The sequence below is a fragment of the Salinispora fenicalii genome, assembly GCF_000514815.1.
GTDB classification, from domain to species: Bacteria; Actinomycetota; Actinomycetes; order Mycobacteriales; family Micromonosporaceae; genus Micromonospora; species Micromonospora fenicalii.
Map to the genome: position 1 here is coordinate 1 of NZ_AZWQ01000017.1, position 57,671 is coordinate 57,671.

A 57,671-nucleotide genomic window follows, 5' to 3' on the forward strand; every position below is an offset into this window, starting at 1 on the left:
CCGCCGACAACGACACGAACTCACCCTCGGCACGGGACCGAGCAATCACCGCAGCGTCCCGACGATCCCGGAACGCCTCAATCTCCTCCCACTCGTCAATACCCACCAGGACGGCCACGGGCCGCTCGTACTTCGTGATGATCACCGGCTCACCAGTGCGCTCAACCCCGTCCAGCACCCGACCCGCGCCATCACGGAACTCCCGCAACGTAATCCTCGTCATGCACCACACCGTACCATGCGGTACCGTTTGACATGAGAAGAAGCGGCGCAGCCCGAGACCCCGGCCAAGCGAACCCGCCGCCGACGGAGCCACTGGGCTAAAAATTGCTTCACCTAATCAAGAAGCGGCCCGGCCGAAGCCGGGCTGCGCGCACGCGCTACAGGCCTACGGCCCCGCGCGCACGCCCACCTACGCGGACCGCCAGACCCGTGCACATATGCCTGTGCAGTGACATCGATGATCCTATTCGTCAGTGATCATCTGACATCAATCGTGACAGCAACCGGAGTGCACGTCAGGGCACAAACCAGCACGCCGCCAGCGCTGATCGTCGCTACCGCCCCTCGCGGCCTTCACCGTCAGGGTGTCCCTCGCAACGGCCCGAAACGTGATGGACTGCGGTGATCTCCGTCATCCTCTTCCCATGCGACATTCGTTGCCAAGATGTAGTCAGGCCCGCCATTGACCAGATATCTCGCGAGCGGTTCACCTGCCGTGACCATTACATCGAGAACTCCGTCCGCAAACACTTCTGGAGCTTTCTCGATACTGAGACTTCTATAGTCATCCCGAAGATGGAACGCTCGAACTCCAAAGAATGCGACATCGATCCGGTTTGGCACCTCACTACCGCTACCGACACAGCGCAAAAACAGCGTGGAGTGACTTATGGAGTAATCCCATAACCTGAAGGATCTATCCCAAGACTTCATGACCTGCGACAACTCAGCCTCCTGGCATTGGGAAGGACGGCTGCGGGAAGTTTACAACCTTCCCGCCATCATAGAACGTAATACTGTCCCAAGAACGGTTACCGACCCGCACCGCAAGACCAGTCTTGCACATCTCCCACTCGGTCGCATACCAATTGTCACCCATTCCACTCCGGTAAGCATTCGTGAACTTTTCGGCCGGAGTCGCACCATGGAAACCGTCGAGTCTGATATGCAGGCGAGTATTTGGATCGTTTACAGCTGCCCGCACATCCGCCTGCCATGAAGGTGAATCAAGATAATGCGTGTATCCGTTTCCGTCGGCGAACTCTCGGAGGCCGTGAGCACGCGTTCCGAGGGCGACATCGCCACCGCAGTTGTGTACGAGTACCGGGGTGTCACCGGCGAGCACATAGTACGTGTGGGATTTTCAGCCCGTCACGTAGTGTGACTTACGTGTTCATGGCGTTTCACCTGGCCTTTCATGTGTAGCGCCAACTTGACACATCGAAATGTATCGGTGTTGACGGCGACGGTGACGGCAACCCGGAGAGACCGCCACCGACAGCCCAGGACCTCGCTGCGTTGCCAGGCCAAACGCATCCCGCCCTCACCAGCACGCCTGGTATAGTGTCCGCTATACTCTGGGGATGGCCACCGACGAGTGGGAGATCTACCTCGTCAACGAGGTGCAGGAGTGGATCGACAGGCTCGATCCCCTCACCCACGCCCGCGTCGTACAGGCCATCGACCTACTCGCCGAAGCCGGCCCAGGACTCGGCCGGCCACTGGTCGACACGATCCACGGCTCCACCCTCGCCAACCTCAAAGAGCTACGCCCCGGCACCGTCCGCATCCTGTTCGCCTTCGACCCATGGCGCGCCAGCATCCTGCTCGTCGCCGGAGACAAAGCCGGACGATGGCAACAGTGGTACACCGAAGCGATCCCCCTTGCCGAGCAACGCTACGAGATCTACCTCAAGGAACGCGCCAAGGAGGACCGACAGCCATGAACAGCTACACACGCTGGAGCGACATCCGCACCACACACGTTGAACGCGCCGGCGGCGAACAAGCCGTCGCAGACGGCAAACAGAAACTCCTCGCCACCGTCGTCGGACACCGACTCGCCGAAGTACGCCGCACCCGCGGCCTGACCCAACAGCAGGTCGCCGACCGTATGGGCGTCACCAAAGGCCGCATCTCCCAGATCGAACAAGGCAAGATCTCCGGCCAAGACATCGTCGCCCGATACGCCACCGCCCTCGGCGGACGCCTCCACCAAGCCATCTACTTCGACGACGGCAACATCGCCGCCATCGCATAGCCCAACCCACACACCAAGATCTGTGAGGGTTGCTGTCAAGGGGCGGCTTGGATGATCCACCAGATTTGGCGTGCTATGTAGCGTTTGAGGACGCGGGTGATCTCGCGTGGAGTGCGGCCTTCGGTGGTGCGGCGAGTGATGTAGTCCTTGGTCGGTTGGTGGTATCGCTGGCGGGACTTGGCAATGGTGTGGATGGCGGAGTTGAGGGTCCGGTCGCCGCCGCGGTTAAGGCGGTGGCGGACGGTGCGGCCAGAGCTGGCGGGCACGGGGCTGACCCCGGCGAGGGCGGCGAAGGCGGCTTCGCTGCGGACGCGCCCGTGGTGCGACCAGGAGATGAGAGCGACCGCAGCCGTGACGGGGCCGATGCCGGGCTGCTTGAGCAGTGGCGGACACATGGCGGTGACCAGGTCGCGGATGTGGCGCAGGTTCGTGGCCAGCAGCCGGTCAAGGTCACGGATGTGGTTGGCCAGGGCGGTCATCTGGTCGCGGCGCAGGCGTGCGAGCGTGTCCGCGTCCTCGCCGGCGGTGAGGTCGGCGGCGAGGCGGACCTGCTGGTCGGTGTTTCGGCCGCGGAACTGGTCGCGTAACTCGTCGTCGGCGGTGAGGATCAGCGACTTGAACAGGTTGACCGTGGCGGTGCGGGTGTCGGTGTAGTGGCGGCGGCAGGCGTGCAGGATTCGTAGGGCTTCGCGGTCGCCGTCGGCGCGCGGCGTGGTGGTGTGGTCGGCGGCCAGGACGGCTCTGGCGGAGTGGACCGCGTCCAGGGAGTCGGACTTGCCGCCGCGCCGCCGGGCCGTCGCCGTGGGTTTGGGCGCCTCGAAGACGGTCTCGTTGGCGGTGCGAAGTGCGTGTAGCAGTCCGACTCCGTGCGAGCGTGCACTGTCCAGTGCCCAGGCGCGACGGCCGGAGCCGAGCCCATTGGTGTGCTCACCAGCCCAGGCCAGCAGGGAGGCGACACCGTCGGTTGTGGCCGTGACGGTGAGTTCGGCCAGGACTGACCCGACCGGCGAAACCACCGCCGCGGTGTGGGTGTCGGTGTGAGTGTCCACGCCGATGATCGCGTCGACGCGATCTGCGAGTCGTTCTGCCAGGACGGACGACACGGGGTCTCCTCTTCTTAGGCCGACATTCGGACAGCGTCGGCCCGGGAGGCGACCACCCGGCGGCACATCTGTGATGAGTCACGCGACAAGCACGGACAGGCTTCTGATCAGGCCAGCAAGGCGGGCCGGGTCGGCGCCGGCGACCCACGAGGACAAGTCCGACGAATGGCACACCGTGGTGGCCAGATCTTGGTTGAGTCACTCGCAGATCACCGACGCCGGACCGTACCGGCACCAATCCCTCCCGGAACCGGCACACCTATAGAAACGTCCGACAGGCTCAAAACTGCTCTACAGGATCAACAACAGCCCGCCAGAGCCGGGCCGCGCACGCACTGCAGCCGTTCCGGCCCCGCGCGCACGCGCGCCCACGCAACAAGACCGCCAGGAGTCCTGGCAGCCGATCAGACCCCACCACGCCGGAGGCCGTAACGATCGCCAAGCATGGCCAAGCAGCTCGGTGCTCCCGGCGATCGCCGCCACGCCACGCAAGCGCGCCGTGGCACCGAGCCACTTAGCCGGCTACGCCGTGCGCTTATGACCTCGCACTATGGCACAGCCCGTGACATCCCGCTATATAGATGTCCAAATGCCTCTGACGGCGACGCTGACGGCAACGCCGACGCACGGTTACACCTTTCAGCGACTGCCAACGCACAGCGGAGTAGCACCAGAGGGTGTCCCCAATAGCACCACTCCCCCAACTTCGCGGTTACTCCTCAATCGCCAACAAACCACAAGTAGCTATGCGGCTTCCGAATACCAGTCGAACACAGCGAACGTAGCTCCTGGACGAAATCATTGTTCTCCGAGAGGAGATCCGGCCTGCTAATTTGGAGCTGTCAAGCTCAGCAGCCAGACTTTCCATCTGGCCACGGTTATATATCGTATTGCCATAAGGATCAATATGGCCAAGCATTGGAAAATCGGCCCTTTCACGCCAGCCCACGAGGCGTGGGTACGGTCGCTCGGCGATCGCAACAACCCGCCCTAGCTGGTCCTTCAGCACCACCGACGTGCCCATACCTCTACCCCCGCCCAGGGAAAATAGTAACCAGATCGCCGCCATATGGATCGCGAATGACAGTATAGAAGGTGGTTTATTTCCCTTTAGCTATGCCGACAACACGCCCCGCATTGATGACATACTTAATATTTCCGTTCTCCTGCCTGATACCGATTTGGCCAGCCGAGCCCCGAGCAAGAGCTCCAAAGTCCTCGTCTTTGCCAAAGTAGCCCGCGTTAGGATCCCAGTCCTTGCCATCCTTAAGGTGCCGATCCTTAGCGTGCTGAATTCCTTCTAGATCAAACTCACAGCCACCCGTATTGTGCACCAGCACCGGCGTGTTGCCGGCGAGCACATAGTACGTGTGGATGTCAGCGACGGTGAGGTTGTAGGCCGCTTCTTACCGACCGTCACGGTCCCGGACTCGTCGTTGATTGTCATCCGTGGGTGTTGAGCTGCACAAACGCCGTCATGAGGTACTCATCGTTTGTCGCTGATTGGCAGCGCTTGGCGTGGGTTTTCGGGGGGTTAGCGGGGACATCAGTGCCCGGTGCCCGGTGGGTAGGGATGGCCATGGACGTGCGTCCGCGGATGTGGCGGCCAATGCCTACAAGGGTGTGCCGCTACCGCTGTTGCTTGGTGGGAGTGGCGCGGCGACGGCGCCGCAGCTCGCGTTGGGCCTGTGCACGAGCGCATTCGCGGCTACAGTACTTGACGCCTTCGGTGCGGTTTTGTCCGAACTCGGCTCGGCCGCGCTGGCGGACGAAGGGCCGGCGGCAGGGTTCGTTGGCGCAGTGGCGCACTGTGGCCCGCTCGGCGCTGGCGGTGATCGTGTCCCGGCATACCGCCCTGCGGGCCCTGCTGCGCCTGCCGCTGCCGCAGCGCCCGGTGCCCCGCGTGCTCGGGGTGGACGACTTCGCGTTGTGTCGACGCCGACGTTATGCCACCGTCCTGATCGACGCGGACACCCGTGAGCGCGTCGATGTGCTGCCCGACCGCGAGGCCCACACGTTAGAGACGTGGCCGCGTGAGCATCCCGGTGTCGAGGTGGTGTGCCGGGACTCCTCCGACGCTTACGCCGAAGCGGTCCGCCGCGCCCTACCCGCAGCGTTGCAGGTCGCCGACCGCTGGCATCTGTGGCACAACCTCGCCGAGGCCGTCCGCAAAGAGGTCACCACCCACAGCATGTACTGGGCCACCGCCGGCCCACCGCCACAGCAAGGCATCCAGGCGGCGACGACCCGACACCGGTGGCAGCAGATCCACAACCAGCTCGACAAAGGGCATCGAGCCTACTCGAATGCGCCCGCCGACTCCACCTCGGCCCCAACACCATCAAACGCCACACCCACATCAGCCAACCCAAACGCCTGGTCCGCGCACCGCAGTACCGGCCCACCCTCATCGACCCCTACCATGACCACCTACGCCGACGCCGGGAACAAGACCCCACCGTCGACGCTACGCAACTCCTCGCCGAGATCAAGGAACTGAGCAACACCGGCAGCCTCAACCTGCTCTACCGCTACATCACCCAAGACCGCGTCGAAGCCGACCGCCCAGCCATATCGCCCCGACGCCTCACCCGCTACCTCCCGACCCCACCCGAAAAGCTCACAGACCATCAACGCACACTCGTCGACGCCCTCACCAGCACCTGCCCGCAGATGACCGCGCTGGCCGGCTTCATCGACTCGTTCGCCGCGCTCCTCACACCCGCAGCCGGCAACAACGACCGCCTCACCGCGTGGATCACCGAGGTCAAGGCCACGGACCTACCCCACCTACACACATTCACCCGCGGCCTCGACCTTGACCGCGACGCCGTCAACGCCGCCCTGACCCACCCCATCCACAACGGCGGCACCGAAAGCGTCAACACCAAAACCAAACTGATCAAACGACAAATGTACGGACGAACGGGCTTCGCTCTCCTGCGCCATCGAATCCTGCTCGGCTGACCAGCACCCCCCGTCACCACCGAATGTGAGACAGAGCCGAAATCTACGCAGTCCCCAGCCACAGGTCGGTAGCATCTGGCAGTCAGCCGCCTGAGACACGGATCAGTCCGGCGCGTACCCGGCCGCCCGCCGCCGCAACGCGTCGAGGTCGAGCACCACGACCGAGAGGCGACTGGTGCGCACCCAGCCCGAGTCGCGTAACACGCGCAGGGACTTGGTGACAGCCTCCCGTGACGCACCGATCCAGCCGGCCAGCTCGTCCTGGGACAGCCGGACGGCGACGTGGATGCCGTTGTCCACCGGGGTGCCGAACCGTTCGGCCAGTTCCACCAGGCGGGCCGCCACGCGGCCGGTACTGTCCTGGGCGCCGAACTCGATTCGTTTGCGGTCGGCGTCACGCAACCGTTCCGCGAGTAGCCGCATGAGCTGGAAGGCGACGCGTCCCTGTTGTTGTAGGTACTCCTGGAATCCGGCCGGTGGCATGACGAGTGCGGTGACGGGGTCCAGCGCCTGCACGGTTGCCGAGCGTGGCAGACGGTCTACTGCGGACAGTTCGCCGAGGAGTGCTCCGGGTCCGCGTACCGCGAGCAGGATCTCGGTGCCGGAGGAGCTGTGGCAGGAGGCTTTGACCCGGCCAGCGACGAGGGCGGCGACCCATCCTGATTGGTCGGCTTCACGGAAGAGGACGTCGCCGCGTTGCCAATGGCGGGTGGTGGCGCGTTGGCGGAAGGCGTCACGTTCGCTGTCGGTCAGGGTGCTCCAGAATTCGTTCACTGCTGCACCTGTACTGCGTAGGCCCGGACCAGGCCGGTTCGTCCCTTGACGGTGAGGTCCCCGAGTGGCTCGACCGGGACCTGTGTGTGGGTGGCTCGCCACGTGGAATCGCCGATGACGATCTGGCCGGGGTCGGCCATCGTTTGCAGTCGGGCGGCCACGTTGACCGCGTCACCCATCGCGTTGAAGCCGCGTAGCTGGTCACTGCCGATGTTCCCGACCAGCGCCGGGCCGGTGTTCACGCCGATGCGGAACCGCGGCCAGTCGGGGTGGCCAGCGGCGATCTCGTCCACGGCGCGGCGCATCTGGGTCGCCGCGCGTACCGCTCGTAGCGCGTGGTCGGGCTGTCGGGCTGGGGCGTTGAACAGGGCCAGTAGGGCGTCACCGACGAACTGCACCACGGTGCCGCCGTTGTCGAGAATGCAGGGAACCGCTACCCCGTGGTAGCGGTTGAGCATGGCCACGATCTCCGCGGGTTCGGCCGCCTCAGAGAACGTGGTGAACCCGCGCAGGTCGGCGAAGAGGGCCGTCACCTCGACAACCGAGCCACCCAACGCCGCCTGGTCCGGGTCGGCGATCAACGCGGCCGCGACATCCGGCGACAGGTAGTGCCGAAACAGGGTACCCAGCCGGCGGCTGACTTCCCGCTCCGCCGACAACGCCTGTGCTGCGCGTTCCAGCACCGCGGTCTGCCGCTCGGTCAGCCCGAACCGTTCCCCCAACCCGGCTGCGACCGGGCCGATGTCACCGGTACCGTCACGTTCCCGCTCGGCGAGCGCGGATACCAGTTCCTCCAACGCCGCACTGTACTCGGCCCGAACCGCCCGGATGGTCTGGTCCAACGCCAACCCGTCGAACAAGCCGGCGGACGAACCCTCACGACGGTACTGGACAAACGCGCTGTAGCCGACAAACCCGAACGCCAACGCCAGCAGCACATGCCACTGCCACCACGACAACGCCCACTTGTCGGCCAGCACCACCGTCACCATCGCCTCAGCGAGCAACACGAACGCCGTGATCACACTGATCAACATCGCCGACGGTTGACGCCGATACAGCAGGAAGTACCGCACCGCGGCGACCAACAGCAACGCCACCGACACCGGCGCCAGCCAGACCAGCCACGCGTCCTCCACCGTCGGGTCCGGCTGATCCGACAACGGCGGCATATCCAGCAACGACACCACGCCCCACAGGGCGAGGATCACCGCCAGCTCACCCCAGAAGATATGCCGCGCGCGGAGGATCGCTTCGCCCCGCCGGCCGTCCAACGGCAGCGACGAGGCCACCGCGAACACGGCGGCGAAAGCCAGCCCCACCGGCTGCGCCAACTCGAACCCGAGATTCGGATGCTCCACCAGCACCTGCGGCGTGGCCAACCCGTGCAACACGAAAAATCCGGCACTGGCGACAAACGCCAACGACACCAGGAACAGTCGCGCATCATGCCGCCGATGCGCCGCCGCACTGACCATGACGCCGAGCACCAGGTTCACCAACGCCACCGCGACGATCAAATAGAAATGACCCAACGGGTCATGCCAGTGCACATCAGCCTGCGGACGCGCCACCAGCAGCCACAACCCCAAAAGCGGCAGCGCCATGTGAAACACCCAGACCAGAGCCCGCACCGGCACCACAACCTGGCGCCCTCGACGACGAGCCGGCCGCGGACGACGCCACCGCTGAGCCAACGAAACAGGAGACCCGGTCAGCTGTCGCCACACAGGCCTCACCATACGTGCCCCACATCACCCCACCACCGACGGCTATGGGTACTAGTACGCAGACTGCCGGGCCGAACGAGCGTTGACTGCCTAGCGTGAAATCCACTCCGCTGTTGACACTGCTCGGCGGCGTCACGCTCGGCGCGGTTGTGCTCGCGCTCAGCGTGCGCGCCACCGGTGGGAACGACGAGCCACCAGTCCCGGCCGCCGCACCCACCGCCACCGCCACCGCGGGAGCATCCGCCGCACCATCCCCCTCCCCGACCGAAGCGCCCGTCAACGCCACCTGGGCAGGACGACTGACCGCCGGCACACTCGCGATCTCGGTACAAAACGGCGTCGCGGTCGCCTACCTCTGCGACGGTGCCGCGATCGAGGCGTGGTTTCAGGGCACCGCCGCGGGCGGACGACTCGACCTGGCTGGCCGTGCCGGCGAGACGCTCAGCGGCACGTTCGGCGAGGGACGGGCCAGCGGCCAAATCAAGATCGACGACCAGGCCCTACCGTTCACCGTGACAGCGGTCACGGCGCCGTCCGGGCTCTACCGGGCCACCGCGACGGTGCGCGGCGCGCAGGTCGACGGCGGGTGGATCGTGCTCGCTGACGGCACCCAGGTCGGCCTGGTCACTGTGGACGGTGTCGCCAGACCCGCGCCACCGCTGGACACCGCCACCGGCCAGGTCACCGTCGACGGCGATGCGCTCACCCCGACCCGCCCCAGGGAGTTGTCGTGACCATCCCCAACGAGACCACGACGAACCACACCGTCGACGAGGGCGCGGGGCGCACTGCCGGCACCAGCCAGCTGACGCTGCTCGGTGTCCCGTTCCTGATCGGTGCCACGGTCGCGGTGACCCTCGGGGTCTACGGCAGTCTGCACAAGCCGACCGGTGTCGCGGTGAACGTGGGCGGATTCTCCAGCCCACAGACAGTCAAGGTGTGGCTCGCTACCGGCGTGGCCGTGCTCGCGGTGACTCAGCTGCTGTCCGCGCTGTCGATGTGGGGCAGACTCGGCTCACCGGCTCCCAGCTGGGCCGCACCCGTACATCGGTGGTCGGGGCGACTGGCGTTCCTGCTCGCTGTCCCCGTGGCGATCCACTGCCTGTACGCGCTCGGTTTCGCCACCTACGACCTGCGCGTCGTGACGCACGGGCTGCTCGGCTGCTTCTTCTTCGGCGCCTTCACCGTCAAGATGCTCGCCCTACCGAAGCCTGGCCTGCGTGGGTGGGTCCTGCCGGTGCTGGGCGGCACCGTGTTCACCACCCTGATCGCGCTGTGGTTGACGTCGTCGTTCTGGTACTTCACCACGATCGGAGTCACGCTGTGAACGCATCGAGGACAGCCGCCGGCAGGCCCGGTGGCGAACTGGCCGGCCACGCCCGGCCGGCAACCGAGGTCGGCAGCGAGGCGCACGGCCCCGACGGCCTGGGCCCAGAAGTGACCGCCTGCCCCGACCCACTCGACGGTCAGGTCCGCGGGCGACCAGGAGGATGCACGTCGCGGCGGCGTCTGCTCGCCGGGGTCGGCGTGACCGGGGCGGTCGTCCTGAGCGGTTGTGCCACCTACGACAGCTCCGCACCGGCCGCGGGTGGCGGAGGGAACACCGGTGGTGGTGACGGCACGGCAGCGGGCAGCGACGCCGCCAGCGCCGGGCAGGTGCTGGCACGGGCAGCCGACGTCCCGGTCGGCGGCGGCACGATCCTCGCCGACACCGGGGTGGTCATCACCCAACCGCAGGAGGGCACGTTCAAGGGGTTCTCGGCGACCTGTACGCACCAGGGCTGCACCGTGGCCGAGGTGTCCGACGGGACGATCAACTGTCCCTGCCACGGCAGCAAGTTCTCGGTAGCCGACGGCTCTGTGGTGGGCGGGCCAGCTCCGCGCAGCCTCGACCCACGTGACCTCGTCGTCGAGGGCAGCGACATTCGCCTGGCCTGATGAGCTGCGCACTGTGGGCCGTGCAGATCCCTGATCCGGACGGCCGCCACCCGGGTCGCCTGCCGAGTTGGCAGGCGCCTGGGGACGCGAGGAGAGCATGACGATGACGACATCGGAGACGGCAGCGACGGGCGTGCTCGAACGGACAGCGCAGCTGGTGGACCACGCCCTGCGCGCCTGTGAGGCCTACCAACGCGCAGACCTCGCCGCCCGGCTGCGGCATGCCCGGCGCCGCCTGTACGCCACCGACGTGCACGTGGTGGTGGTCGGCGAGTTCAAGAAGGGGAAGAGCTCCCTGGTGAACGCGTTGGTCGGCACTGATCTGTGCCCGGTCGCCGACGGTCCCGCCACCGCGGTTCCCACCCAGGTGCGCTATGGCGAGCAGGTGGCCGCGGTGTTGCTGCGCGAGGGTGAACCGCCGGCACGGGAACCGATCGCGCTGGAGGACATCCGCGGACACGTGGTGGAGACCGATGCCGGGTCTGGTTCCACGCCGCCACGCGCGATCGAGGTGAGCCTGCCCCGCAGGCTGCTCGCCGGTGGCCTGGTCCTGGTCGACACGCCCGGCGTGGGTGGCCTCAACTCCGCCCACGCGACGGCCAGCCTGGCGGCGACTTCGATGGCCGACGCGGTCGTCTTCGTCACCGACGCGTCGCAGGAGCTGACCCGCACCGAGGTCGACTTCCTGTACCAGGTGCGGGAGATGTGCCCCACCGTCATCTGCGTCATGACGAAGACCGACTTCTATCCAGCCTGGCGCAAGGTCCGCGACCTCAACCAGCGGCACGTCGGCACCGACTTCCCGATCATGGCGGTGTCCTCGACGCTGCGGTCCCGTGCGGTGGCTGCCGGAGACAAGGATCTCAACCGCGAGTCCGGCTTCGGGGACCTGGTCGCGTTCGTCGCCGACCGGGTTGGCGTGTCGGCGGCGAAGCGTCTGGCGACCGAGTGCGCCGCGGACGTCGCGAACGCGATGGATCAGATCAGTGCCCAGTTCCGGGCCGAACGAGCGACGCTGGCTGACCCGGATGCCGCCCAACGGATCGTCGACGACCTCGCCGCCACCCGAGCCCAGACCGAGGCCCTGCGAGGCGCCGCGGCCCGGTGGAGCCAGACGCTCAATGACGGAGTTCTCGACCTGACCGCGGACGTTGATCATGATTTGCGCAGCCGGATACGACAGGTGGTCGAGGACTCGGACGACATGATCGCCGATATCGACCCGGCCGACTCGTGGGACTCGGTGGAGACATGGCTACAGTCGCGAGTCGCCGCCGAGGCCCTGGCGAACTACACCATGCTGCGCGACCGCGCTGAGGAACTCAGCTGGGAGGTTGCCGACCACTTCCGAAAGGCATCCGGAGCGGCGCTCGAACAGCTCGCCGTCCATGACCCGAGCCGGCTGGCGGCCCAGGCCGGCGAGCACAAGGATCTCGACCTGAGCAAGATGAAGGTCGGAAAGCAGGCCATGGTGGCGTTGAAGAACGCGTACACCGGCGGTCTGATGTTCACGATGCTCGGCAGCCTGCTGGGACTGGGGCTGGGACCGATCGGGCTCGGCATCGGGCTCATCATGGGTCACAAGGGCCTGCGCGACGAAAAGAAGCGCCAGCTGCAGAACCGGCGCAACCAGGCGAAGAACTCGGTGCGTCGCTACTGCGACGAGGTCAACTTCGTCGTCGGGAAGGACTCCCGGGACACGCTACGCCGGATCCAGCGACAGCTACGCGACCACTATGCCGCCCTGGCCGAGGAACTCAACAAGTCCACCGCCGAGGCGCTGAAGGCCGCCACCGACGCGGCAAAGACCACCAAGACCAACCGGGCGGCTCGCCTGCGGGATCTCGATGCGGAACTGGCTCGACTGGCGAAGGTGCGGCAGCTGGCCGGTGTGATCGCGGAGGGTACGGCATGACCAGGCCGATCCCAGCAAACCTGCTGGACCGGACCCGCGCGGCGCTGAACCGCGCGATAGGCGTCTACCGTGGCACAGCGGACGAGCCGCAGCTGGTGGCGATCCGCGACCGCCTCGACGAGCCGCTGCGGGTGGCCATTGCCGGCCGGGCGAAGGCCGGCAAGTCGACGCTGCTCAACGCCCTGGTCGGAGAACGACTGGCGCCGACCGACACGGGTGAGTGCACCCGCGTCGTGACCTGGTACGCCGACGGCCACACCTACCGGGTCACCGCGCACGTCGCTGACCAACCTCCCGTGCAGCTGCGGTTCAGCCGTGACGACGGCGCGATCGAGATTGACCTCGCCGGCCGGGCACCGGAGGAGATCGACCACCTCACCGTGATCTGGCCCTCGCAGGCCCTGAGGACCACCACGCTGGTCGACACCCCCGGCATCGGATCCCTGACCGACCGGGTGTCCCGGCGGTCCTGGGAACTGCTCGCCGCCGACGGCGCGGAGGAGGAAGCGATGCCCACCGACGCGGTGCTCTACCTCATGCGGCACGTGCACGCCTCCGATATGGAATTTCTCAAGGCTTTTCGGGACAGCGAGGTGTCTCGGCCCAATCCGATCAACGCTGTCGGTGTCCTGTCCCGCGCCGATGAGATCGGTGTCGGTCGGATCGATTCGATGGCGTCGGCGCAACGCATCGCCTCACACCTGACGTTGGACCCGAGAATGCGCCGGATGGTGCAGACCGTCGTGCCCGTGGCTGGCCTGTTGGCGGAGACTGCGGCAACGCTCACCGAGGCGGAGATGGAGCGGCTGCGACGCATCGCGAAGCTGGCACCCCGCGATGTCGAGGCGCTGCTGCTGTCCACCGACCGGTTCCGAGAGTCGATGCCGGAACTGGGGCTGACCAGGATCGAGCGAGACGTGCTGCTGGCGCGGTTCGGCCTGTTCGGCCTGCGACTGGCGGCGGCGATAGTACGGCAGCGAGTGGTGCGGACCGCCGGCGAGCTGGCCCGGGAGTTGTCGGAGCGAAGCGGCCTGGTCGAGCTCAGGGCGGTGCTCGGCTCACTGTTCTTCGAACGGCGCGACGTGCTCAAAAGCCGATCGGCACTGCTGGCCATTGACGCCCTCACCCGCACCCGCCCCGCACCGGGTAGCGAGGCGACCGCAGCCGAGGTGGAGGAGATTTTGGCTGGCGCGCACCCCTTCAGCGAGCTGCGGGTGCTGACCTCGGTGCGGGCTGGCTGGGTCACCGGCAAGCCCGCCGTCATTGACGACTTGGAGCGGCTCATCGGCGGTCAGGGCGTTGCGCCGCACGTCCGCGTGGGTCTGGAGCCGGACGCGTCGCCGCAGGAACTGACATCGGCGGTCCACGCCGCGCTCGAACGTTGGCAGATACGGTGCGAAAGCCCGATGACCAGCCGTGAGATGGCGATTGCGGGCCGGATCGCCGTCCGCTCCTGCGAGGGAATGCTTGCCGCACTGACCGGCGGCGGCCGGGGCGAATGAACCGGTCAGACACTGTCACCGTCGAATTCGTCGCCCAGCCACGGCTCGTCTGGTTGCTGGGCGCCGTCGACCCTGGCCAGATCGTGCACCGAGTGGCCGGTCCCACCGATGTCGGCGAGGGGTGCGGTAGCGATCATTGCCACGCCCGCCACGTCGGTGTCCAGGCCGTAGTCGTGTTCCTCCTCGGCATCCACCTGCGCGCCGAGACCAAATGCCAGGTCGAAAGAGGCATCCGGGTGACTGGCCGGCTCGGACCACGGCTCACCTCCGCCAGCATCGTCCATTCCGGAGTGCGCCGTGGTCGGATCGCTGGCCTCGGCGGTGGGATCACCGTCCAGGTCGACCGTCGGATCGTCGGACTCGGCGGTGGGATCACCGTCCAGGTCCACCATCGGATCACCGCCGTCGACAAGCGGTGCGGTAGCCAACAGGTCCAGACCAGTGGCCCCAGTCATGTTCGTATCGCCGAAGCCGCGATGAGCCATGACGGTCGGGGCGATGTGTTCCGCGAGGGCCGGATCCGCCACATCGGCGTAGTGGGAAACCGCCTCGTTGACGAGGTCGGCGGGCAGCCCAGGGTGACCGTGGACACCGATGAAGGCGTCCGGGTCGGCGACGTACTCCTGCCGGGCGTTCTCACTGCCGGCGAGGTCACCGAGCGCGTCGAGAAGTCGGCCCGAGTCCATGCCACCCACGGTAGGGATCGTGCCACCGATACCGCAGCGGGGAGATCCCCGACCGACCCCCTAATCGTCGCGGATGGCGGTGGTGACTGACCGCGACGCACGAGCCGTGAACAGCACCCGCGCAGCACCGACGGTGTCAGGCCGCGAAGCGCGAAGCGTGGGGTGGTGAACCTGTAAGGCGCACACGCTGGAGTAGAGATGTACGTGTTGGGAATTGATCTGGGAACCACCTACACCGCCGCGGCGACGTGGCGGGAGGGGCGCGCGGAGATCGCCCCGCTGGGTACCCGAGCCGCCGTGATCCCGTCGGTAGTGCTGCTGCGCGACGACGAGACCTTCCTGGTCGGGGAGACCGCCAGCAGGCGCGGGCTGACCGAGCCACGCCGAGTGGCGCGGGAGTTCAAACGCAGGTTCGGCGACACCACGCCGCTGCTGCTTGGCGGGGTACCGTACTCGCCAGAGGCGCTGATGGCCCGGCTACTTCGGTCGGTTGTCGATGACGTGGTCCAGCGCGAGGGCGAGCTGCCGGCCAGGATATGCCTGTCGCATCCGGCGAACTGGGGACCTTACAAGACCGACATGCTACGCCAGGCGGTGCAGCTGGCCAGCATCGAGCAGCCGGTCGAGTACACCACCGAGCCGATCGCCGCGGCTGTCTCGTACGCCCAGCAGGAACGAGTCGATCGGGGTGCCGCCCTGGCCGTGTACGACCTGGGTGGCGGCACGTTCGACGCGGCGGTGCTTCGGCACACCGGGGACGGGTTCGAGATCCTCGGCCAGCCCGAGGGAATCGAACGGCTCGGCGGTATCGACTTCGACGCGGCGGTGTTCGCTCACGTGGCGGACGCGATCGGCGGGAAGCTCGCGGAGCTGGACGACGACGACCCGACCGCGGTCGCGGCCGTGGCACGGTTGCGCGGCGAGTGCGTCGAGGCCAAGGAGGCACTTTCTGCTGACACCGACGTGTCCATCCCGGTGATGTTGCCGAACCTGTCCACCGAGGTCCGCCTGACCCGGGCCGAGCTGGAGGCGATGGTACGCCCGGCGCTCTTCGACTCCATTGAGGCGATGCGCCGGGCGCTGGTGTCGGCTGGAGTCACGTCAGATGACCTGCATTCGGTCCTGTTGGTCGGCGGCTCGTCCCGGATGCCGCTGGTCGCGCAGATGGTCGGCGCCGAGTTGGGCCGCCCGGTGGCGGTGGACACTCACCCGAAGCATGCGGTCGCGCTCGGCGCGGCCTGGCTCGCCGCGGGTGCGTTGGCCCGCGCGGCAGGCAGCCGGACGCCTACCCCCCGGCAGGCGTCAGCGCAGGTGCCCGCAACGCCCTCTGCCACACCGACCGCAGCTGTCCATCGGGCCGACACCTCGGCGACGGCTGCCATCCCGAGGAACAGGGGCGCGGCGGCACCGCTGGTCCGCGGAGCGGCGGCCGTCAACGATGGCCGAAGTGGCCGAACCCGGCATTCCGACACCGACCGACCCTCGAACACGAAGAAGCTGTCGGCCAGCCCGAGTCGGTCCCGGTCGCTGACCATCGGCGCCGCGGCCCTCGCCCTGGTGCTGGCACTTGCCGGCGCCGGATACGCGATGTTCGGCCACAACGATGCCCCTCCGACGGATCGGGGTGCGGCGGTGGCGGCAGTGGCGACAGGTACCCCCAGCGAGGCGGCGCCCCCCGCGGACGAGCAGTGCACCGAGACGATTCGTGCCAACAAACGGTGGGCGTGTCTGACCGCAGCGGTCTTCGACGGTTCCGCCCTCACTCTCCAGGGCGATGTCGGTGTCCCGGAGGGCACAGCCCTAGACGTCAACGGCGGGTTCCATCTGCACATCTTCGGCAGCGATGGCGTTAGCCCGGACCCCGCTATCATGGGTGCCCACGCCACCGACCAGGAGCAGTGGTACGTCGAGGACAAGCTTCCGTCCGTCGCCACGTGGGGCGATGGCCGGTGGAAAGCGATCGCTTCCTACGCACCTCCTGGTCAGACACTGCCAGACAAGGTGTGTGTGCGGATCGCGGTTGATTGGCACGGGTTGGTCAAGGACACCAACGGCGGGTACGAGACGGGAAACTGCGCACCGATCACCGAAGGTTGAGACGGGTGCAGACCCAAGGTCAGATGACCACGCCCGGCGCCGATGCCACGACCGTGGTCGTGGGTGTCGACGGTGCCGGACGGAGTCGACGGCTTCGTGATCTCGCCGCCGCACTCGACCGTCCGGTGCGCTGGGTGACGCTGCCCAGCAGCGATGCGGATCTCGACCTGGTACTGACCGACGCCCGGGCTGCGGGCGCCGTGGTGATCGTCGACGATGCTCACCACGGGCAACCGTCCAGCTGGCGTGCCCTGGCCGAGGCCACGCGCGCTGGCCAGGCGATGCTGATCGCACGGCGGCCGGTGATCCGCGCCGCGGAGCTGGCCGACCTGGACCAGGTCGTCGCGGCGGCCGGCACGGTCGACCAGCTCGGGCCGTTGGACGCCGCCGGTGTCGCCGCGGTCGTCACCGAGGCGGGCGTACTTGAGCCCGACGAGGACACGATCGAGGATATCCGCACCGCATCGGGTGGGATGGCCGCGGTAGCCGCTTCCCTCGCCACCGCGACGTCCAGGGGCTCGGTCGCCACCGCGACATTCAGGGGCTCGGTCGCCACCGCGACGTCCAGGGGTCTGGTCCCCGCCGCACTGCGGGCCCGGGTACAGCGCCGCCTCGCGGGCCTTCCCGCCGACGGCACGGCGGTGACACAGGTGCTTGCACTCCTGCTGGACGTCCCGGACTCCGTGGTTGCCCGGGCTGCCGGGGTGACCGTGGCGACGGTCGCGGATACCAGCAACGTCCTACAGGAACGTGGCATGATCGCGCCCGGTTCGGCTTCGCTGATTCCGGCCGTCGCCGCGGCGATCCTGACCGACCTACCAGTGGTGGTGCGCCGGCAGCTGCAGGACCGGGTGGCCACCGCCCTCCTGGACTCGGGCGCTGACCCGCTGCTGGCCGCAGTCCAGCTGCGGCGGGCACGTGTCCGGACACCCACGGCAGCGGTCGCCTACACGCATGCCGCTGATCACCTGCGATTTCGCGATCCCGATGCCGCGGTTTCCTGGTACGACGCCGCGGTCGAGGCGGGCGCACAGCCGGCGGCTGTGGACCTGGGCCGGGCTGAGGCGGCCACCCAACTCGGGACACCGGTGGACCTGACCGGCATCAGTGGTGATCCGGCACGGTTGGCCATCGTGGGGGCCGCGATCGCCGCGCAACAGGGACGATGGGACAGAGCAGCAGAGGCACTGGCCGACGCCGACCAGCCAGGTGCGGCCCTGGCCGCCGTGGCCTGGGCCGCGACTGGGCAACCCGAACGTGCTGGTCATGCCGCCCGTCGTGCCCGCGCCGAGCCCGGCGGAGGGACGCCGGAGGCCCTCGCCCGGCTGGCCGAGGCCACGGCGGGCCTCGCCGAGCCGGAGGCCATGTTGCCCCTGCTGATCGAGTCTGCCGAGGCCGCGCAGCGCACGCCACCCGACGTCGTGTTGCCCGACTCGCCGCACGCGCTCGGCGCCCTCGTCGCCGGGCTGACCGGTGATGTTTCCACCGCAGAACGACTGCTCCTCGCCGGGTTGGCCGCGGGCGTCGGTGGCCCGGTGACCGCCCGCCGACATCAACTGCTCCTGGCGTTCACTCGGATGCGCGCCGGCCGCTACGACACTGCGGCTGCGGAGCTGGCGCCAGGGTCGGATCCAACTGCCCGGGACCAACTGCTCGCCGCCGCGCTCGCGGCGGGGATGGCCCGCCGCAGTGGTGACGTGGCGCGAATGCGCGAGGCATGGAACGGGGTGGAGACGCAGCTGGCCCGACGCGCGGTGGACCTTTTCGCGATCGAGGTCCTGGAGGAGCTTGTGGTGACGGCGGCGCGGCTGCGCCGTATGGTGCGAGCTCAACCCGTGATGGACGTACTCGACGGTCTTGTCGCACGCGCCGGGGATCCGCCGACGTGGGTCGTCGCGGTGGGCTGGATTCGGGTTCAGGTCGCCGTCGCCCTCGAGGATGCGGCTACGGCCGCCACGCTGGCCGGTGAGCTGGCCACGGCAGCGACCCTCGCCGGGCCACGCCAGCGTGCGCAGGGCGCCGCCGCACTGGCCTGGGCCGATGTGCTTGCGGGAAAGGTGGACGTCGACGACGTCTGTTCGGTCGCTGGGGACTTGGCGACCAACCAGCTGCCCTGGGATGCCTCACGGCTGGTGGGCCAGGCGGCGATTCGCACCACGGATGCGACGGCGGCACGGCGACTGTTGGAGCACGCGCGGGGCTTGTCTGCCGCGGAGGTCGGTGGAGGCGAGCAGCGCGGGCGGGCTGGGGTGCTGTCCGAACGCGAGATCGCGGTCGGCCGCATGGTGCTCGAGGGGCGCACCCAACGGGAGATCGGATCCCAACTGTACCTGTCGCCGAAGACTGTCGAACACCACGTGGCGCGGATGCGGACCAAACTGGACGTGTCCAGCCGCGCCGAGTTTCTCGCCGCCCTGCGGGAACACCCAGGGATTGTCGACTGAGCGACAACCGTGCCTGTCGGCGGTTCAGCCGGCTGGGGCAGCAGCCCCTATTGCCAGGGCGGGCCCGCGGGGGTTTCCCCGATGCCACCGTCGGGGCTCCAGCGGCACTGTAGGGCTATGCCGGGGCCGACCAAGGCCCCGGCCAGACAGGGAGAAAAACGATGAGTATTGATGTCAGTGAACTCTTTCGGGGCTTCTTTTCCAGGGTCTTCAGCGACCGCGAAGTCGCGGAGAACTTCGTGGCTGACCCGGAGGGCGTGCTCACCGCCGAGGGCATCACCGACGCCGACCTCTCAGGTGTCAACGTCGCCCAGGTCGCCGCGGTCGTCGCTCAGGAGTCTGCGCTACCACCGGAAACCAAGGACGCGGTTGCGCAGGTCGCCGCCACTGGTGGCGGGGGCGGTGGAGAGCAGGACTCGGGCGACGGCGGGCCTGCGGCGGATGGTGGGCAGCCGCCGCTGGAACAGATCGTGCAGACCGTCACCGAGCTGGTCACCGTCGTGCACCAGGACATCGACCAGTCGACGAGCTTCTTCGACCAGTCGACAACCATCGACAACTCAGTGGACGTGGACGTGGACGGCGCCAATGCAAGTGTCGTCACCACGGGTGACGGCAATGTCGTCAACACAGGTGAGGGCGACGTCAATGCGGCCACGGGTGACGGCTCCCAGGCCATCGGCGGCGACATCGACGGTCAGGCCAACACCGGCGACGGAGCCGTTCTCGCCGACGATGACGTGGAAAACGTCAACACGGGCGAAAACAGCGGGGTCGTCGGCGATGGCGACAATACCTTCGGCGACGGCAATGTCGACTTTGGCGAAGGCAACGACCTCGCGAACCTGAACTTCGGTTCGGGCGTTCAGGACCAGTCATCCAACTCGATCGACAACTCGATCAACAACTCCGATCTGTCGCAGAACAGCTCCATCGACAACTCCAACAACGAACAGTCGATCGAAAACGACATCACCACCGATATCGACAACTCGGTCAACGACTCGAACAACGAGGATTCCTTCAACTCGATCGAGGCCGAATTCAACGAGGACAACTCGATCGACGCCGACCTCAATAACGTCGCCAACAGCTTCGATACTGAACTCGACACGACGCCTGTCCCGGGGCTCACCCCCCAGGGTGAGTTCGCCCGCAACGCCGACAACAGCGCTGACGAGCCAGCGGCTCTCTGAGGTGGGCATGCGACTGGTGAGGTCCCCGACGGTCCGCCCAGTAGGGGACTCCGTCAGTTGCGTGTCTCGCGGGCCGGCCTGCCTCTGCCCCGTTGCCTGACATCGACGGGGACGGTCGACCGAATCCGGTCCTGAACCGCGCTCACCGAAGGCGTGTCCCTTGGCGAACACGAGGGCACGGGCCTTGCGGACAACCTCGCCGACCGGCCCCTACCGTCCAGCCACGTGCTGGCGACAGCGGGGCCGGCTACGTGTCGCCTGCTGACAGGCGATCGAGAAGGTCGGCTCCCGCCGTCCGGGATCGTTCGACGCGGCGGGCGTAGGCCAGCACCTCCGGACTGGTGCCGGCCTCCGTGTGTGAGCGGGCGAGTTCCGCCGCGGCGCGGTGGTGGGTGCCGAGCAGCTCGCAGAGCACGGCGTCGACCGCCCCCTCGGGCGTACCGCGCAGCCGGGCCACTCCCCCGTCGGCGGCCGCCCGGCCGTCACCCTGCGCGGGTGCGGTCACGGCGGGGGCCGAGTCAACGGCCTGCAGCCAGGCACGTGCCATCACGTGTTCGTCGAACTCGGTCGCCTTGACCGCGCCGACCAGGATCTTGATCTCCGGATCGTCGATCCGGTCCTGCACCGATCGCGCGATCTCGACACTCTGTTCGGTGTGTGCCGCCATCGCCTGCAGAAACCGGATGTCGGCCTCGTTCATGGAGGTGGCGGCGGGCACCTCGTCACCGACCTCCGCCCGGATGTCGCGGCGTTCTGCCGTCCCGGCGCAGCCCGCCAGCAGCGCGGCGGTGGCAAGCAGGGCGACCAGTAGCAGCCGTCGCACGGCCTACTCCCTTCGGGTCACGGGGCGCCGACTCGCGGTCGGCCCGCACCGACCGGGTGTCCCCACCACGGCCGGTGCGGCCACGCCCGTTCGCTCAGATTCGGATCCACAGCGACGGCACATGCGGCGGCTCCCACCCGGGTGTCGCGGTGTGCGCCTGCCGAGCCCGGTAGCTCACCCCGTCGTACGTCACCTCGTCACCGATCTGGTAGGCGACGCCAACCGCCCAACCGTCGCCGGGTGCCGGGTCGCCGGTCGCGGGTGGTGGTGTCACGGCAGTCCAGAGCGCTGGTACGCGCGGCGGCTCCCACCCGGGTGTCGCGGTGTGCGCCTGCCGAGCCCGGTAGCTCACCCCGTCGTACGTCACCTCGTCACCGATCTGGTACGCGACGCCAACCTGCCAGCTTTCCGGCGCGGGAGTCCCGGTCGAGGTCGGAGACGGCGTGCCGGTCGGGGTCGGTGACGCGGTGCCCGTTGGTGACGCGGTCGGCGTCGGCGAGGCGGTGCCCGTCGGTGACGCGGTCGGCGTCGGCGAGGCGGTGCCCGTCGGTGACGCGGTCGGCGTCGGCGAGGCGGTGCCCGTCGGTGACGCGGTCGGCGTCGGCGAGGCGGTGCCCGTCGGCGTCGGCGAAGGGCTGCCGTCGATATTCACGTCGATGCAGGAATAGAACGCCATGGGGGTGTCGGCGATGTTCCATACCGCGAGAACCTTCTGCCGGCCCACGTGGTCGCCCAGGTCGACCGTGTGCGAGAGCGTGGACGGCGGCTGCACTCCACCACCGTCGAAGGTGGCCAACAGCTCGTCGCCGATGAAGTATTCCCAGTTACTGGTCTTGTGCGGCGCGGTCTTGATCCAGTCGAAGGTGACCGACCGGCCGACCGTGGCCGCGGGCCAGGCCCGGCTCTCGTCGTCGAGCACGGCGAACTCGGAGATGCCGCCGCTGCAGCTCGTCAGGCCCTTTGGTCCTTCGACGCTCTGCGGCTCGAACGCGATGGGCCCACAGTCGGGTACCGAACCCTGCGCGCAGAGCGCCTGACGGCTGGGCGGTCCCGAAACGTAGCCATGCGCCTGGGCGGGCGCGGCGACGGCCATCGTGGCCGTGACTGCTCCCATCGTCATCAATGGCAGGGCAAAGCGCTTTCGCATTGGTACAACTCCCTCGGACACCTTCGACTCCGAAGGGCGCCACGCTAGCCATAGGAAGCCTGAACAGCAATAACAGCCGAGTTCTTCCGGCTTCTCTGATACCGGATCAGATCACATGTCTGCTTTTTCGACACGCCTGATTCGTCGGCCGGGATGCGCGGACAACACCGGATGCACGGTTTTCCGTACGCCGAGGTAGATCGATGGCTTGCGCATTTGACAGCCCGAGCCCGTCCGGACCGACTGACCGCGGCAGGCCCGTCCACGGTGATGATCATCACGGTGGACCGACTCTCCCCTCACCGAAGGGTAGGGTTCGACCCCGGTCGTCGAGGTGCGGCTGCTGGCCCCTCACGGCCACCACCGGGCAACGTTGCCTGGAATGGTCCGGATTGTCCGACCGGAAATGCTGTGTACAAGCTTCGCCATGTCCCGAGCGGGATCCGGTGACACGTGTGCGCCCCCGCGCACACCCGAGTGGAAACGGCTGTATGTCTTCTGAACTGCCCGCGGTCACCCGGCCGCGCCTGTCCCGCCCGTCCTGGCTGACACCGAAGGTTCTGCGTACCGAGGTGCTCGCCGGTCTGGTCGTCGCCCTGGCGCTGATCCCCGAGGCGATCAGCTTCTCGATCCTCGCCGGGGTGGACCCCCGGGTCGGGCTGTTCGCCTCCTTCACCATGGCTGTCGTCATCGCGATCTGTGGCGGCCGACCGGCGATGATCTCCGCGGCGACCGGGGCGATCGCTCTGGTCGTGGCACCGCTGGCGAAGGAGCACGGGCTGGACTACCTGATTGCCGCGGTGATCCTCGGCGGCATCCTCCAGGTGCTACTGGCCCTCCTCGGGGTCGCGAAGCTGATGCGGTTCATCCCCCGCAGCGTGATGGTCGGCTTCGTCAACGCGCTGGCCATCCTCATCTTCTCCGCCCAGGTGCCGTATCTGCTCGGGGTGCCGTGGCTGGTCTACCCGCTGGTCGGCCTGGCCCTGGCGATCATGGTCGGGCTACCCCGAATCACCCGGGCCGTACCCGCACCGCTGGTGACGATCATCGTCCTGACCGGGATCACGGTCACCGCCGGGATCGCCGTACCGACCGTCGGCGACCAGGGTGAGCTGCCCAACAGCCTGCCCACCCTCGGGCTGCCGCAGATCCCGTGGACCGTCGACACCCTGACGCTGATCGCTCCGTACGCCCTCGGCGTTGCGCTGGTCGGGCTGCTGGAGTCGCTGATGACCGCCAAGCTGGTGGACGACATCACCGACACCCACTCCAACAAGACCCGCGAGTCCTGGGGTCAGGGCGTCGCCAACATCGTCACCGGCTTCTTCGGCGGCATGGGTGGCTGCGCGATGATCGGCCAAACGATGATCAACGTCAAGGCGTCTGGCGCGCGGACCCGGCTGTCGACCTTCCTCTCCGGCGTGTTCCTGCTCATCCTGGTGGTCAGCCTGGGTGACGTGGTCGCCGCGATCCCGATGGCCGGCCTGGTCGCCGTGATGATCATCGTCTCGGTCTCGACGTTCGACTGGCACTCGGTGGCCCCGGCCACGCTGAAGCGGATGCCCTGGGGCGAGACGCTGGTCATGGTCGCCACCGTCGCCACGACCCTGGTCACTCACAACCTGGCCATCGGCGTGGTCCTCGGCGTCCTCACCGCGATGGTGATCTTCGCCAACCGGGTCGCACACCTGGTGGAGGTCACCAGCGTGCTGGACCCCGACGGCGGGAGCCGCATCTACTCGGTGCACGGCGAGTTGTTCTTCGCCGCCAGCAACGATCTGGTCTACCAGTTCGACTACGCCAATGACCCGTCACACGTGGTCATCGACATGACCCACGCCCACGTCTGGGATGCCTCGTCGGTCGCGGCACTGGACGCCATCACCACGAAATACGCGGCTCGCGGCAAGACCGTCGAGATCATCGAGCTGAACCAACCCAGTGCCGCCATCCACGGCAACTTGGCCGGCACCCTCGGCGGGGGCCACTGATGCCCGGCCCGGTGCCCGGTGGCTCCGCGCCCGGGTCCGCGGGGCGCCCGTCGGGCACCGGGACACTGATGCGAATCGGCGAAGCAGCCGAGCGGGTCGGGCTGAGTATTCGCACCATCCGGCACTACGAGGACGCTGGGTTGGTCCTCCCGTCGGCACGCAGCGAGGGCGGCTTCCGCCTCTACACTGACGCCGACCTGGAGCGTCTCGCGGTGGTCAAGCGGATGAAACCGTTGGGGTTCAGCCTCGACGAGATGCGGACGCTGCTCGCCATCCTGGACGCCCTGGTGACCGCCGGCGCCGCTGATCGGCCCGCCCTGCTCGACCGGCTCGATCTGTTCCACACCGTCGCCACCACTCGGGTGGAGACGCTGCGCGAGCAGCTTCGCACCGCCGAGGGCTTCGCCGGCGCTTTGCGCCACCAACTCGACCAACACCGGACTCACCACTGACGCCGGCTGGGCCGGCGGGAGCCGGCCCAGCCGGCGGCGGCGACGCTGGTGGTCAGGGCTTGCGGGCAACCCCGCAGTAGCCGTCCACGACCATCAGCGAGCCGTTCTCCGGTCGCCAGCGCCCGAGCGGCACGACACCCGGCTCGACCAGGTCAAGGCCGTCGAAGAAGGCGGTGAAGTCGGCGACCTCGCGCAGATGGTACGGCGCCGCACCGCTCTCGTTGTACTGCCGGTGGGACTCGACTACCCGCTCACTGGTGGCCGTGCCGTCGGACATCGCCAGGAAGCTCCCCGACGGCAGCGACGAGACCAGAGCGCGGACGGCGTCCCGCGCCTGGGCAGGGTCCGCTACGTGGCCCATCACTCCCAACATCATCAAGCCGACCGGCTCGCTGAAGTCCAACGTGGCCTGGGCTTCCCGGATGACCCGCGCCGAGTCGTGCAGGTCGGCGCTGAGGTACTGGGTGGCGCCCGCCGGGTCGCTGGTCAGTAGCACCCGGGCATGCGCGAGAACCATCGGGTCGTTGTCGACGTAGACGACACGGGCCTGCGGTGTGATCCGCTGGGCGACCTGGTGGGTGTTGTCGGCGGTTGGCAGGCCGGTGCCGATGTCGAGGAACTGGCGGATGCCCGCCTCGGCGGCGAGGTAGGTCACGGCCTGGTGCAGGAATGCCCGGGAGTAGCGAGCGGCCTCGACGATCTCCGGGAAGATTGCCCGAACCTGGTCGCCGGCCGCCCGGTCCGACGCGAAGTTGTCCTTGCCACCCAACCAGTAGTTCCACACCCGCGCCGAGTGCGGCACTGACGCGTCAAAGGTGGAGTCCGCGCCTGCTGACGCGTCGAAGGTGGAGCCCATGTTTGCGGCCTGCTGCTCGGCCTGGTTCTGCGACACGTCTCGACCCCCGGTTTGGTTAGCTACGCCAACAGCACCGCCGTAGCGTAGCGACACCGCGGCCCGTCCGTGGTCCCGCGAAGCCGTGCCAGCGGAACCGACCCGGGAGAGGTGCCGGGGTGCCGGAAGGCAGGGAGTCGAGCAAAGAGCTGTGCGGTGGCGCCGGTGCGTACCGGCGCCACCGCACGGGTGTTGCGAGGTGGTCAGCTCTGCGGCAGCCAGGCCTCAACCTTGTCCTGGTTGGCCTCGACCCACTTCTCAGCCGCCTCCTCCGGCGACATGTTGTCCTGGGCGATGTACCGGGCCACCACGTTCTGGTCCTCGTTGGTCCAGTTGAAGTTGTCGACCAGCTGGTAGGCGGGCCCGTTGGCGTCGGCGAACGACTTGCTCACGATCTTGTCGAGGTCGTACACCGGGTAGTCGCAGGCGACCTTCTCCGGGTCGGCGTCGCAGCCCTCCTGGTACTCGGGCAGGTCAACCTTCACCAGCTCGATCTCGGAGAGGAACCACTGCGGGTCGTAGAAGTAGCCGAGCACCGGCTCCTTCTTCTCCTCCGCCTGACGGAACGCCTGGATCAGGGCCGGCTCGCTGCCCGCGTAGACCACCTGGTAGTCCAGCCCCAGGTTCTTGACGAGGGCTTCGTCGTTGGTGACGAAGGACGGGTCACCGTCGAGCAGCTGCCCCTTGCCGCCGGACTCCGTGGTCTCGAAGAGGGAGGCGTACTTGTTCAGGTTGTTCCAGTCGGTGATGTCGGGGTACTCCTCGGCCATCCATGGCGGCACGTACCAGCCGATGACCCCCTCGACACCGGTCGAACCGGCGTTCACCGCGGTCTTCTGGTCCTCGATGTACTTCTTCTTGAGGTCGTCGTGGCCCCAGTTCTCCACGATCGCGTCCACCTGGCCGGTGCCGAAGCCCTGCCAGGCGATCTCCTCCTTGAGGTCCTTCTTGACGACCTTGCAGCCGAGTTCGGTCTCGGCGACGTGGGCGATGACGGCCGCGTTCGCCTCGTACCCGACCCAGGGGTTGATCGCGATGGTGAAGGTGCCACAGTCGCCCGAGTCGGCGGCCTCGGTCGACTCGATCTTGGACCCACCGCACGCGGTGAGCGCGAGCGCCGCCACCGTGGAGAGCGAAACGCCCGCCAGGACCCTCTTACTGACAATGGATCTCATTTACTGTCACCCTCCAAAGGTGTTGTTCATCGGTCAACTCCGATTCCGCGGTTCCGGCGAACCAGAACCGCGGATGAGTCACGTGTGGTTGGGGCTGGGGGCACGGTCCGACCGCTGCGCGGCAGCCCGCGCGATCCGGTCAAGCATGATCCCGAGTACGACGATCGCGACGCCCGCCGCCAGGCCCTTGCCGTAGAGCTGCCCCTGCGAGAAGCCAGCGACGACCTCGTAGCCGAGCGCACCGGCCCCGACGAGGCCACCAATGACCACCATCGACAGCACGTAGATAAGCCCCTGGTTGGTGGCGAGCAGCAACGACTGCCGCGCCATCGGCAGCTGGACCTTCGTGATGGTCTGCCAGGTGTTGGAGCCCGCGGCGGTAGCCGCCTCCACCGTCGACTCCGGAATGGCGCGCACCCCGTCCGCAACGATCTTGATGGCAACCGGCGCGGCGTAGACGACACCGGCGACGATCGCGCTGAAACGGCTCACCGAGAAGAGAGCGACGACCGGGATCAGGTAGACGAAGGCCGGCATGGTCTGTCCGGCGTCCAAGACCGGCCGGATGACCCGATCGGCCCGGCTACTCCGACCCATCCACACGCCGATGACCACTCCCAGCGCTACCACCAACAGCGTGGCCACGAGCGTCATGGCCAGAGTGATCATGCTGGCGTTCCAGAGCCCAGTGCCGACCAGCAGCCCCACACAGACCGCGGCGACGGCGGCGGCACGCAGGTTACCGATCAGCGCGGCGAGTATCACGATCACCGCACCCATCAGCCACCAGGGCGACTCCGCCAGCAGCGCCTCCAACGGGTTGAGCAACGCGATGGTCACGCCGTCCTTCACCGCCGCGGTCACGTCCGCGAGGTTGTGCTGCGCCCACGTCGTCACCGTGGTGGCCCCCTGCGACAGGTACTCGCCGAGCTGGCCGCCCTCGGGGAACTCGGAGGCCCACAGGTAGGTGTAGGACAGGTACGAGCAGACCGCCGCGACCAGCCCGAACCCGGCCAGGAGCAGCCGGCGGATCCGGGGATTGGGTTCGCCGCCCCCCTGCTCGGCGCGGACACTGGCCGCCGTGGTGACGCGGTCCAGAACGATCGCCATCACCACGATCGCGACACCGGCGTTAAACGCGGTACCGACGTCGGTGGTCTGCAGGGCCTTGATCACCGTCTTACCGAGGCCAGGAGCGTCGATCAGGGCCGCGACGGTCACCATCGCCAGGGCTGCCATGATCGTCTGGTTGACGCCGAGCACGATCGTCCGCTTCGACAGCGGCAGCAGCGCCTTGGTCAGCCGCTGCCGCCGGGTCGCTCCGAACGAGTCGGTGGCTTCCACCGGCGGTGCGGGCACGGAACGGATCCCGTGCGCGGTGATCCGGATCGCCGGCGGCATGGCGTAGATCAGAGTCGCGATCGTCGCGGAGGCCGGGCCGATCAGGAAGACCAGGGTCAGCGGCGCGAGGTAGACGAAGGTGGGCATCGTCTGCATGAGGTCCAACACCGGGGTGATCAACCGGTGGAACCGGTCCGACACGCCGGCCAGAATGCCCAGCGGAATACCGAACAACAGGGACACGAAGACCGCTACCAACGTCAGCGCCAGCGTGTCCATGCTCTCCTGCCACAGCCCCTGCAGGCCGAAGAGAATGAACCCGCCCGCGGCGAGCAGCGCCACCCGCCAGTTGGCGAACGCCCAGGAGGCGTAGGAGACGAGCGCGACCACACCCAGCCACCCGAGCACCGGCACCGGCCGCGCGTACGCCGGTTGCGCGATGAGCCCCTGGACGAAGGTCACCAGCGCGTCCATCACCGCGCGAATCTCGTTGAAGAAGTACAGGAAGATCGGGCTGCTGTTCCGGCTGGCGCCGACCGAGTCGTTGACGTCGTTGAGCCAGTGGTGCAGATCGGTCAGCGTGGCCCGGGGCAGCTCCAACATGTCCTGGCCGCGCAGCAGGGTCCAGGCGACGAGCCAGAGCGCGAGCAGACCCACCACCGCGAGCGGCTTGGTGATTCGTCGACGTGGGGTGGTCCGCGTTGACGAGCCGGTCATGGTCGTCGTGGCCATTAGGCGCCTACCTGATTGCCGGCGACAATGTCGAGGACCTCCGCATGGCCGACCACGCCCAGCAGTTCCCCGTTCTCGACGACCCGCACCGGTCGGTCGGCGGCGAGCACCGTGCGGACCGCGTCCCGCACGATCACACCCGGACCCAGCTCGGGGCCGTCCAGCTGGTCGGTGTCCCGGGACGGACGCATGATCCACCGCAGGGTGAGCACGTCGGCGCGGGGCACGTCCTGGACGAAGTCGCGCACATAGTCGTCGGCCGGCGCCCCAACCAGCTCGTCCCCGGTCCCGGCCTGCACCACGTTGCCGTCGCGCATGAGCAGGATCCGGTCGCCGAGCTTGAGCGCCTCGGAGAGGTCGTGCGTGATGAAGACCATCGTCTTGCCGACCTGGCGGTGCAGCCGGATGACCTCGTTCTGCATGTCACGGCGGATCAGCGGGTCCAGCGCGGAGAACGGCTCGTCGAAGAAGAGCACGTCCGGGTCACCGGCCAACGCCCGCGCCAACCCGACGCGCTGCTGCATACCACCGGAGAGCTGGTCCGGGTACGAGTGCTCGTAGCCGTCGAGGCCCACCAGCTCGATGACCTCGGTCGCCCGGCGGATCCGCTCGGCGCGGCCGGCACCCCGGATCTCCAGTCCATACCCGACGTTGTCGACCACCGTTCGGTACGGCAGGAGACCGAAGTGCTGGAAGACCATCGAGAACTTACGGCGACGGAGTTCCCGCAGCCGCTTCTTGTCGGCGCGCAGGATGTCCTCGCCCTCGAAGACCACCTCCCCCGCGGTCGGCTCGATCAGCCGGGTCAGGCAGCGCACCAGCGTGGACTTGCCGGAGCCGGAGAGCCCCATCACGACGAAGACCTCACCGGGCGCGACGTCGAACGACACCTCCCGCACCGCGGCGGTGCACCGGGCCCGCTCCCGTAGCTCCCGCCGGGACAGCGCCGCGAGCTCGGCCGAGCCGGGCACCCGCTCCGCGTTCGGGCCGAACACCTTCCACAGGTTCCGGACCGAGATCACCGGAGTCTGGTGATCGTTGACCTGCCCGCGCGGCTCAACGGCCGTATCCGTACTCATGATGCCCACACCGCCCGGTCGTTGCTCCGCGCCCTCGGCAGGCCCGTGCAGCACCGGAGTGCGTACGCGGGGATGGGCCCGCCGGGACGGCGGTGATAGTCGGTTGGGACAGACATGGCTAACTCGTCTCTTTCCTCGGGCGACGGTTACGGGATGGCGTGGGGGCGCTAGCCGCGGAACCAGTGCTGCGGACGGGGATCGGTGTTCTGCCAGATGTGCTTCATTTCCCGGTACTCGTTGAGCCCGGTCGGGCCCAGCTCGCGGCCGTTGCCGGACTGCCGGAAACCGCCCCACTCCGCCTTGGGTACGTACGGGTGGTAGTCGTTGATCCAGACGGTGCCGTGCCGCAGCCGCTGCGCGACCCGCTGGGCCCGGCTGGCGTCGCTGGTCCACACCGCGCCGGCGAGGCCGTAGTGGGTGTCGTTGGCGATGCGGACCGCCTCGTCCTCGTCGGTGAAGGTCTCCACGGTGAGGACCGGGCCGAAGGACTCCTCGCGGACGACGGACATGTCCCCACGGCAGCCGTCGAGCACCGTCGGTAGGTAGTAGAAGCCGTTGGCGAAGCGCTCCTCGTCGGGGCGACGGCCGCCACAGCGCAGCACCGCGCCTTCGGCGATTCCGGCGGCGACGTACGACTCCACCTTGGACAGATGGGCGGCGGAGATCAGCGGACCGGTCTCCGCGGCGGTGTCGAAGGGACCGCCGAGGCGAATCCGGCGGGCGCGATCCACGACCGCGTCCACGAAGGCGTCGTGGATGGACTCCTCGACCACGAGCCGGGTACCGGCCGAGCAGACCTGACCCGAGTGCAGGAACACCGCGGTCAGCGCGAAGTCCACGGCGGCGTCGAAGTCGGCGTCGGCGAAGACGACGTTCGGGTTCTTGCCGCCGAGTTCGAGCGTCACCCGCTTCACCGTCGCCGCTGCTGCGGCCATCAGGCCGCGCCCGGTCTGCAGGCCTCCGGTGAACGAGACCAGGTCCACGTCCGGGTGCTCGGCCAGCGGCGCGCCGACCTCGGCGCCGGCGCCGAGGACCAGGTTGGCCACGCCCGGCGGCAGCCCGGCCTCGTCCAGCAGCCGCATCAGCAGGATCGCGGTCGAGGGGGTTAGTTCGCTGGGCTTGAGGACGAAGGTGTTTCCGGCGGCGAGCGCCGGGGCGACCTTCCACGAGGTCTGCAGCAACGGGTAGTTCCAGGGCGTGATCAGCCCGCACACACCGATCGGCTCGTACTCGACCCGACTGATCGCGTCGCTGCGCCCGGTGTCCACGACGCGTCCGCCATCGGCGTCGGCGAGGCCCGCGTAGTACCGGAAGCAGGCGGTCACGTCGTCGATGTCGTACTCGCTCTCCACCAGCCGTTTACCGGTGTCGAGCGACTCCGCGCGGGCGAACTTCTGCTTGTCCCGCTGGAGGAGGTCAGCGACGCGGTGCAGCAGCGCACCGCGTTCGCCGGCCGGGGTCTTCGGCCACGGCCACGGCCCCTCGTCGAACGCCTTCCGCGCCGCGCGGATCGCCGCGATCGTGTCGTCCCGGGTCCCCTCGGTGACGGTGGCCACCGAGGTGCCGTCGGCCGGGCAGCGGATCTCCCGGTGCCCGCCGGCTACCGACTCCCGCCACTCTCCATCAATGTAGAGGTCCTTCACGCGCAACTCCCCGATGCACTCGTCGAGTGGTTTCCTGGCTCAGCTCTGCCTTCGCGACGCGGCATCATGCCACCGCCGACGAACCGCGGTCGTGTCGGTAGTAGTCGAGCGGCAACGGCGCCAACGGCGTGTTGCCCAGGATGAGGTCCGCCGCCTTCTCGGCGACCATCATTACCGGGGCGTAGATGTTCCCGTTGGTGACGTACGGCATCACCGACGCGTCCACCACCCGCAACCCGGTCACCCCGTGCACCGACATGTCGGTGGGGTTCACCACAGACATGTCGTCGGTCCCCATCTTGGCCGTGCAGGACGGGTGCAGCGCGGTCTCACCCTCGCGGGCGACCCAGTCGAGGATTTCCTCGTCGGTCTGGACCTCGGGCCCGGGGGAGATCTCACCACCGCTGAACGGCGCCAACGCCGACTGGCCGAGGATGTCGCGGGTCACCCGGACCGCCTCCACCCATTCCCGTCGATCCTGCTCGGTGGAGAGGTAGTTGAACCGTAGGGCCGGGTGCACCCGAGGATCACGGTTGACGATCTTGACCGTACCGCGGGCGTCGGAGTACATCGGCCCGATGTGCACCTGGTAGCCGTGGCCGCTGGAGGGAGAGGAGCCGTCGTAGCGGACCGCGATCGGCAGGAAGTGGAACATGAGGTTCGGGTAGTCGACGGTGTCGTTGCTCCGGACGAAGCCGCCCGCCTCGAAGTGGTTGGTGGCGCCCAGGCCCGTCCGTCCGAACAGCCACTTGGCGCCGATCCACGGCGCGTACCGCCAGTTCAGGTAGGGCTGGATCGTCACTGGCTGGGTGCAGGCGTGCTGGATGTAGACCTCCAGGTGATCCTGCAGGTTCTCGCCCACCCCGGGCAGGTTCGCGACGGTGTCGATGCCCAGGCCGCGCAGTTCGTCGGCGTTGCCCACGCCGGAGAGTTGCAGCAACTGCGGCGTGTTGATCGCGCCACCGCTGAGGATCACCTCGTTGGCGTACACCCGGTGTGGGGTCGTTCCCCGGCCACGGGTGTATTCGACGCCCACGGCGCGGGTGCCCTGGAAGATGACGCGGGTGACGAACGCGCGGGTACGTACCTCGAGGTTGGGTCGCTTCATCGCCGGACGCAGGTAGGCCTGGGCCGCGGAGAACCGCCGACCCCGGCGAACGTTCCGGTCGAACGGGGCGAAACCCTCCTGCTGCACACCGTTGACGTCGGTGGTGCGCGGGTGGCCGGCCTGCTCCGCCGCCGCGAGCATGGCCTGGATCACCGGGTTGTCCGCGGAGCCACGCTCCAACACCAGCGGGCCGTCGTGGCCACGGAACGGGTCGTCCGGATCCGCCCCCAGGGCGGATTCCATCTTGTTGAAGTACGGCAGACAGTGGGCGAAGTCCCAGGTCTCCATGCCCGGGTCGGCGCCCCACCGCTCGTAGTCCATCGGGTTGCCCCGCTGGAAGATCATCCCGTTGATGCTGCTCGACCCACCCAGCACCTTGCCCCGGGCGTGGTAGATGCGCCGCCCGTGCATGTGCGGCTCCGGCTCCGAGTTGTACTTCCAGTCGTAGAACCGGCTCCCGATCGGGAACGGCAGCGCCGCCGGCATGTGGATGAAGACGTCCCACGGATAGTCAGGACGACCTGCCTCCAGAACCAAAACCCGGTTGCCCGGATCGGCGGAGATCCGGTCGGCGAGCGCGCTACCGGCAGAACCACCACCAACGATGACGAAATCGTAACGCTGGGTTGTCACTTCCACTCACCTCACTTAACTGGTCGCGGAACTCGTCGAACCCGGGCATGACGACAGGACGACTCGGCGACTTGGGGGCATGGCGCACGTCACTCCACAGTCGCGTCAGTCCGGTACGTCCGCACCGGCTCCCGACCGGCCGCGCGCTCCCGACCGGTTCGGGGGTCGAACCGGATGCGTGCAGGGATGCAACCTTACCTCGCGTTCTACGGCAGCCCGCCAACCCACACACCCCTGACCTGCACATACGGAAGAGATCACAGGACGAGGAACACAAGATAACGTTCTTGCACCCATGCGGACCAAATCGGGACAGCGCGGAACGACCACCCCAGCCACCGCGAGGGCGGACACCTCGCCATCGAGACACCTCGGCACCGCGACGCCCCGCCGGCGCGACGGCAACTGAGGGCACAGATCGACGGGCGCCATCAGCGCGTTTCGCCCCCTCTATCCCACATCCCACACTCGATGCCCGCGAGGGCGTCCAGTCCCTGGTGTGACGTTGAGTTAAGATTGTGCTCCAAATTGACGAGGCAAGGGAGGACGGCGGCTTCGAACCGACGCGGGCCCGGGCTCCCTGAGTCGCGGTTCAGCCCCTGGTCGGAACCCCCTTTGCCGCCATCGGCCAATCACCGCTCGCCGATGGCTAACCCGCTTTCGCTACGGCCCATCCAGCCGCTCCTTGATCCCAGGGCCACGAATGCCACAGCAGGAGGTGACAGGTGACACATGACCTTCCTCGAATATCTACAAAGTCGGCGTGAGCTGTTACTCGCACAGACCCTTGAACACGCGACAATTGTGCTGATGTCCGTCGCCCTGGCGACGGTCATCGGCGTCTTGATCGCCCTCTGGACCTACCGCAACCCACGCGCCCGGGCCCTCGCGACGGGTGTGGCCGCGGCCATGCTGACCATCCCGTCGTTCGCACTACTCGGCCTCCTGATCGCACCACTCGGGCTGGGCTACGCGCCCACCCTGGTGGCCCTCACCATGTACGCCCTGCTGCCGATCCTTCGGAACACCATTGTGGGTCTGAGCGAGATCGACCCAGCCCTGACCGAGGCCGCGCGGGGAATCGGCATGAGCCGACTCCGATCTCTGGCCACTGTAGAGATCCCACTCGCCTGGCCGGTCATCCTGACCGGGATTCGGGTGTCCACCCAGATGACGATGGGGATCGCCGCGATCGGGGCCTACGTCGGAGGCCCGGGGCTGGGCAACCAGATCTTCTCCGGCCTGGCCAACCTCGGCGGGGTGAACTCCCTGAACCAGGCTCTAGTCGGAACCGTCGGCGTCATTGTGCTGGCGCTCACCGTCGACTTCGCCCTCGCGCTGTTGGGCAAGCTCACCCAGGCCGGGCAACGACCGAAGCTGTTCCGCCCCCGGCTGGCGCGCCGGCCGGCGCTCACGCCCGCCACAGCAGTCCCTTCCCCCTCCCTCGGAGGCCGAGAATGAGCCGCGACGTAATGATCGACCTGCAGCAGGTCAGCAAGTTCTACCGGGGACAGAAGGCCCCGGTCGTCGAGAACATGTCGATGACGATCCAGCAGGGCGAGATCATCGTCTTGGTCGGCCCCTCCGGCTGCGGCAAGACCACGACCATGAAAATGATCAACCGGTTGATCGAGCCCAGCAGCGGCCGGATTCTCATCGACGGCACGGACGTGACCGCGCTGGACGGCAACGACCTGCGTCGGCAGATCGGCTACGTCATTCAACAGGTGGGGCTCTTCCCGCACATGAGCGTCGCCACCAACGTCGGGCTGGTGCCGAGGATGCTCGGCTGGGACCGCAAGCGGATCGAGGCCCGGGCCGACGAACTCCTCCACCTCGTCGGCCTCGAACCGGCCATCTACCGCAACCGGCTGCCCCGCCAGCTCTCCGGCGGACAGCAGCAGCGCGTCGGGGTGGCCCGCGCGCTCGCCGCGGATCCCCCGGTGATGCTGATGGACGAGCCCTTCGGCGCCACCGACCCGATGACCCGGGACCGGCTGCAGAACGAGTTCCTCCGCCTGCAGGAGCAGTTGCGCAAGACCATCGTCTTCGTCACGCACGACTTCGACGAGGCGATCAAGATGGGCACGCGGATCGCCGTCCTCGGCGACAGGTCCAAGATTAGGCAGTTCGACACCCCGGAAAACCTGCTGGCGAATCCCGCCGACAGCACCGTGGCCCAGTTCATCGGTCGCGGTGCCCGGCTCAAGCAACTCGACCTGCGCCGGGTCGACGCGATCACGTGGGAAGACGTCCCGCTGATCGCGCCGGACAAGGCCACCAACGGCGCGAAGCGCCAGCTGGAGCAGGCCGAAGGCTCGTCAGCGTTGACCGTGGACGCCGACAATAGGCCGCTGCGCTGGGTCAACGCCCATGATCTGACCACTGACGCGGGCGCTCTCGCGGGGGCCGGCCAGACGGTGACGACGGTCGAGCCACAGGCGACGCTCCGCGACGCCCTGGACGCGATGCTCGCCTCTCGCGACGGCGCCGCGGTCGTGGTGGACGAGCACGGTCGCTACGCCGGCACGGTGACGCTCGACGGCCTGATGCAGGTGATCCACCACACGCCAGAGCCGGAGGAGCCGGGCGCCGGGGTCCCCGACCAGCGTGCGGGTGCGGCCCCCGCCGCCGAGCTCACCCCGGAGCAGCGATGAGCAGCGCCACCCAGATCCGGGCCGAGGAGACCGTACTCACTCCGCCGTCCCGCTGGCACGGGCTGCTGCGGCGACACGCCACGATGCCGGCGATCCTCGCGGTGGTGCTGCTCGGCACCTACCTCTGGGTCAACGCCACGGATCTGGACGACATCGAACAGCGCGCGCTGAAAACTAGCGAACTACTGCGGGCGGTCGGTGAGCATGTGACGCTCACCGCACTGACCACCGTGCTCGTCGTGGCGATCGCCGGTGGGGGTGGCATCCTGCTCACCCGTCCGTCCATGCGGTGGCTGGCTCCGTTCGCCACCGGCCTGGCCAACATCGGCCAGGCGACTCCGGCGATCGGGCTGCTCGTCCTGTTGAGCATCTACCTCGGCATCGGCTTCTCGACCACGTTGATCTGCCTGGTCGCCTACTCCGTCCTCCCGGTACTCCAGAACACCATCGTCGGGATCAACCAGGTGGACCGCCATCTCATCGAGGCGGGACGGGGCATCGGTATGTCGCCGCTGGCCGTCCTGCTCCGGATCGAACTGCCGTTGGCCGTTCCCGTGATCCTCGCCGGGGTGCGGACCGCACTCGTCCTCGCCGTCGGCGTGGCCACCCTCGCCACGTTCATTAGCGCCGGAGGTCTGGGCTCGCTGATCGTGACCGGGATCAAGCTCCAACGCGAGACAGTCCTCGTCACCGGAGCCGTCCTGACCGCGACCCTGGCGTTGACGCTGGACTGGCTGGGCGGAGTGATCTCCGACCTGCTCCGGCCCCGTGGGCTCGACTGAACGGCGTCATCACACACCTACCCACCACCCGACACTCGCACTACCCAAGGAAGGTAACGATGCGAAATCGAACTGCACTCACCCGCCTGATGGCCGGTTCCGCGGTGGTCGCCCTCGCGCTCACCGGCTGCTCGGTGACGACTGAAGACTCCGGCACCGACGTCGCGGTCGGCGAGGGATCGATCAAGGAGGACGCCACCCTCAAGGGACAGACCATCGTCGTCGGTTCCAAGGACTTCACCGAGAACATCGTCTTCGGGCACATCACGATGCAGGCGCTGACCGCCGCCGGCGCTGAGGTCGAGGACCAGACCAACATCAAGGGCTCGGTCAACGTCCGCAAGGCACTGCTCAGCGGCGACGTCGACGTCTACTGGGACTACACCGGTACGGCGTGGATCACCTACCTCGACCACACGGACCCGATCCAGGACTCCGCCGAGCAGTACGCGGCCGTGGTCAAGGAGGACAAGGAGAAGAACAACGTGGTCTGGGGGGCGTACGCTCCCGCGAACAACACCTACGCCATCGCGCTACGGGAGGAGAAGGCGGCGGAGTGGAACCTCACGACCGTCTCTGACCTGGCCGAGTTCGCCAAGAGCAACCCGCAGGAGGCGACGTTCTGCCTGGAGACCGAGTTCGTCGGGCGTAACGACGGCTGGCCCGGAATGACCGCGGCGTACGGGATGGACATCCCGGCGGACAACGTCAAGGTCGTCGACACCGGCGTCGTCTACACCGAGACGAAGAAGGGTGAGGCCTGCAACTTCGGCGAGGTCTTCACCACCGACGGCCGGATCAGCCACCTGAACCTGCGGGTGCTGGAGGATGACCAGAGCTTCTTCCCGATCTACAACCCGGCTCCCACCCTCAACGGCGAGACCGCCGAGTCGTACGGCGCCATCCTGACGATCCTCGAGCCGGTGATCGCCAAGCTCGACGACGACACCCTCCGCGGGCTCAACGAGAAGATCGACGTCCAGGGCGAGCCGGTGGCCCAGGTCGTCTCCGAGTGGATGAAGGCCGAGGGCTTCATCGGCTAAGGCACCTCGACCGCCGTACCACCGCCGCCGATGCCGCCCCTACGTCCGGGTGGCGTCGGCGGCGCTCCGGCTTCGCCCCCGGTATGACCCGGTGTGACGCACCCGATGGCGCTACTTCGGCCCCGCAACCCACGCTAGTTCTGGGCCACCACAACCGCGAATGGCGTCTGCTCGCGGGCCTGGCCGAGTGGATTGTCGGTGAACGCCTCCACCAACACCGCGTCCGGTAGATCGGCGTCCCGACCCAAGATATCCTGACCGAAGTCATTGGCATCGATGATAATCGTGCCGCCGAACCGCTCCGCGAAGTCGGCGGGCACGGCCGCCCGGACCGCCGCCGAGATGTCTCGGGCCACCCGATCCGGATTGTGCGGCGCCAGCTTCGCCGACACGTTCGCCGGGTAGGCCGAGTATTCGGTGGGCCCGTCGATGGCACGTGCCGCCGAACCCGCGATCCGGTAGAACAGCCCCCGTCGCCCGACCGCCTTACCAGCCGCCCCGGCCGCTGCAGCGGCCAGGATGCGGGGCAGACCCACCTCCTGGATGGCTAGCTGCATCGTGGCCGGATGCCCCAGCCCAATGCCGTACGGCGTGCGCAGGACGCCGCGCGATAGCAGCCGCGCCCAGGCCCCGCTCCTGATGTCGGTCACGTTGAATATTCGTCCCTGCGCGACCGCAACCACCTTCTCGCTGACGAACAGGTACCAGGGACCGGCGGTTGCCAGCTGCTGGGTGGCAGGGGGCATCTCGCCCCCCTGTTTGTAGAACTCGCCGACCCGGTTGACGGCGAGCGCGGGAACATCGTCGCCGGTCGCGATGAGGTCGGTCTGCAGCGGAAACCGGGCCCAGGTGCCACTGGGCGTCAGCAACTCCTTCCCCTGGTTGGGCACGAAGTCCGGCTTCGGCAGCGCTTGTGGGTCTACGCCCGGGTCGGTGTCCGGACCGGCACCCCGCTGGACGGCGACCCGGGCCGGCTCCACCGGCCCTGATCCGACCGCCTCGCTGGTCGGCGGGGAGTCGATGAACTCGCGCAGCCACAGTTCAACGTTGAGCATCCGCCAGAACGTCATGGTTTCCACACCGCCTCGGCCAGCGACGTAATCCTCGAATGCCTGGAGTACGGCTCGCTGGTCGAAGTAGGGTCGCGCACCGAACGACCGAGAGGCGAAGATCAGATAAACGTCATTCTTGATGCGCTGGAACCAGCTGTCCTCGGGCGTGGTGAAGCCAATCTTGTTGCGGCGTCGATTCACCAATCGGGGCAGCAGGTCGATGGTCGCGTCCCGCAGCGCCCGCTTGTTCCATCCGTGGTGGATAATTGCGGACGGGTCGAACGACCACACGGTACGCACCAGCGCGGCATCAAGAAACGGCACCCGACCCTCGATCGAGAATCGCATACTATTTCGATCCTCGTAGCGGAGCAACGCGGGCAGGCTGTGCCGGAAAAGGTCAGAGGCCAGCCGGGCCTTGATGTCATTGCGCACCATCGGGAAGCGCTCGTCCCGATAGGTTTCGGTGAAGTCCCGACCCAGCAGGTTGGCGATCGGTGTCCGCCGCCGACGGCCAACGACATCGGTCAACCGGGTGCGGCCGAGGCGCCAGAGCACATCGACGGAGCGAAGCAGTTCTCCGGCCATCCGGCTACCGCGCAGGCCGCGCAGGTGCACCAGGTAGTAGGGCAGGTAGCCGGCGAGCAGTTCGTCGGCGCCCTGACCGTCGAGCATCACCGTCACATGCTGGCTCGCCTCACGCATCACGCAGTACTGCGCGTACGGTCCGGTGGAGATGACCGGTTCTTCCTGGGTCCGAATGAAGTCCCGCAGATCAACCAGAAAGCGGTCCGGGGTCGGCCGCACCTTGTGCACCTGGAGCGTCTCGGTGCAGTTGGCCGCGACCGCGTCGACGTAGCGCTCCTCGTCGTTTCGTTCCCCCGGGAAGACCGCGGAGAAGGTCTGTTGCATCGCACCAACCGGTCGGGCGGCGTCGTCGGCGGAGGCCATCATGCGGTGAATGCTGGCCACCACCGTCGAGGAGTCCAGGCCACCGGAGAGGGCCGCGCCGACCGGAACGTCGCTGACCAGTCGCGCCTGGATCGCTTGATCGAGCGCCGCCCGGAACCGTTGCTGGGCTGCCTGGTCATAGGGGGTCGGCGCCGCCGCCAGCGCGTCCATGTCGTCGTAGAGGCGGGTGTAGGTCGAGCGCTGGACTGCACCGTCGGAGGTGAGCAGGGCGACCTCCCCCGGCATCAACCGGGTGACCCCGTCGAAGAACGTCCGTGGGGTGTCGTCGTGGATCCGGAACCGTAGATATCGGTAGATGGTGCGGTCATCGGGCTTGGGCGTAACCGCACCGGTGACGAACAGGGGACGGATCTCACTAGCGAAGAAGACCCGTCCGTCGCCATCGTCGGCGAGGTACAGCGGTTTGATACCGAAGTGGTCCCGGGCCAGCACCACCTCGCCACGCTCCAGATCGGCGATTGCCAGGGCGAACATTCCGTTGAAACGGTCGAAGGCGGCCTGGCCCCATTGGATCCACGCGGTCAGCACCACCTCGGTGTCACTCTCGGTGGCGAATCGATGCCCGAGATCGCTCAACTCCGCGCGCAGCTCACGATAGTTGTAGACCTCGCCGTTGTAGACCAGCACGTACCGGCCATCCGCCGAGTGCAACGGTTGCTTCCCACCGGCTCGGTCGATGACCGCCAGCCGCCGGTGCGCCAACCCGATCAGCCCGTCGGCCAGGTAGCCGTCTCCGTCGGGGCCACGGTGAACCTGGGCATCGGCCATCCGGCGAAGCACCGGCTCACCCCAGAATGCGCTGATACCGGTGTATCCTGCTATCCCGCACATTAGAAGATCACCTCTGGGTTCACGATTCGCGTGTTGTTTGATGGGGTTTTCACCGCGGTTCAGCCCGGACAGCCGGCGACATTGACGCAGTTATTCGGCTGATTCTTGATCACCACTGTGCCGGTGGCCGAATTCAGCTCGACGGTTCCACCAACCTCGTTGAAGACACCACCACCGTCGGCGACCGCGATGTTCTTCGTGATCGTGGCGCCGTAGAGGGCGAGCGCGCCGGCGGCATCGTTGTAGACACCCCCGCCCCGAGTGGCTTGATTGTCCCGAACCTCGGTGCCGAACAGCGCCAACGCTCCGGCGTTGAAGACGCCCCCGCCATCGGTGTTGGCGGTGTTGCCCTTGATGAGCCCCTGCTGCACGGTCGCGGAGGACGTACTGCCGATGATCAGTCCGCCACCCCCGCTGCGGGCCGCGTTGTCGCCGATAGCGACCCGCCGCAGGTGTAGCTGCACGGAGATGGCGACGACCCCGCCGCCCTCGGTGTTGGAGGAGTTACGAAGCACGTGCGAGTCGGTGAGCAGGGCGCTGCCTCCGGTGGCGAGCAGCCCGCCGCCGATGACCGAGGTTGCCCGGTTTCCGGTGATCGCACTGCCGGCGACGACCACGGACCCGGCGCTGGAGATGCCCCCGCCGTTCGCGCTGACGTTCTCGCCCACGGCGGAGGAGTCCAACTCGAGAGCACCGGTGCTGGCGACCCCACCCCCACTCGCACCGGCGGTGTTCCGTTCGATGTGGGAGTCCCGGACGGTGGCGGTGCCCGCGTTCCGAATACCGCCGCCCTCCTGGGCGCTGATGTTGCGCGCGATCCTGCTGCGCTCAAGGGCGAGGGCACCACCGGCGGCTACGAAGATCCCCCCGCCGTCCTCGTCGGTCTGGCCGCCGGTGATCTTCAGGTGGTTGAGGGTGAGGTCGCCACCGGTGTCGACGGTGAAGATCCGGAACTCGTCCACGGCGGCGGCGCGTTCGATCGTGGTGTTCTTGCCGCCGTTGAGGGTGATCGGGGTGACGATCGCCGGCAGACCGGCACCGTCGATGTCCGCGGTGAGCAGGTAGGTGCACTCCTTGGCCAGGTCGAACACACCGCCGCCGGTGGCGTTCGCGGACGTGATCGCGGCGATCAGCAAATCGGCGTCACAGGGGACCGGGGTGCCCTTCGGCCGCTGCTGCTCATCGGCTCCGGTGCCGGCGCGTCCGACCGCGTCGGCGGCCGGGGCAGCAGCGAGGCCGACCAGGGCGAGAGCCAGGCCAACCGCCCCGGCGAACCCGGGGGCGGACCACCGCCGGTCCCGGATGCGGTTCACACCCGGTCGCTCCGGTCCACCTCTGTGGTCGTGGTCCTGATGCCTCATCGCGGTGTCGGTGCCTTCCCCTGAACGGCGAAGAAACGCCGCCGACCGAGGCCAGCCCGGCGCGGTGTCCCTCGGCTACCGAACCGGTGGTAGCCGACACCCGAACGCTAAGCCGACAAAGACCCCACAAGAACATGAACCCGAAAATTAGTCCCCGAACAGGGTGCTGACAAGCAATGAAGCTAAATAGGTTAGCCTAACCTAATTCTGCGGGAGCGTGTGGCGCTCCGGCCCGAACAAGGATCGTTATGGTGCACGATTTCCCCTCACCCGCCCGGACCCTCGCGGGCATCACCGTCGCCGCCGTCGCCGTCCTGGCCACAGTCGGCTGCTCCAGCACCTCCGACACCGGCACCACGGAACCGGCCGCCTCCCAGGCCGCCGGGTGGCCGCGCACCTTCACCAACCCCGACGGCTCCACCACCGAGATCCCGAGCAAGCCCGAAGCGATCGTCTCCACCTCCGTATCGGTGACCGGTACTCTGCTCGCTTTCGACGCCCCGGTGGTGGCCTCCGGCTCCGGGGCCACCGGTGAGTTCTTCGCCCAATGGGCCGAGGTGGCGGACGAACGCGACATCGCCAACCTCTGGCCCGCCGGGAAGGTCGACCTGGAGGCGGTCTACGCCCACGCGCCCGACCTCGTCGTCGTCTCCGCCACCGGAGCCGATTCGCTGATGGACCAGATCGACGAACTACGCGCGATCGCCCCGACGATCGTCGTCGACTACGGTGGGCAGACCTGGCAGGAGCTCGCCGGGACGCTCGGGCAGGCCACCGGCTTGGCGACCGAGGCCGAGCAGACCGTCACCGCCTTCGACGAATCCGTCCGGGAAGCAGCATCGAAGATCCAGGTGCCAGCGGGCAGCGCGAATGTGATCTCGTTTAACGGTGCCGGGGAAGACAACCCGATCGCGCGTCGCGGTTCCGCCCAGGCCGGCCTCCTCAGCGACCTGGGGTTCACCCTCGAGGACCCGAATCCAGAGTGGAACACCCGAAGCCAACTTCGCGAAGACTTCGTCTGGACGGCGTACGAGAACCTGACCACCCTGACCGCCGAGACCACCTTCATCCTCAGCAAGGACGACGCGGGCGCACAGGCCTTCGCCGAGGACCCGGTGCTCGCGAACGTGCCCTCAGTCCAGCAGGGCCAGGTATACGGACTCGGGGCGAACTCGTTCCGGGTGGACCCGTACAGCGCGACCGAGATCGTCGATGGCGTCGTCGCCCGCTTTGCCAACTGACCCGGCACCCGGGTGGGGGCGAGGCCGCCCCCACCCGGTCCGGAGCACGATCACCCGCCCACGCCGGTGGCACCGTGGCACCGGGCTGCTCCTGCTCTCTGTCGTACTGGTGATCGGCACCTTCGCCAGCGCCACCGTCGGCACCCGCGCCATCCCCCTCGCCACCACCTGGGACGCGGTATTCGCATTCGATCCGACCAACTCGGCGCACCTCCTCGTGGTCCATCAGCGCATCCCCCGTGCGCTCCTCGCCGTCGTGGTCGGCGGCGGCCTGGGTGTCGCCGGCGCGGTCATGCAGGCGCTCACCCGCAACCCGCTGGCAGAGCCGGGCCTGCTGGGCGTCAACGCCGGAGCGGCGACCGCCATCGCCGCCGGCATCGCGTTCCTGGGCGTGACCGACCCGTCGGGCTACATGTGGCTCGGCGTCCTCGGCGCGGCGGTCGCCGGAGCCGTCGTCTACCTGCTCGGCGGCCTACGCACCGGCACCAACCCGGTTCGGCTCGTGCTTGCCGGAGCCGCCCTCACCGTCGTCCTTATGGCACTGACCCAACTCATACTTGTCAACAGCGCCGAGCAGGTCTACGACCGATACCGACACTGGATGGTCGGCTCGCTCGCCGGTCGCGGCACCGACGTCCTGATCGCCATCGGCCTGCTCACCGCCGCCGGACTCCTGCTCGCCCATGCCCTCGCCCGTCCGCTCGACACGGCGATCCTCGGCGAAGAGCTCAGCCGGTCCCTGGGGGGACGTCCGGCCCGGGTCTGGGCGACCGCGGGCCTCGCCGTCATCGTGCTCGCCGGCGCGGCGACGGCCGCGGCCGGGCCGATCGCCTTTCTCGGGCTGGCCGCGCCGCACCTCGCCCGGCTCCTGGCCGGTGTGGACCACCGCTGGGTCCTGCCCTACTCAGGTGTGCTCGCCGCCGTCCTCATCGTCGTCGCCGACACCCTCGGCCGGGCCCTCCCCGCCAACGGTGAGGTGAGCGTCGGCATCATGGTCTCGATTCTGGGCGGTCCGTTCTTTGTCCTGCTGGTGCGGCGACGTCGAATGGTACGGCTGTGACCCCGCCCCGGCCGCTCCCTGAAGGGCGCCAGGTGTGGCGGGTAGGCCACACCTCCCTGGTGATCTCGCCACGACTGGTGACCATCACGGTCGTCCTCCTGGTCGTCGGCGCGGCCCTGGGCGTCACAGCGATGACGCTCGGTACCCTGCGACTCTCGTTCGGCGAGGTGATCGCGGCGGTCGTCGACACGTCCGGGAACGCCCAACACGACCGGGTCGTCCGGAGTCTGCGGCTACCCCGCGTGGTCACCGCGATCTTCGCCGGGGCCGCGCTGGGTGTCTCCGGAGCCATCTTCCAGTCGGTGTCCCGCAACGCGCTCGGATCACCCGACGTCATCGGCTTCACCACCGGAGCGGCGACCGGGGCGATCGTGCAGATCGTCGTCTTCCAGGCCGACGCCCTACAAGTGTCGCTGGGCGCGGTCGCCGGAGGTCTGCTCACCGCAGCAGTTGTCTACCTGCTTTCCCGCCGGGCCGGTGTGACCGGTGGCTACCGGCTGATCCTGACCGGGATCGGGGTGAGCGCTGTGCTCGGCGCGGTGAATGGCCTGCTGCTCGTGACCGGAGACCTGGACCAGGCGTTCACCGCCAACCTGTGGCTGTCGGGGTCACTCGACGCCCGTAGCTGGACGCACGCCCTGCCGGTCACGGTCGGTGTGCTCGTTGTCGTACCGCTCGTTCTTCCCCTCGCCCGCCGGGCATCGCTGATCGAGATGGGCGACGACCTCGCCCAGCAGCTCGGGGTCCGGGTGGAGCGCACCCGGGTGCTGCTCATGCTCGCCGCGGTAGCCCTCGCCGGGCTGGCCACCGGAGCCGCCGGACCGATCGCCTTCATCGCCCTGGCCGCGCCGCAACTCGTGGTACGGCTTACCGGTTGGCGTCGCATGCCGGTGGTCAGCGCCGCCGCGATGGGCGGGTGCCTGCTGATGCTCGCCGACACGGTCACCCGGCTGCTGCCGATCACCGCCGCGGTCCCCATCGGCCGGGTCACCGGCATCATCGGCGGCCTCTACCTCATCTGGATGCTGACCCGCGCCAAGCAGGTCTGAGCCGGAAGGACCCCATGACCTCCCCACCCGCTCTCGAGGCTGCCCACCTGACACTCGCGTACGAATCACGTCAGGTCGCTCACGATCTTGATGTCTCCATTCCGGACGGCGCGGTAACCGTGATCCTCGGCCCGAACGCGTGCGGCAAGTCAACGCTGCTGCGAGCGCTCGCGCGACTACTCCGCCCCAAGACCGGCCAGGTACTGCTCCACGGCCAGGACGTGCAGCGGCTGACCCCGAAGGAGCTGGCCCGCCGGCTCGGACTACTGCCGCAGTCCTCCGCGGCACCGGCCGGGATCACCGTCGCCGACCTCGTCGGCCGTGGCCGGTTCCCACACCAGCGAATGTTGCGGCAGTGGAGCCACGAGGACGAAGCAGCGGTGGCCCGGGCGCTCGCGGCGACCGGAGTGGCGGAGCTGGCGGACCGCGCCGTCGAGGAGTTGTCCGGCGGCCAACGGCAGCGGGTGTGGATCGCGCTGATCCTCGCCCAGGAGACACCGGTGCTACTCCTGGACGAGCCCACCACCTACCTCGACATCTCGCACCAACTCGAGGTACTCGAACTGTGCCGGCGACTCAACCGCGACCAGGGACGCACCGTGGTGCTGGTGCTGCACGACCTGAATCAGGCCGCGCGCTACGCCGACCATCTCGTGGTGCTGCGGGACGGCACGGTGGCGGCCACCGGCGCCCCCAAGACGGTGCTCACCGAGCAGTTGCTGCACGACGTCTTCCGACTGGAAGCCCGCGTCATCACCGACCCGGTCTTCGGCACACCACTGGTCATCCCGATCGCCGCTCGGGACTCCGCCGCCGGGTGAGCTCACCGCTGGGACACAGACTCGAAGGAGAAGATGTGCAGCTCACCGGTGGCCCGAGACGGGTCACGCAGCCGCCCACGCCGCCGAAACCACCATCGCGCCGTACCCCCAACCCACGCATCGCACGGCTCGCAGCCGACTGCTCGCCGACGGAGTTCTGGGAGACGGTCATCCGCCATACGCCCCTGGTCGAGGAGGCGGGCGAGGGCGAGCGACGGGTGACGTTCCTGTGGCGGTCCGCCGCGGCCGCCGCGGTCTACGTGACTGTCAACCGGGTGACCTACGACCTCAACGACGCCCAGATGGAGCGGGTGCCGGGCACCGACGTGTGGCACGCCGCGTTCCGCCTACCCGCCGACTGGCGTGGGTCGTACACGGTGCTCGAAACCGACGCGGCGGGAAGCAGCACGCTTTCTGACGCCGAGCCACGGTGGGCGATGCGCACGATCCGCGAGGAGGGCGGCACCGACCCCCGCAACCCACGACGCGTCCACACCCACAGCGGCCGGCTCGCGTCGGTGGCGGAGCTGGATGCCGCGCCACTGCGGGCAGCACCCGCGCAAGGACCGTCTCCCCGCGCTCAACGCCTGGTAGCACCCACCGGGCGCCCGGTGTGGCTATCCCCACCACCAGACGCTGACGGCACGCCTCGACCGCTGGTCGTGGTGCTGGACGGGGAGGTGTGGCACGCCTCCGGCTACGCCGCCGCCAGCGCCGACCGGCTCACGAGATCGGGAGCGATCCGCGCGCCCTACCTGGCGATGGTCGAAACCGGAGGCACCTCGGCACGCCGGATGGCCGATCTGAGCATCGACGGCGCGATGAGCGAGGAGGTGGTCACGCTCCTGCTGCCGTGGTTGCGCAACCGGGTACCGGTGAGCGCCGATCCCCGGGATGTCGTGCTGACCGGGGAGAGCCTGGGCGGACTCACCGCCCTGAAGACCGCCTTCGACCACCCGGAGTCGGTGGGCACGGCGCTGAGCCAGTCGGCGTCACTGTGGCAACACGACCTGCTTGACCGCGCCGCGGCGGCCGGCCCGGTACGCCTCTTCCTCACCGTGGGTGTGCTCGAACCGACACTGTTGGAGCCGCACCGACGGCTGCGGGAGGCGCTCGCGGCGAGCCCGCCCACCGTGGCCTACCGGGAGTTCCAGGGTGGGCACGACATGGCCTGGTGGCGTGGGCTCTGGGAGGACGGCATCGCGGATCTTCTCGGTGCGGGACGGCTGCCGTCGAATCCGTCACCCTGAGGCGATCAACGGAGCGGGACGGTAGCCAGCCGAGCCGGATTGCGAGCTGCTATCCGGCACAGCCCGGAACGTTGACGCAGTTGTTCGGCCGATTCTTGATCACGATGGTGCCGGTGGCGGTGTTCAGGTCCACCGTGCCGCCGTCGTTGACGACTCCCCCACCATCGGTGGCGGCGAGATTGTCGACCACCTTCGTCGCCGTGAGGCTGACCATCCCGGAGCTGTGGATGCCGCCACCCCGGTCGGCCCGGTTACCGAGGATCCGGGTACGTCGTATCACCAGCTGCCCCGCGTTGAAGATTCCGCCGCCGGCGGCGGCCATCGCGGTGTTGTTCTTGATGATGCTGTCCTCGATGACGACGTAGCTTCCTCCGCCGATGTCCCCCTCAATGAAGAGGCCACCGGCCAGACCAGACAGTGCGGTGTTGTCAGTCAGGTGGACCCACCGCAAGGTCAACTGCCCGCCGAGACCAACCCGGACACCACCGCCGTCGGAATGGGTCAAATTTCTGGCGATTCGGGTGCCGGTAACCGTGCCGATGCCGCCGGAGACAAACAAACCACCAACAGACTGACCCCAGTTGTCGGCGATGCTGCCGCCCTTTACGGTCACGCTGCTGTCGGAGGCGAAGATGCCGCCGCCAAGGTCGGCGGTGTTTCCGCCGATGTGAGAGTGCACGATCTCCAGCGGGCCGGCACTGAAGATCCCACCGCCACGCTGGTTCCCGAGATTCCGTTCAACGCTGGAGTGGCTGACCCGGGTGGTGCCGTTGTTGGCGATACCGCCACCCAGGATGTCGCCGATGTTCCGAATGACGGCACTGTGGTTGACGATCAACGCTCCACCGGTGTTGACGAGGATCCCCCCGCCACCCTCGGCTGCGTGGCCGCCGGTGATCGTCAGCTGGTTGAGGGTGAGCTCACCACCGGCGTTCACGGCGAGGATCCGGAACTGGTCAACAGCGGCGGCCCGCTCGATGGTGGTGTTCCTGCCACCGTTGAGAGTGATCGGAGTGACGATCGCGGGCAGCCCGGCGCCACCGAGGTCGGCGGTGAGCAGGTAGGTGCAGTCCTCGGCGAGGTCGAGCACGGCGCCACCACCGGTGTTGGCCACGGCGATCTCGGCGATCAGCCGATCCGAGTCGCAGGGGACCGGCCGGCCTTCCCGCCGCCCACCGTCGCCCGTACCCGCGTCGCCCCTGACCGCGTCACCGTCGCCCCTGACCGCGTCACCCTTCTCCGCGGCGCCTTTGTCCGCCTCACCGCTGACCCCGCCACCCTTCTCCGCCGCACCGCTACTTTCGTCCCGACGGTCGTCGGCGGATGGCCCGCCAGCAAGGGGCCCGGACGCGACCGGCAGGGCGCGTCTGATCGTCTCGCCGGCCGGGGTCACAACAACCCCGACTGTGGTGAGCGCCAGACCGGTCGCCCCGGCCAAGCCGACAACCCACCACCGCCGCCACCATGGCCGCGCCGGCTCCCCGCCCGGACGGTCGGGCTGCTCTCCCTGGACGTGGCGCTGATGGTTCATCGCGGTCTCGATGTCCTTCCCCGTGCGCGGCAAGGAACCACCCAGCCGGGATGCCAGTCGAGGTCGCTCCTCAGCTATCCGCCGGGTGGTACCAGCCACCGCACGCTAAACAAAGGGGAGGGACATGAAGTCCTAAATACGGCTAAATCCACCAAACCAGATGAATATGAATATTCTTACGCCCCTTGGCTGCGGACTCCATACTGGGCCGGGACTTGGCCGCGGCCTCGCCGCCCGACCGCCGGCGAGCCCAGCCGGTCGCGACAGCTGCCGCGCACCGAGCCGAGGTCCAGCGTCAGTCCGGCGCAGCCGAGAATGGTGGGAAGACACCTGCTCGCGGCAGCCCGGGTCGAGCCCCGCCTCGGCCCCACCAGTGGGGCAGCTCGACAGCAAACGTAGCGCCGGCACCCCAGCAGCCATCAGCATCGACACCCATTAGCATCGATGCCACTTCAGTACGCCTTGGCCACCCTTCACACCGACCACCACCAAACCACCTGATCACCCAACGTCACGACCCGCTACGCGGAAAGGCTCACTGACCGCGATCAGACTCATTCCGTCGCCCAGATACAACAACACGAACCCCGGAAACGATCGCCGCAGAATGCGGTGTCGCAGCACCGGCCAGCAGGGCGAGGCCTGAATAGCAGTAAGGACTACTTTCCGGTGAACCATGCCGGGAAGCATCCACCATCAATCAATCGCAATAGAATTAGCATTCAGCAGAGCTGGGGCTTCAACTAAAACAAATACCAGCAGCGCCTCCACCCGCCCCCTCCCCCGGCCGGGATCACGAATAAGGTGCCAGAGTTCGGCGTAGTCTCGGCTCCCTTCCGAGCGCCGGCGAGGGAACGGCCAGGCAGGAGCAGCACGGGGACCGCCGCGACCACCGGCCGCTGACGGGCCGCCAGCCCACAGGACAGCCGCGCCGAACACCAGCGAACATGAATGTGGCGACAAGTACTGTGCCTGCGACACGTCTAGATGATCACCGGCCAGTCGCGGCGCAGCACTCATTACCGAGAATGTGAATTCACATCTCGTATCAATGCCCGCCAACCACCCATAGAGCAATCTGCGACAACGTTTTGATCATGCCCGCGACCTGCGCGGCCGCTAGAATCAATTAATAATCGGCGGGCCGACATAAATTGTCGAGATCATAATTCGTTGAGGAATCGGGATCTCGCTGATCGCGCCGCAAAACGCTAGACGTATACACCGATTTAAAAAGCATCTCATTTAAGGGAGGAACATGTCCGCGACCAACCCGCATCCGGTCCCGAACGAGGAACCGGAGCAGCACATCGGGATGCAGACCCCGGACCCGTGGCTCGACCCTGAGCAGACCGACTGGCCAGTTGTGGAGGTGAACATCGATGGCATGGATGGTGGTACCGAACCTGGATGAAGCCCGTGATCAACTAAACAAACGATTCCCCAAGCGGGACACCAGATCGGACGGCTCGATCGGGGACACCTCGCATCAAAGCTCCCCGTCGAGCCACAACCCGGACCGGACCGGTCGGCCGGAGTATCGCGACGGCGACAACCTCGACGAGGTACGGGCCCGGGATTTCGATGCCGACCTACGCGACCCGGACGGGGTCACGATGGAACAGGTCGTGCAGCTGTGGGTGAAGCTCGCTCGCTCCGGCGCTCTGTGGTGGGTCCGGTACATCATCTACAAGCGCCGAATCTGGCACCGTCGGCACAACTTCGCCACCCACGCCTACACCGGCTCGAACCCGCACACGAGCCACTGCCACGTGAACTCTGACTTCACCCAGGCCGCGGACACGGTGCGGGGCACAAACTGGCGGCTCGACCAGCTCGGCACGCCGGGACCGGTCGAGCCCGAGAAGCCGACGACGGTCCGACCCGCACCGGGTCCGGCGGTGGCATTCCCCCTGCCGAGCGGCTACTACTTTGGCTCCCGCAGCGGAGGAGATCGATCGGTGTCGGGCTACTATCGTCGGAAATTCAACGGAAAGTCGGACCGACAGTGGCTCATCATGTGGACCAAACAGCTCACCCGCCGAGGCTGGCCCGCCGGGAAGGGAAAGCGGTACCTCCGCAAAGACGGCCACGACGGCCGGTACGGCCCGGAGCATCGAGAGCTGATCAAAGCTTTCCAGGCGGATCAGGGCCTCAGTAGAGACGGGCTACTGGGCCACAAGACCTGGGACGCCGCCTACCGCAACCCAATTCGATGATCAACCCACCGTAGCGACGCGGCACGGTGCTGATCACACCCGTCCGGCGAGGGACGGCAGGGCCGAACCGGGCGCGCGCTATGTCATTGCAAAAGAGTTCCGCCCCACCGCGTTTCGCGGTGGGGCGGAATCCCTTGGTGCCCTGCTCGGAGTGTCAGCCGGCGCAGCCGGGGACGTCCACGCAGTTGTTGGGTCGGTTCTTGATGACCACCGTGCCGGTAGCGGTGTTCAGTTCAACCGTGCCCATGGTGTTGAAGATCCCTCCGCCGTCGGTGACCGCGATGTTCTTGACCACCTTCGTCCCGAAGAGGGTCAATGTGCCGGAGTTGAAGATGCCGGCGCCCTCGTTGGCCTGGTTACCGATGACCTTGGTGTTTCGCAACACGGCTACTGCCGAGTTGTCGATTCCGCCGCCGATGTCGGAAGCGGTGTTGTTCTTGATGATGCTGTCCTCGACCACAGCGATGGTGTCCAGCACTTCGGCACCTTCCACGAACAAGCCACCGGCGACACCGGACAGCGCGGAGTTGTCGGAGAGGTTGACCTTCCGCAGCGTCAACTGCCCGCCTTCGCCGACGCGGATGCCGCCGCCGTTGCCACTGGCGGTGTTCTTCGCGACCTTGGTGCCGGTCAGTCTGCCGATTCCGCCGAGTTGATACAGCCCTCCTCCGTCGGATGCCTGGTTGCCGGAGATGCTGCCGCCCTTGACGGTGATGGTGCTACCGCTTTGGAGAATACCGCCACCCTGGTCGGCGGTGTTGTTGTCGATGTGCGACTTGATGATCTCCAAGAGGCCGGTGCTGAAGATCCCACCGCCCTGTTCACTGGTGATGTTCCAGTCGACCTTGGAGTACTTGACCCGGGTGGTGCCCAGATTGGCGATGCCACCGCCGTCGCCGTCGCCGTCGACGATGTTGCGGGTGATGGCGCTGTGGTTGGTGGTCAACGCTCCGCCCGGGTTGACGAGCACTCCCCCACCGTTGCCGTCGGTCTGGCCGCCGGTGATCTTCAGGTGGTTGAGGGTGAGGTCGCCACCGGTGTCGACGGTGAAGATCCGGAACTCGTCCACGGCGGCGGCGCGTTCGATCGTGGTGTTCTTGCCGCCGTTGAGGGTGATCGGGGTGACGATCGCCGGCAGACCGGCACCGTCGATGTCCGCGGTGAGCAGGTAGGTGCACTCCTTGGCCAGGTCGAACACACCGCCGCCGGTGGCGTTCGCGGACGTGATCGCGGCGATCAGCAAATCGGCGTCACAGGGGACCGGCGTGCCCTTCGGCGTCTCCTTCTTCCCCTTGTCGCTCTTCCCTTCCTCCTTCTTCCCCTTGTCGCCCTTGCCCTTGTCGCCCTTGCCCTTGTCGCCCTTGCCCTTGTCGTCGTGCTTGGACTTGTCGTTGTCCCGGTGACTGCCCCCAGGCTGGGTTTCAGCGCTGGTGGCGGCGCGTCCGGCAGTGCCAGCGGCCGGAGCCGCCGCGACGCCGACGGCGGTGAGGGCCAGCCCGGCTACGCCGGCCAGGCCGACCGCCCACCAGCGCGGCCGCGCCCGGCGTTCGTCTGGGCGGTCGGTCCCGGGTTCGTGGGTGTGATGCTGATGGTTCATCGCGGTGTCGATGTCCTTCCCCCGTGAACGGCGAGGAAGGACCGACCCAAGCCAGGCTTCCTCGGCTACCAGGCAGGCGGTAGCAGCCATCTCGCACGCTAAACCGGCAGTTGTCTCAGTCGAACATGAACACGAAAAACACCCCTAAACCAGACAAAACTGGTCAGCGTCGTTGCCGACGCCCGCGGATCCGACCTCCGGCCGAAGGCCCTGCGTGACCGGGCCCACCTGATTACAGGACCAATTGCCCTGTCGCCCTCGGCCGGTGGCCCACAGGATTGCCAGTGCCGACAAGGCCGGCTGAAGGGCAGGAATTAGGTGAAACTTCCGATCATCATTCAGGGCGGGATGGGCGTCGGTGTCTCCAGCTGGCGGCTGGCCGCCGCCGTATCCGCCGCAGGCCAGCTCGGAGTGGTGTCCGGGGTAGCACTCGACGCGTCACTGGCCCGCCGGCTACAGCTCGGCGACGAGGACGGCACACTACGGCAGGCGCTGAGCGCATTCCCCGCGCCAGAGGTCGCCCAGCGAGTGCTGGACCGCTACTACGTACCGGGAGGAATCCCCGCCGGTAGACCGTTCCGACCGGCGCCACTGCTGAGCATGCGGCCACGACGGCACGCGAACGAGCTGGCCGTGGTCGCCAACTTCGTCGAGGTCTACCTGGCCAAGCAGGGCCACAGCGGTGTCGTCGGCATCAACTACCTGGAGAAGATCCAACTCGCCACCCCCGCCGCCGTGTACGGAGCGATGCTGGCCGGGGTCGACTACATCCTGATGGGTGCCGGCCTGCCCAGTGAGATCCCGTCTCTGATCGACGCCCTGACCCACCATCGACCGGTCCAGTTGCCCGTCGCCGTCGAGGGCAGCCCGGCGGGGGAAACCCACACCGTCGCCTTCGACCCGCCTGATCTGACCGGCGAGCTACTACCGCCCCTCCCGCGGCCGCGGTTCCTGGCCATCGTCTCCGCCGCCTCCCTGGTCAGCTACCTGGCCCGCAGCCCCCGCACCTGCCCCGACGGCTTCGTCCTCGAAGGGCCCACCGCAGGCGGCCACTCGGCTCGGCCCCGCGGCAAGATGATCCTCGATGACAACGGCGAACCCGTCTACGGCGACCGCGACCGGATCGACCTGGCCAAGGTAGCCGCAGCCGGGCTGCCGTTCTGGATCGCCGGCGGGCAGGCCGACCCGCGGCGGGTGGCCGCCGTTCAAGCGGCCGGAGCCACCGGTGTTCAGGTCGGCACTGCCTTCGCCCTCTGCCGCGAATCAGGAATCAACCCCCAGCTGCGGCGGCAGCTGCTCCAGCAAGCCACTGACGGGCAGCTCACGATCCACAACGATCCGGCCGCCTCCCCGACCGGCTTCCCCTTCAAGATCGCGCAATTGGAGGGCACCGCCGCGGAGGACGGTATTTACCAGGCCCGCGCTCGCCGGTGCGATCTGGGATATCTACGCACCCCGTACCTGCGACCGACCGGCCGGATCGGTTTCCGGTGCCCGGCCGAGCCGGTAGACGACTACATCCGCAAAGGCGGCGCGGTGGAGGACACCGTGGGTAGCCGCTGCCTGTGCAACGGGCTCATGGGCACAATCGGCCTGGGCCAGCGACGCGGCGGCAACGACACCGAGCCGCCGATCGTCACCATCGGCCAGGACATCGACGTCCTCACCGAGCTGCACCGGCGCTTCGGGGAGGAGTACACGGCCACCGACGTGCTGCACTACCTACTCGCGGCAGCCCATTGCGGCAGCTGACCACACCGGCCCCGCGCGCAGCGCTCACCCGCACGGTGGTGCCTGGTGATACGACCAAGGACCCGCACGGTCTTGGATGACCCACCGTGCGTCTGTCGGCTGGGGGCGTGGGTTACGGCAGCGGCCCACGCCGCCCTGTCGATGCTAACGCGACATCAAAAGCACCTATCTTGCCGACTCCAATCATCGACAGGAGCCGCTACTCTCCAGGGATGTCCGAGATTCACCTCGGTTGGCTCGCCCCGCCCCTGCTGATCGCACTTGTGCTGATCGTCATCGTGCTCCGGAGCCGTCAGCGCAGGGCTGGTCCCCGGACAGACAGCAAACAAGAGACAATGGCGAACGCCCGCAAGGCGATCCGCCAGAGTGCCCGCCAAAGCCGCCGTCGGCGACCCGGCAGCCTCCGTGGAAAAGGTGGCGGCGGCAGCGAGGGCCAGGCCTTCGACAGCGGCGCCAGTAGCGATTCCGGCGGCGCGCCATAGCTCTCGGGGCTCCCGTACGACGGACGGAGCCCCGCCCCCACCGCGAAACGGCAGGGACGGGGCCCGGGTGCAGCTGACTACTCCAGGCCGTTACCCGGCGCAGCCGAAGACGTTCACACAGTTGTTCGGACGGTTACCGATAACGGTGGTACCGGTGGCCGTGTTCAGGTTGACGATCCCAGCCACGTTGAAGATGCCCCCGCCGTCGGTCACGGCAAGGTTGTCGGTGACCTTCGAGGCGAAGAAGGTCAGCACCGCATCTGTGTCGTTCTGGACGCCGCCACCCGTGTCGGCCTGGTTACCGTCGATCTTGGTATCGGACACCGTGGTCATGCCAGCGTTGAAGATGCCGCCGCCCTGGGCTCCGGCGGTGTTGTCGACGATGCTGCTGTCCGAAATGTTGGCGGTGGAGCCGCCGACGACATGGAGGCCCGCACCGGTTTCGGCGGTGTTGCCGGCGAGGACGACCTTCTCCATCGTCAACTGGCCCGTAATGAAGACACCCCCACCAACATCGGCAGCGGAGTTCTTCTTGATGTGGCTGTCGGTTACCGAGCCGATTCCGCCATCGACGATGAAGAGCCCGGCTCCCTGGTCGGACCAGTTGCCGGAGACGGAGCTCTTGGAAACATCGACCGTTCCTGCCGTGCTACCGATACCGCCTCCCCCGATGGTGCCGGTGTTCGCCTTCACCTCAGTCCGGTGCACGGTAAGCACGCCCGTGTTATTAATGCCGCCCCCTTGCAGCGGGGAAGTGTTACGGCTGATGGTGGAGCGCTTGACGGTGGTGACTCCCTCGTTGGCGATACCACCACCATTGCCGCCGGCGATGTTACGGGTGACAGTGCTGTGGCTGACTGTCAATTCCCCGCCCGGGATGACGCGGATGCCACCCCCATCGACACCCGCCGTCTGGCCACCGGTAATCGTCAGGTAGTTGAGGGTAAGGTTGCCACCGGCTTCGACAAAGAAGATCCGGAACTCCTCGGCGGCAGCGGCGCGTTCGATCGTGGTGTTCTTGCCGCCGTTGAGGGTGATCGGAGTGGCGATCCCGGGCAGACCGGCGCCCTCAATGTTGGCGGTCAGCAGGTAGGTGCAGTCCTCGGCCAGGTCGAACACGCCGCCACCGGTGGCGTTGGCGGACGTGATCGCGGCGATCAGGGCATCCGTGTCACACGGGACCGGCGTGCCGGACCCGCCGTCTTTGCCCCGGCCGCCCTCGGTTGACGAATGGTCCGCATCGGCCGCCGCGGCGGAACCGGGTACGGGCTGGTTCGGTTGAGCGTGGGCGGTGGTGGCCAGAGCGGCCGTGGTGAATGCCAGGCCGGTCAATCCGGCCATCCCGACGGCCATCCACCACCGTGGCGGCCGACTATCAGTACGGCTGGAGCTGTAGACATGTCGTTGAGATGGCATTGCAGTCTCGGTGTCCTTCCCCGTGAACGGCGAGGAACCCACCACCCAAAGAGAACGGCGGGTGACGTGTTCCTCAGCTACCAGACAGGCGGTAGCGGCCTCACCCCGAGCTAAACCGACACCAAGCCCACAGGATGGCGAACGCGAAGGAAATACGCGAAGGAAGTTCTCATGTCGCTAACGGCGCACCCGCCCCACAACGGCTGAGTGGTAGCAGCGGCCGGCCCGCAGTGCGAGACGGGCACGAGTGAACCGTTCCTTCATCCGATCGTACGAAACGATCACCGGCGCCCTGGTACTCGGCGAGGGCTGCCTCGAGGTCTTCCACCAGACCGGGCTATCGCCGGTGGCCTTCGGGACCCAGGAGGTGGCTCGAGGACGGCCAGGAGGCGGATTCGAGCAGTCGTCGCAACGGTGACCCCGTCCCGCAGCAGCGGTGTAATTTGCTGGTGGTGGGCCGTCTCCGCGCCCTGAAGCGGCAGCGGCGCTGATCGGCGCGACGACGCCGCTTCCTCAAGCCGGCGCTTCCGTCCTCGTCGTCCCGTCAACACGCCTCACATGATCAGGTGTGTTGCGACAAGTACTGGAACCCGCCCGGAACCACCTGGTCAGTTTTCAGGCGGAGCCGACAGTGTTAGCCACTGCATCAGGCACGGCGACGATGATGATGTGCGTCATCAGCCGTTAGCCCGATCTCCCATCCAGCTACCAACTGTCAGGTACGGGGCAAGCGCAGGCGGGATCGTTCCCTGCCTCAGCACCCACTCATCGCCCAACGACGCCACGACCAGGTCGCAATGGTCGAATCTCAGCAGGACACCGCCCAAGGCTGGCCGCATCGCGTAGCCGCGAATGAGAGCGGCGTCTAGCAGCCGATGACCCGGCAGCAGTGCCAGCAGGTCGGGCCACTGCGCCAGGCCCACG

Annotated in this window: 45 protein-coding genes and 4 pseudogenes (1 of these 49 running past the window's edge); 26 read left to right on the top strand and 23 right to left on the bottom strand. The window is 67.6% G+C overall.

Annotated features, from left to right (window positions below):
- On the bottom strand, positions 1-223 hold a 223-nt coding region (locus B116_RS0106920; RefSeq protein WP_188116003.1), incomplete at its 3' end, for a type II toxin-antitoxin system Phd/YefM family antitoxin.
- 726 nt (positions 224-949) lie between these two features.
- The gene (locus B116_RS28930) at positions 950-1,348 is read right to left on the bottom strand and encodes a polymorphic toxin type 27 domain-containing protein (RefSeq protein ID WP_155255723.1); all 399 of its coding nucleotides are present in this window, start codon (positions 1,346-1,348) and stop codon (positions 950-952) included.
- A gap of 238 nt (positions 1,349-1,586) precedes the next feature.
- Here B116_RS28930 and B116_RS0106930 point away from each other — a divergent pair, with 238 nt between their 5' ends.
- A complete protein-coding gene (locus tag B116_RS0106930) occupies positions 1,587-1,949 on the top strand; it encodes a type II toxin-antitoxin system RelE/ParE family toxin (protein WP_027659604.1) in 363 nt (120 codons plus the stop codon).
- On the top strand, positions 1,946-2,263 hold the full coding sequence (locus B116_RS0106935) for a helix-turn-helix domain-containing protein (RefSeq protein ID WP_018723483.1): 318 nt from the start codon (positions 1,946-1,948) through the stop codon (positions 2,261-2,263). Before B116_RS0106930 ends, B116_RS0106935 begins: the two co-directional genes overlap by 4 nt.
- Before the next feature lie 35 nt (positions 2,264-2,298).
- Here the strand turns inward: B116_RS0106935 and B116_RS26310 are convergent, their stop codons facing one another.
- From B116_RS26310 to B116_RS28740, 3 genes and pseudogenes are all read right to left on the bottom strand, one after another.
- Positions 2,299-3,366, bottom strand: coding sequence for an IS110 family RNA-guided transposase (locus B116_RS26310; protein WP_027659605.1), 1,068 nt, complete (start codon positions 3,364-3,366; stop codon positions 2,299-2,301).
- Positions 3,367-4,678: 1,312 nt separating this feature from the next.
- Positions 4,679-4,766, bottom strand: a pseudogene (locus tag B116_RS28935) (hypothetical protein); the annotation flags it as partial.
- A gap of 213 nt (positions 4,767-4,979) precedes the next feature.
- Positions 4,980-5,190 (bottom strand): annotated as a pseudogene (locus B116_RS28740) (hypothetical protein); the annotation flags it as partial.
- Between the two features lies 1 nt (position 5,191).
- Here B116_RS28740 and B116_RS29090 point away from each other — a divergent pair.
- A pseudogene (locus tag B116_RS29090) lies at positions 5,192-6,333 on the top strand (ISL3 family transposase); the annotation flags it as partial.
- Between the two features lie 102 nt (positions 6,334-6,435).
- Here the strand turns inward: B116_RS29090 and B116_RS0106955 are convergent.
- Both B116_RS0106955 and B116_RS0106960 read right to left on the bottom strand, forming a co-directional pair.
- Positions 6,436-7,107: a Crp/Fnr family transcriptional regulator gene (locus B116_RS0106955; protein WP_027659608.1), complete on the bottom strand. Its 672-nt coding sequence runs from the start codon at positions 7,105-7,107 to the stop codon at positions 6,436-6,438.
- Positions 7,104-8,750, bottom strand: a complete 1,647-nt coding sequence (locus B116_RS0106960; protein WP_027659609.1) for an adenylate/guanylate cyclase domain-containing protein — start codon at positions 8,748-8,750, stop codon at positions 7,104-7,106. The genes B116_RS0106955 and B116_RS0106960 overlap by 4 nt, the downstream gene beginning before the upstream one ends.
- Before the next feature lie 182 nt (positions 8,751-8,932).
- Between B116_RS0106960 and B116_RS0106965 the strand changes: the two genes are divergently transcribed.
- From B116_RS0106965 to B116_RS0106985, 5 genes are all read left to right on the top strand, one after another.
- The gene (locus B116_RS0106965) at positions 8,933-9,571 is read left to right on the top strand and encodes a hypothetical protein (protein ID WP_018721586.1); all 639 of its coding nucleotides are present in this window, start codon (positions 8,933-8,935) and stop codon (positions 9,569-9,571) included.
- Positions 9,568-10,164, top strand: coding sequence for a DUF6529 family protein (locus tag B116_RS0106970; RefSeq protein WP_027659610.1), 597 nt, complete (start codon positions 9,568-9,570; stop codon positions 10,162-10,164). Before B116_RS0106965 ends, B116_RS0106970 begins: the two co-directional genes overlap by 4 nt.
- Positions 10,161-10,775 carry a Rieske (2Fe-2S) protein gene (locus B116_RS0106975; protein WP_027659611.1) on the top strand — a complete coding sequence of 205 codons (615 nt, stop codon included), beginning with the start codon at positions 10,161-10,163 and terminating at the stop codon, positions 10,773-10,775. Before B116_RS0106970 ends, B116_RS0106975 begins: the two co-directional genes overlap by 4 nt.
- Before the next feature lie 97 nt (positions 10,776-10,872).
- On the top strand, positions 10,873-12,690 hold the full coding sequence (locus tag B116_RS0106980; RefSeq protein WP_027659612.1) for a dynamin family protein: 1,818 nt from the start codon (positions 10,873-10,875) through the stop codon (positions 12,688-12,690).
- On the top strand, positions 12,687-14,192 hold the full coding sequence (locus B116_RS0106985; RefSeq protein ID WP_027659613.1) for a dynamin family protein: 1,506 nt from the start codon (positions 12,687-12,689) through the stop codon (positions 14,190-14,192). Before B116_RS0106980 ends, B116_RS0106985 begins: the two co-directional genes overlap by 4 nt.
- 5 nt (positions 14,193-14,197) lie before the next feature.
- Here B116_RS0106985 and B116_RS0106990 read toward each other — a convergent pair whose 3' ends face one another.
- Positions 14,198-14,878 carry a hypothetical protein gene (locus tag B116_RS0106990; RefSeq protein WP_027659614.1) on the bottom strand — a complete coding sequence of 227 codons (681 nt, stop codon included), beginning with the start codon at positions 14,876-14,878 and terminating at the stop codon, positions 14,198-14,200.
- Positions 14,879-15,076: 198 nt separating this feature from the next.
- Here B116_RS0106990 and B116_RS0106995 point away from each other — a divergent pair, with 198 nt between their 5' ends.
- The 3 genes from B116_RS0106995 (at position 15,077) to B116_RS0107005 (ending at position 20,615) form a co-directional block, all read left to right on the top strand.
- Positions 15,077-16,975, top strand: a complete 1,899-nt coding sequence (locus B116_RS0106995) for an Hsp70 family protein (protein WP_027659615.1) — start codon at positions 15,077-15,079, stop codon at positions 16,973-16,975.
- A 5-nt stretch (positions 16,976-16,980) separates the two neighbouring features.
- Positions 16,981-19,419, top strand: coding sequence for a helix-turn-helix domain-containing protein (locus tag B116_RS0107000; RefSeq protein WP_027659616.1), 2,439 nt, complete (start codon positions 16,981-16,983; stop codon positions 19,417-19,419).
- A 161-nt stretch (positions 19,420-19,580) separates the two neighbouring features.
- Positions 19,581-20,615, top strand: coding sequence for a hypothetical protein (locus B116_RS0107005; protein WP_027659617.1), 1,035 nt, complete (start codon positions 19,581-19,583; stop codon positions 20,613-20,615).
- Between the two features lie 247 nt (positions 20,616-20,862).
- On the opposite strand, the gene B116_RS0107010 is transcribed toward B116_RS0107005, so the two are convergent.
- Both B116_RS0107010 and B116_RS0107015 read right to left on the bottom strand, forming a co-directional pair.
- The gene (locus tag B116_RS0107010; RefSeq protein ID WP_027659618.1) at positions 20,863-21,438 is read right to left on the bottom strand and encodes a DUF305 domain-containing protein; all 576 of its coding nucleotides are present in this window, start codon (positions 21,436-21,438) and stop codon (positions 20,863-20,865) included.
- Between the two features lie 94 nt (positions 21,439-21,532).
- Positions 21,533-22,585 (bottom strand): carbohydrate-binding protein, encoded by a 1,053-nt coding sequence (locus B116_RS0107015; protein ID WP_027659619.1) that lies wholly within the window; start codon positions 22,583-22,585, stop codon positions 21,533-21,535.
- A 491-nt stretch (positions 22,586-23,076) separates the two neighbouring features.
- On the opposite strand from B116_RS0107015, the gene B116_RS0107020 reads away from it, so the two are divergent.
- On the top strand, positions 23,077-24,576 hold the full coding sequence (locus B116_RS0107020) for a SulP family inorganic anion transporter (protein ID WP_027659620.1): 1,500 nt from the start codon (positions 23,077-23,079) through the stop codon (positions 24,574-24,576).
- Complete coding sequence (locus B116_RS0107025) at positions 24,576-25,028, top strand: MerR family transcriptional regulator (RefSeq protein WP_027659621.1); 453 nt, start codon at positions 24,576-24,578, stop codon at positions 25,026-25,028. Before B116_RS0107020 ends, B116_RS0107025 begins: the two co-directional genes overlap by 1 nt.
- Positions 25,029-25,080: 52 nt before the next feature.
- On the opposite strand, the gene B116_RS0107030 is transcribed toward B116_RS0107025, so the two are convergent.
- From B116_RS0107030 to betA, 6 genes are all read right to left on the bottom strand, one after another.
- The gene (locus tag B116_RS0107030) at positions 25,081-25,920 is read right to left on the bottom strand and encodes an SAM-dependent methyltransferase (protein ID WP_027659622.1); all 840 of its coding nucleotides are present in this window, start codon (positions 25,918-25,920) and stop codon (positions 25,081-25,083) included.
- Positions 25,921-26,123: 203 nt separating this feature from the next.
- A complete protein-coding gene (locus B116_RS0107035; RefSeq protein ID WP_018721599.1) occupies positions 26,124-27,095 on the bottom strand; it encodes an ABC transporter substrate-binding protein in 972 nt (323 codons plus the stop codon).
- Between the two features lie 78 nt (positions 27,096-27,173).
- Positions 27,174-29,168: an ABC transporter permease gene (locus B116_RS0107040; protein WP_018721600.1), complete on the bottom strand. Its 1,995-nt coding sequence runs from the start codon at positions 29,166-29,168 to the stop codon at positions 27,174-27,176.
- Positions 29,168-30,247 (bottom strand): quaternary amine ABC transporter ATP-binding protein, encoded by a 1,080-nt coding sequence (locus B116_RS0107045; RefSeq protein WP_027659623.1) that lies wholly within the window; start codon positions 30,245-30,247, stop codon positions 29,168-29,170. The genes B116_RS0107040 and B116_RS0107045 overlap by 1 nt, the downstream gene beginning before the upstream one ends.
- A 167-nt stretch (positions 30,248-30,414) precedes the next feature.
- Positions 30,415-31,890, bottom strand: coding sequence for an aldehyde dehydrogenase family protein (locus B116_RS0107050; RefSeq protein ID WP_018721602.1), 1,476 nt, complete (start codon positions 31,888-31,890; stop codon positions 30,415-30,417).
- Positions 31,891-31,954: 64 nt separating this feature from the next.
- On the bottom strand, positions 31,955-33,631 hold the full coding sequence (betA, locus tag B116_RS0107055; protein WP_018721603.1) for a choline dehydrogenase: 1,677 nt from the start codon (positions 33,629-33,631) through the stop codon (positions 31,955-31,957).
- Between the two features lie 732 nt (positions 33,632-34,363).
- Between betA and B116_RS0107060 the strand changes: the two genes are divergently transcribed.
- Genes B116_RS0107060 through B116_RS0107075 form a run of 4 tightly spaced genes read left to right on the top strand, consistent with a single transcriptional unit; the run spans position 34,364 to position 38,113 of the window.
- On the top strand, positions 34,364-35,092 hold the full coding sequence (locus B116_RS0107060) for an ABC transporter permease (RefSeq protein ID WP_018721604.1): 729 nt from the start codon (positions 34,364-34,366) through the stop codon (positions 35,090-35,092).
- Positions 35,089-36,288, top strand: a complete 1,200-nt coding sequence (locus B116_RS0107065) for an ABC transporter ATP-binding protein (RefSeq protein ID WP_027659624.1) — start codon at positions 35,089-35,091, stop codon at positions 36,286-36,288. The genes B116_RS0107060 and B116_RS0107065 overlap by 4 nt, the downstream gene beginning before the upstream one ends.
- The gene (locus B116_RS0107070; RefSeq protein ID WP_018721606.1) at positions 36,285-37,070 is read left to right on the top strand and encodes an ABC transporter permease; all 786 of its coding nucleotides are present in this window, start codon (positions 36,285-36,287) and stop codon (positions 37,068-37,070) included. Before B116_RS0107065 ends, B116_RS0107070 begins: the two co-directional genes overlap by 4 nt.
- A gap of 59 nt (positions 37,071-37,129) precedes the next feature.
- A complete protein-coding gene (locus B116_RS0107075; protein WP_026321593.1) occupies positions 37,130-38,113 on the top strand; it encodes a glycine betaine ABC transporter substrate-binding protein in 984 nt (327 codons plus the stop codon).
- Between the two features lie 134 nt (positions 38,114-38,247).
- Here B116_RS0107075 and asnB read toward each other — a convergent pair whose 3' ends face one another.
- Both asnB and B116_RS0107085 read right to left on the bottom strand, forming a co-directional pair.
- Positions 38,248-40,968, bottom strand: coding sequence for an asparagine synthase (glutamine-hydrolyzing) (gene asnB, locus B116_RS24785; RefSeq protein WP_033667395.1), 2,721 nt, complete (start codon positions 40,966-40,968; stop codon positions 38,248-38,250).
- Positions 40,969-41,027: 59 nt separating this feature from the next.
- Positions 41,028-42,329: an autotransporter outer membrane beta-barrel domain-containing protein gene (locus B116_RS0107085; protein WP_188116004.1), complete on the bottom strand. Its 1,302-nt coding sequence runs from the start codon at positions 42,327-42,329 to the stop codon at positions 41,028-41,030.
- A 248-nt stretch (positions 42,330-42,577) separates the two neighbouring features.
- Here B116_RS0107085 and fepB point away from each other — a divergent pair, with 248 nt between their 5' ends.
- From fepB to B116_RS0107110, 5 genes are all read left to right on the top strand, one after another.
- Entirely contained in the window at positions 42,578-43,570 is a 993-nt protein-coding gene (gene fepB / locus B116_RS0107090) for a Fe2+-enterobactin ABC transporter substrate-binding protein (RefSeq protein ID WP_018721610.1), read from the top strand.
- Positions 43,571-43,679: 109 nt separating this feature from the next.
- Positions 43,680-44,630, top strand: coding sequence for a FecCD family ABC transporter permease (locus B116_RS0107095; protein WP_033665282.1), 951 nt, complete (start codon positions 43,680-43,682; stop codon positions 44,628-44,630).
- Positions 44,627-45,679, top strand: a complete 1,053-nt coding sequence (locus tag B116_RS0107100; protein ID WP_026321594.1) for a FecCD family ABC transporter permease — start codon at positions 44,627-44,629, stop codon at positions 45,677-45,679. The genes B116_RS0107095 and B116_RS0107100 overlap by 4 nt, the downstream gene beginning before the upstream one ends.
- A 14-nt stretch (positions 45,680-45,693) precedes the next feature.
- Positions 45,694-46,500: an ABC transporter ATP-binding protein gene (locus B116_RS0107105; protein ID WP_027659627.1), complete on the top strand. Its 807-nt coding sequence runs from the start codon at positions 45,694-45,696 to the stop codon at positions 46,498-46,500.
- A gap of 35 nt (positions 46,501-46,535) precedes the next feature.
- Positions 46,536-47,750: an enterochelin esterase domain-containing protein gene (locus tag B116_RS0107110; protein ID WP_027659628.1), complete on the top strand. Its 1,215-nt coding sequence runs from the start codon at positions 46,536-46,538 to the stop codon at positions 47,748-47,750.
- Between the two features lie 49 nt (positions 47,751-47,799).
- Here B116_RS0107110 and B116_RS0107115 read toward each other — a convergent pair whose 3' ends face one another.
- Positions 47,800-49,281, bottom strand: a complete 1,482-nt coding sequence (locus tag B116_RS0107115) for a hypothetical protein (RefSeq protein WP_027659629.1) — start codon at positions 49,279-49,281, stop codon at positions 47,800-47,802.
- Between the two features lie 142 nt (positions 49,282-49,423).
- Positions 49,424-49,604 (bottom strand): annotated as a pseudogene (locus tag B116_RS28745) (hypothetical protein); the annotation flags it as partial.
- Positions 49,605-50,539: 935 nt separating this feature from the next.
- Here B116_RS28745 and B116_RS27790 point away from each other — a divergent pair.
- Both B116_RS27790 and B116_RS0107125 read left to right on the top strand, forming a co-directional pair.
- On the top strand, positions 50,540-50,695 hold the full coding sequence (locus tag B116_RS27790) for a hypothetical protein (protein WP_018721616.1): 156 nt from the start codon (positions 50,540-50,542) through the stop codon (positions 50,693-50,695).
- On the top strand, positions 50,673-51,500 hold the full coding sequence (locus tag B116_RS0107125; protein WP_188116008.1) for a peptidoglycan-binding domain-containing protein: 828 nt from the start codon (positions 50,673-50,675) through the stop codon (positions 51,498-51,500). Before B116_RS27790 ends, B116_RS0107125 begins: the two co-directional genes overlap by 23 nt.
- 154 nt (positions 51,501-51,654) lie before the next feature.
- Here B116_RS0107125 and B116_RS0107130 read toward each other — a convergent pair whose 3' ends face one another.
- Positions 51,655-53,097 (bottom strand): hypothetical protein, encoded by a 1,443-nt coding sequence (locus B116_RS0107130; RefSeq protein WP_027659631.1) that lies wholly within the window; start codon positions 53,095-53,097, stop codon positions 51,655-51,657.
- Positions 53,098-53,415: 318 nt separating this feature from the next.
- Between B116_RS0107130 and B116_RS0107135 the strand changes: the two genes are divergently transcribed.
- Both B116_RS0107135 and B116_RS26330 read left to right on the top strand, forming a co-directional pair.
- Positions 53,416-54,849, top strand: a complete 1,434-nt coding sequence (locus tag B116_RS0107135; RefSeq protein WP_027659632.1) for a nitronate monooxygenase — start codon at positions 53,416-53,418, stop codon at positions 54,847-54,849.
- 212 nt (positions 54,850-55,061) lie between these two features.
- A complete protein-coding gene (locus tag B116_RS26330) occupies positions 55,062-55,331 on the top strand; it encodes a hypothetical protein (RefSeq protein ID WP_082312752.1) in 270 nt (89 codons plus the stop codon).
- Between the two features lie 90 nt (positions 55,332-55,421).
- Here B116_RS26330 and B116_RS0107140 read toward each other — a convergent pair whose 3' ends face one another.
- Together B116_RS0107140 and B116_RS25905 are read right to left on the bottom strand one after the other, a co-directional pair.
- Positions 55,422-56,684, bottom strand: a complete 1,263-nt coding sequence (locus B116_RS0107140) for a hypothetical protein (RefSeq protein WP_082312753.1) — start codon at positions 56,682-56,684, stop codon at positions 55,422-55,424.
- A 740-nt stretch (positions 56,685-57,424) separates the two neighbouring features.
- On the bottom strand, positions 57,425-57,671 hold the 3' portion of the coding sequence (locus B116_RS25905) for a hypothetical protein (protein ID WP_027659634.1). 227 nt of this gene lie beyond the right edge of the window; the window shows 247 of its 474 coding nt (coding positions 228-474); its start codon lies beyond the right edge, outside the window; the stop codon is at positions 57,425-57,427.

What these genes read in the sequence shown, in the direction of transcription:
- fepB (WP_018721610.1), top strand. Translation starts at nt 42,578, where the DNA reads ATGGTGCACGATTTCCCCTCACCCGCCCGGACCCTCGCGGGCATCACC.
- asnB (WP_033667395.1), bottom strand. Translation starts at nt 40,968, where the DNA reads ATGTGCGGGATAGCAGGATACACCGGTATCAGCGCATTCTGGGGTGAG.
- B116_RS0107020 (WP_027659620.1), top strand. Translation starts at nt 23,077, where the DNA reads ATGTCTTCTGAACTGCCCGCGGTCACCCGGCCGCGCCTGTCCCGCCCG.
- B116_RS0107070 (WP_018721606.1), top strand. Translation starts at nt 36,285, where the DNA reads ATGAGCAGCGCCACCCAGATCCGGGCCGAGGAGACCGTACTCACTCCG.
- B116_RS0107045 (WP_027659623.1), bottom strand. Translation starts at nt 30,247, where the DNA reads ATGAGTACGGATACGGCCGTTGAGCCGCGCGGGCAGGTCAACGATCAC.
- B116_RS0107025 (WP_027659621.1), top strand. Translation starts at nt 24,576, where the DNA reads ATGCCCGGCCCGGTGCCCGGTGGCTCCGCGCCCGGGTCCGCGGGGCGC.
- B116_RS0107105 (WP_027659627.1), top strand. Translation starts at nt 45,694, where the DNA reads ATGACCTCCCCACCCGCTCTCGAGGCTGCCCACCTGACACTCGCGTAC.
- B116_RS0107005 (WP_027659617.1), top strand. Translation starts at nt 19,581, where the DNA reads ATGAGTATTGATGTCAGTGAACTCTTTCGGGGCTTCTTTTCCAGGGTC.
- B116_RS0106990 (WP_027659614.1), bottom strand. Translation starts at nt 14,878, where the DNA reads ATGGACTCGGGCCGACTTCTCGACGCGCTCGGTGACCTCGCCGGCAGT.
- B116_RS0107035 (WP_018721599.1), bottom strand. Translation starts at nt 27,095, where the DNA reads ATGAGATCCATTGTCAGTAAGAGGGTCCTGGCGGGCGTTTCGCTCTCC.
- B116_RS26330 (WP_082312752.1), top strand. Translation starts at nt 55,062, where the DNA reads ATGTCCGAGATTCACCTCGGTTGGCTCGCCCCGCCCCTGCTGATCGCA.
- B116_RS0106995 (WP_027659615.1), top strand. Translation starts at nt 15,077, where the DNA reads ATGTACGTGTTGGGAATTGATCTGGGAACCACCTACACCGCCGCGGCG.
- B116_RS0107075 (WP_026321593.1), top strand. Translation starts at nt 37,130, where the DNA reads ATGCGAAATCGAACTGCACTCACCCGCCTGATGGCCGGTTCCGCGGTG.
- B116_RS27790 (WP_018721616.1), top strand. Translation starts at nt 50,540, where the DNA reads ATGTCCGCGACCAACCCGCATCCGGTCCCGAACGAGGAACCGGAGCAG.
- B116_RS0107085 (WP_188116004.1), bottom strand. Translation starts at nt 42,329, where the DNA reads ATGAGGCATCAGGACCACGACCACAGAGGTGGACCGGAGCGACCGGGT.
- B116_RS0107065 (WP_027659624.1), top strand. Translation starts at nt 35,089, where the DNA reads ATGAGCCGCGACGTAATGATCGACCTGCAGCAGGTCAGCAAGTTCTAC.
- B116_RS0107130 (WP_027659631.1), bottom strand. Translation starts at nt 53,097, where the DNA reads ATGAACCATCAGCATCACACCCACGAACCCGGGACCGACCGCCCAGAC.
- B116_RS0107115 (WP_027659629.1), bottom strand. Translation starts at nt 49,281, where the DNA reads ATGAACCATCAGCGCCACGTCCAGGGAGAGCAGCCCGACCGTCCGGGC.
- B116_RS0106930 (WP_027659604.1), top strand. Translation starts at nt 1,587, where the DNA reads ATGGCCACCGACGAGTGGGAGATCTACCTCGTCAACGAGGTGCAGGAG.
- B116_RS0107060 (WP_018721604.1), top strand. Translation starts at nt 34,364, where the DNA reads ATGACCTTCCTCGAATATCTACAAAGTCGGCGTGAGCTGTTACTCGCA.
- B116_RS0107015 (WP_027659619.1), bottom strand. Translation starts at nt 22,585, where the DNA reads ATGCGAAAGCGCTTTGCCCTGCCATTGATGACGATGGGAGCAGTCACG.
- B116_RS0107140 (WP_082312753.1), bottom strand. Translation starts at nt 56,684, where the DNA reads ATGGCCGTCGGGATGGCCGGATTGACCGGCCTGGCATTCACCACGGCC.
- B116_RS0106935 (WP_018723483.1), top strand. Translation starts at nt 1,946, where the DNA reads ATGAACAGCTACACACGCTGGAGCGACATCCGCACCACACACGTTGAA.
- B116_RS0107040 (WP_018721600.1), bottom strand. Translation starts at nt 29,168, where the DNA reads ATGGCCACGACGACCATGACCGGCTCGTCAACGCGGACCACCCCACGT.
- B116_RS0106985 (WP_027659613.1), top strand. Translation starts at nt 12,687, where the DNA reads ATGACCAGGCCGATCCCAGCAAACCTGCTGGACCGGACCCGCGCGGCG.
- B116_RS0106980 (WP_027659612.1), top strand. Translation starts at nt 10,873, where the DNA reads ATGACGATGACGACATCGGAGACGGCAGCGACGGGCGTGCTCGAACGG.
- B116_RS0107125 (WP_188116008.1), top strand. Translation starts at nt 50,673, where the DNA reads ATGGTGGTACCGAACCTGGATGAAGCCCGTGATCAACTAAACAAACGA.